The sequence below is a fragment of the Saccharopolyspora sp. NPDC049357 genome (assembly GCF_040677225.1).
In the GTDB taxonomy this organism is placed as follows: domain Bacteria; phylum Actinomycetota; class Actinomycetes; order Mycobacteriales; family Pseudonocardiaceae; genus Saccharopolyspora.
In genome coordinates this window covers 1-57671 of the sequence record NZ_JBFAQJ010000006.1, presented here as the reverse complement: position 1 = coordinate 57671, position 57671 = coordinate 1, and the positions used below count along the sequence as shown (strand labels likewise).

The following is a 57671-nucleotide window of genomic DNA, read 5'->3' as shown; positions in this document are numbered from 1 at the left end:
CAGTCCTCGGTGCGGAAGTCGACGGTGAGCGCCTGGCGATCGGTGAGCATCATGGTGCTGCGGCGGGTCACCCAGCGCTGCACCGGCACTTCGCGCCACCACTCGGGCAGCACCTCGTCGAGCACCCGGCCGTAGACGACTCCGCCGTAGACGTTCTTGGAGCCGGGGAACGGACCGCGTTCGAGCAGGATGACGCTGCGCCCGGCTCGGGCAAGCTCCAGTGCGGCGGCCGATCCGGCGGGACCGGCGCCGACCACGACGGCGTCGACTTCAGGCATCTCGTCTCCGGCGGTCGAGTTCGCGCAGGACTTCGGGGGCGTCAGCGATGATGCCGAGGTCGGCCATCGCGGTCATCGGGCAGGACGGGTCGGTGTTGATGCTGACCACGTGCTCGGGTCTTCCCAGTCCACCGGTGTGCTGCGCAGCGCCGGAGATGCCGAGGGCGACGTAGAGCTCGGGGTCGACGACGACGCCGGTGGTGCCGATCTGCCGGTCGTGCCCGGCCCACCCGGCGTCGGTGATCACCCGGGTCGCTCCGGCGGAGGCGCCGAGCCACGCGGCGACCTCGGTCAGCGTGCGCATCACGGCCGTGCCGTCCTCGCCTTGCCTCACCAGACCGGCTCCGCCGCCGAGGATGCGTTCGGCCTCGGTGAGCTCGACCGTCTCCGGTTCGGGTTCGCGGAGCTCGACCGGTTCGGCGTCGAGCACCTCAGCGGGTGTGACGTCGATGGTCACGGGTTCCGGTGGCGGGATCGGGTGGCCGACGCCGCGCACTCCGGATGCCAGCGTCACCACCACGGGCCCGGTGAAGCGGACCTGGATCTCCAGGGAGTCGTCCACTCTGGACAGATCGGCGGTGTCGGTGCCGCAGCGGGTCGCTCCGGCGTGCAGCGGCCTGCCGGTGCCGAACGCCAGCCGGGGCGCGAGGTCGCGCCCGTCGGGCGAGGCGGGCAGCAGCACCACCCGCACCGCGTCGAGCAGCGGCCCCAGCGTCGCGGCCAGCGAACCGGGCCCGACCTGGGCGGTCTCGGCTGTCCACGTGCTGCGGGCGGTGCGGAGTTCCTTGGCGGCGCGGGCGGTTCCGGTGCCGACGAGCAGGACCGCTCCCCCGGCCTCGGCTACGGTCTCGTCGGCCCCGCCGGGCAGTGCGCCGTCGCGGACGACGACCACGGCCAGCACCTCGGGCAGCGCGTTCACAGTTCCACCGCCACTCGATGTCCCTCGATCACGGCCGCGTGCGCGCGCCGCGGTGCCAGGCAGTCGCCCGCGCGGTGCACCGGGAACGGCGCGTCGCGCAGCTCGAGCCACAACTCGTCGACCGGGCTCTGGTGCACCGCGCACACCACCCAGTCGAAGGTGTGCTCGCCCGTCTCACCGGTGGTGTGCTTGAGGATCTGCAGCGACACCCGCTCGCCGTCGGCGGAGGCCGCCATGACGACCTCGTCGGTGCGCTGCCCGATGCCCTTGGCGTGCGCGCGGATGTTGAAGGTCTCCATGTCCAGCGTGACGCCGAGGTCCTGGCAGACGACCATGCCCGGGGTGCTGATCTGCACCCGGCACCCCCGGTCGGCCAGCAGCTCGGCGACCGAGGCCGCCTGGTGGAAGCCGAGTTCGTCGACGATCAGCACGTCGCCCTCGGGCGCGGCGTCCCCGGCGAGCACGTCGCGCACGTCGACCACGCGCGGCAGATCGCCCGCCCACCACGGTGATTGCGGTCGGGCTCCGGTGGCCAGCACGACCGCGTCGGGGCGTTCCTCGCGGAGCAGCCGCGCGGTGGCCTCGGTCCCGGTCTTGATGTCCACGCCGTGGCGCTGGCACTCGGCGCGCAGGTTCCGCACGACGTCGAGGAATTCGGCTCGTCCCGGCACGCTCGCCGCCTGCGCGACCTGCCCGCCGGTCTCGGCCGCCCGCTCGAACAGCGTCACGTGGTGGCCGCGTTCGGCCGCCGTGGACGCGGCCTGCAAGCCGGCCGGGCCACCACCGACCACCAGCACGCGGCTGCGCCTGCGCGGCATCGGCAGGGCGGTGGACTCCTTGCCGGTGCGCGGGTTCTCGATGCAGCCCAGCCAGCGGTTGAGGCCCATCCGGCCGACGCACTCCTGGTTGCAGGACAGGCAGGTCCGGATGTCGGTGGCGTGCCCCGACCGGGCCTTGGCCGCGAAGTCGGCGTCGGCGATCTGGCCGCGCACCACGCCCACCAGGTCGCAGTGGCCCTCCTCCAGCGCGCGTTCGGCCTGCAGCGGGTCCTTGATGCGGCCGACGCCGACGACCGGCAGGTCGACGGCCTGGCGGATGGCGTTGGAGATGAACAGCGCGTACCCAGGCGGGATCGCCATCGACGCCTCGATCATGTACAGCGTCGAGGTGGCCACGCCGATCGAGGTGTTGATGTAGTCGACCTCGCCGGTGGCCTCGACCATCTTGGCGACCTCGACGGCCTCGTCGATGGTGGTGCCGCCCTCGATCAGCTCGTCGCCGCAGATCCGCACGCCCAGCGCGCGGTCGGGACCGATTGATTCGCGGACGGCGCCGATGATCTCCAGCAGGATGCGGGCCCGGCGGGCCAGCGATCCGCCGTACTCGTCAGTGCGCTTGTTGGTGGCCGGGGACAGGAAGCCGCGCACGATCGACGAGTGCGAGCACTGCAACTCCACGCCGTCGAACCCGCCCTCGGCGCAGTGCGCGGCGACCGTGCCGTACCCGGCGACGACCTCGGCGATCTCGCGGGTGTCGATGGCCTTGGGAACCTCGCGGAACATCGGGTCGGGCACCGCCGAGGGCGCCCACACCGGCAGCCGCGAGTACATCGACGACGCCTGTCCGCCGTTGTGGTTGAGCTGCGCGAAGATCGGGGTGCCGTGGGCGTGCACGGCCTCGGTGATGCGCCGGTAGCCGGAGATCACCGACGGGTCGAAGCCGTGGATGAGCTTCTCGTACGGCCAGTCGGTGGGGTGGGTCGAGTGCTCCTCGGTGATCACCAGACCGGCACCGCCCTCGGCGCGCGCCGCGTAGTAGGCGGCGTGCTGCTCGGTGGGGTGGCCGTCGCGCGCGTAGTTGGTCAGGTGCGCGGAGAACACGATGCGGTTGCGCACCGTCACCGGCCCCAGCCGCAGCGGGGAGAACAGGTAGCGGCTCATCGCAAACCTCCCGCCGCTCGACGGCCTTCCAGGATCGCCTCGTGCGCGGTGCGGGGCGCGACGCAGTCGCCGATCCGCACGCCGTCGAGCCGCTGGTCCGGCAGCCGGTGTCCGCAGTGGACGACGGTGGTGGCCGGGCGTTCCCGGATTTCGGCGGTGTGGACGTCCTCCAGGACCACGTGATCGGCCCGCACCTCGCGCAGCAGGGACCGCTTCTCCAACGCCACCCCGGCCCGCTGCAGGCGCGCGTTGGCGTCGGCGAGGTCGCCGGTCAGCGCGAGCTGCGTGCCCACGACCTGGTCCTGCGTCACGATCGCGGTCTCCACGCCCCGGCCCGCCAGCAGTTCGGCCACCCCGACGCCGACGAAGTCCCCGACCGGGTCGTGCACCAGCACCGGCCCCTCGGGCGTCTCACCGCTGAGAGCCTCGACCACGTCGAGCACCACACCCCCGTCGACCTTGAAACCCCAGGGTCCCGGCACGGATCCGGTCGCCACCACGACCTGGCGCCCGGCCACGTCCTCCGGACCGGCCTCGACCCCGAGCCGCACCTGGACGCCGAGCCGCCGGACCTCCCCCTCCAACCACTCGACCGACCGCGACAAACGCTCCCGACCGGCGACTTCAGCCGCAGTGCGCACCATCCCGCCAACCCGGTCCTCGCGCTCTACGACCTCCACGCTCCACCCCCGCAGGGCCAACACCCGAGCGGCCTCCAACCCCGCAGGCCCACCACCCACCACCAACACCGACCCCGGCTCCACCCCAGAACCAACCCGAACCCCAGTGGAACCCAGGCCCCCAACTTCAGTGGAACTCCGGTTCCCGACTTCAGTGGAAATCCGGCCCCCGACTTCAGTGGAAATCCGGTTCCCGACTTCAGTGGAAAACGGACTGCGGATTTCAGTGGAAATCAGGGGTTCGTCGGTCTCGTGGCCTGCGGACGGGTTGACGATGCAGGTGACGATGGGGTTGCGGTTGTCGCGGACGTTGCACTTCTGGTTGCACAGCACGCAGGGGCGGACCGGTGTGCCGTCGCGGACCTCGGCGACGAGGTCGGGATCGGCGATCTGCGCTCGGGTCATCTCGACCAGGTCGGCCACGCCGTCGTCGAGGGCTCGCTGAGCCTGTTCCGGTTCGACGACGCTGCCTTGCAGGACGACCGGAGTTCCCCCGGCGGCTTCGCGGATCCCCCTGCAGAGATCGATGTTGAAGCCGGGCTCGGTGTGCAGGTCGGGGCGGGTGGCGGAGGTGCCCATCGCCGATCCGCGGACGACCGCCAGGTAGTCGACCGCGTCGCGGACCGACTCGACGACGCCGACCGCGGCCTCGGGCGTGATGCCGGCCCACGGGGCGAGCTCGTCGCAGGACAACCGCAGTCCGAGCACGCCGTCCCCGACGGCCTCGCGGACCGCTGCGAGGACCTCGCGCAGCAGGCGGGTGCGGTCGGTGCCGTAGTCGTCGGAGCGCTGGTTGGTGAGCCCGGACAGGAACTGCCGCAGCAGCGAGTACTGGCCGGCGTTGAGCTCGACCCCGTGCAGTCCGCTGCGCATCACCTCGCGCGATGCCGAGGCGAAACCCGCCACCAGCGCGTCGATCTCGTCCTGCTCCAGCTCCATCGGCATCTCGCGGCTGGCGACGTCGGGCACCCGGGAAGGTGCCCACAGCACGCGCTGCGAGAACGCCGAGGAGCCCTGCGACCCGGAGTGCCCGAGTCCGGCGAGCACCACCGTCCCGTGCGGACGGCACGCCTCGGCCACTGCGGCCCAGCCCGGCCCGCAGTTCGACGCCAGCGGAGCGCGTTCGTAGGGCCAGTCCGAGTCGTGCGCGCTCGCGATCTCGGTGACCAGCACACCGGCTCCACCGGCGGCGCGCGCCGCGTAGTAGCCGACGTGCCGGTCCGAGATGTCCCGATCACGACCGAGGTTGGTCTCGTGCGGTCCGAACAGGACCCGCGACGGTGCGGTGCTCCGGCCGAGCCGGACGGGATCGACGAGGCTCACAACCCGCTCACCAGCGGAGACGAGTCGCAGGGCTTCGCCGGGACGGCGGGCATGCCGAGCCCGACCTTGCGCCGCGAGGTGCGCGAGTGGTCCTGCGTCGCCTTCGGCAGCTCGCTCTTGTCCACGATGGACAGCGCGGACTGCCCGTGCCCCTGCACGCACTCGGGGTCGGGTCCGTCCAGCGGCAGCCCGGTGAAGAACTTGGCCGCCATGCAACCGCCCTGGCAGGAGTCGTAGTGCGCGCACGACGCGCACGCCCCCGCCGACTGCGGTTGACGGAGATCGTTGAACAGCTCCGATTCCCGCCACACGCGCGCGAAACCGCCCTCGTCGCGGACGTTTCCGCCCTTGAACACGTCGTGGATGGCGAACGGGCACGCGTAGACGTCGCCGACCGGGTCGATCAGGCACACCACCCGGCCCGCGCCGCACAGGTTCAGACCCGGCAGCGGAGTCGATCCCAGCGCGTTGAGGTGGAAGAACGAGTCACCGGTGAGCACCTGGTCGCCGCGGGCGACCAGCCAGTCGTAGATCTGCCGCTGCTGCGCGTCGGAGGGGTGCAGCTCGTCCCACACGTCGGCGCCGCGCCCGGACGGCCGCAGCCGGGTGATGCGCAGCTGCGCGCCGAACCCGTCGGCGATGACCTTGAAGTCGTCGAGCTGGTCGACGTTCTGGCTGGTCATCACCACCGAGATCTTGAAGTCGCGCATGCCCGCGTCGGAGAGGTTCTGCAGCGCGGTCATCGCCATGTCGAACGATCCGGGCCCGCGCACCGCGTCGTTGACCTCGCGGGTCGCACCGTCGAGGGAGATCTGCACGTCGACGTAGTCGGTGGCGGCCAGGCGGCGCGCGCGTTCGGCGTCGATGCGCAGCCCGTTGGTGGAGAACTTGACCCCGACCTGGTGATCGATGGCGTAGTCGAGGAGTTCCCAGAAGTCGGGTCGCACGGTGGGTTCACCGCCGCCGACGTTGACGTAGAAGACCTGCATGCGTTGCAGCTCGTCGATGACCGCCTTCATCTCGGCGGTGGAGAGCTCGTTCGGGTCCCGCCGCCCGGAGGAGGACAGGCAGTGCTCGCAGGCGAGGTTGCAGGCGTAGGTCCATTCCCACGTCAGGCAGATGGGGGCGTCGAGTCCGCCCTTGAACTGCTCGACAAGCGCGGGAACCGGTGCTGTGGTGGTCATCCAGGCTCACTTCCAACGGGACTTCGTCGTCGGCATTGGGTGGCGACTGTTCTTCTCAACGCGGCGAAGCCGCCGTCTCAGGTGTGGGATTCGGCCCGCACCGCCCAGCAGAACGATGGACGGTCGTCACTCTTGCGGGCGGATCATGTCGGAGGCTGCGAGAGAGGCGAGTGCCGTGCGGAACTGCGGGCGGCGCGGCTCGGGGATGCCAGCCAGCGCGTCTTCGACGCTGGCGTGGTCGTCGAGCTGCTGCACGAGTTCCACCAGTTCAGGAACTTTCAGGAACGACAGCTTCCGGTTGCCGAAGTGGTACGCGAGCGCCCCGAAGGGTTCGGGGCGCAACGCGACCTGCGTATTCAACCGGTAGCCGCGGCTGATGTCGAACTCCGCGGCGGTCATGATCAGTAGACCCCGCACATCCCGTCGATGGAGACTTCCTCGACCAGGAGTTCTTCCTCGACGACGGGCTCGTTTCCGGTGCTCTGTTCGATCTGCTGGTCAGCCATGCGATGCTCCTCACAGTGTCGAGCTACCATCGACACGGTATTTGCACCGAGTGCATTTTTACAAGACCTGGAGCGAGATCCGTTGCGGCATGACACATCTGGAGTACAGCGATCCGGTGGGCGCCGAAAGGTCACCACCGCAGCGGAACTGGAACAGGTCGCCTTCGACCTCTTCGACGAGCAGGGCTTCGAACGCACCACGGTCACCGACATCGCGGCCGCCGCGGGCATCGCGCGGCGCACGTTCTTCCACTACTTCCCGTCGAAGAACGACATCCCGTGGGGCGACTTCGACGCAGGCCTGGAGCGGATGCGCGCCGAGTTCCGCGCGCTGCCGGGCGACCTCCCGCTGATGGACGCGGTGCGGCACTGCCTGGTGGAGTTCAACCGGGTCCCGGACGAGCAGGCCCCCGATCACCGCAGGCGGATGCGGCTGATCCTGGGAGTGCCCGCGCTGCAAGCGCATTCGACGCTGCGCTTCGAGGCGTGGCGCGAGGTGGTGGCCGAATACGTCGGCCACCGCCTCGGCCAGTCGTCAACCGCGCTGACCCCGCAGACCATCGCGCACGCGACGCTGGGCGTGGCGCTGTCGGCGTATCAGCACTGGCTGGATCATCCCGAGCAGAGCCTCTCGTCCCTGCTCGACACGGCGATGCGCGAACTCGCGCTCGCGCACGCCGCTCAGTGAGTCGTCGATCCATGCGGCGAAGCCGCATTCTCTTTCACCACCTGAGGCGCTGGCACCGCGGCGGGTTCTGAGCGCCTTCGTGGCGAGTACGCCGAGACACCGCGTATTGGACGAGCGGCGCACGGAGTCCACGAAGGCGCTCAGGTTCCGCTACCCGCACCGCCGAGCAGAACAACCACTACCAGGTTTCTCAGTAGTCGGCTTCGGTGTAGCGGATCAGCCCGCGCAGGTTCTTGCCCGCCATCATGTCGGCGTAGCCGGTGTTGATGTCCTCCAGCTTGTACTCGGTGGTGATCAGCTCGTCGAGCTTGAGGGTGCCGTTGCGGTAGTGCTCCAGCAGCCGCGGGATCTGGGTGCGCGGGCTGACGCCGCCGAAGATCGCGCCCTGCAACCGCTTCTGCAGCAGGGTGAGTTCGAACAGGCTCACCTGGGCGTCGATCTGGTCGGCGCGGCCCATGCCGGTGACCACGACCTGACCGCCCTTCTTGGTCATCGACAACGCCGGCTGCAGGTGCTCACCGGTGGTCTCGCCGATGCAGATCAGCACGCTATCGGCCAGCTGACCCCAGGTCAGCTCCCCGACCGCTTCGTGGGCTTCGGCCATCGAGGCGAAGGAGTGCGTGGCCCCGAGCTCCTCGGCCTTGGTCCGCTTGAACTCCACCGGGTCCACCGCCACGACGTAGCGCGCACCCGCCGCCGCGGCTCCCTGCACGGCGTTGATGCCGACGCCGCCGCACCCCACGACGACCACCGTGTCACCGGTGCGCGTCTCGCCGATCTCGGTGGCGGTCCCCCAGCCGGTCGACACACCGCAGCCAAGCAGCGCGGCCTTCTCCAGCGGGATGTCCTTCTCGATGGTGAGCACCGACGCCTGGTTGACCGTCACGTACGGCGCGAAGGTGCCCAGCAGGCACATCGGCGCGGCGGGTCTGCCCTGGTAGGAGATGCGGTGACCACCGGAGATCGCCTCGCCGGAGAGCAGGCCCGCGCCCGCGTCGCAGAGGTTCTGCATCCCCTTCGCGCACGCACGACATCTGCCGCAGCCCGGGATGAAGGTCAGCACCACGTGGTCGCCTTCCTCGATCCCGGTGACCCCGGCACCCACCTTGGTGACCACACCCGCACCCTCGTGCCCACCGACGGCGGGGTAGATCGCCATCGGGGTGGCGCCGGTCCGCAGGTGCTCATCCGAGTGGCACAGGCCAGAGGCCGCGAGCCTCACCTGCACTTCGCCCTCGATCGGATCGCCCAGTTCGATCTCTTCGACTTCCCAGTCCTTGCCCGGCTCGTGCAGGATCGCGGCCTTCGTCTTCATAACCACTCCTCGTCGAGTGCGGAAGCACATGCGCATCTGAGAATGAGAACTCGGTCACACCGAAGTCAATGCCGCGATCGAACGATCAGCAGCGGCGCCGGTGTGTGGTGGATCAGCTTGTGGCTGGTCGAGCCCAGGTGAGCGCCCGCGACACCACCACGTCCGTGCGCGCCCACGACCACCAGTTGTGCCTCGGTCGAGTGGTTGATCAGCGCCGCCACCGGGGAACCGCGCCCCACGATCCGCTCGACCTCGACACCGGGGAACCGCTCCCGCCAACCGGCCATGACCTCGGCGAGGAAGCGCTGCTCCTGCTCCGCGACCTCCTCGCTCGGCAGCCTGCTGCGCAGCCACTTCAGGTCGATCCCGACGATCTCCCAGGTGTGGACCACGTGCAGCGGTTCGCCGAGCGTGTCGGCCAGCCGGAAGGCCTGCGCGAGCACCGGCGCGGCGGATTCGGCGTCGTCCACACCGGCCACGACCGGACCGGCCGCCGGGAACGTCGGCGGATCGCCGACGTCGGGCACGACCGCGACCGAGCCGAGCGCGTGCGCGGCGACCTTGACCGCGACCGCGCCCGCCAGCAGGCCGGTGAACCCGCCGAAGCCCCGGTCGCCGACCACCAGAAGTTCGGCGGCCGCGGACTCGGCGACGAGCACCCGCTCGGGGGGCCCCGGGATCGCCGCGGCGCTCACGTCGACCTCGGGCTGCTCGGACCCGACGCGCTCGGCGGCGTCGGCGAGCCAGTGGGCCACCTGCGCGCGCACGCGCTCCTCGCCCGGATGTGCTGTCGGGTCGGCGTAGACGAGCCGCAGACCGCAGCCGCGCCGCGCCGCCTCGCGCGCCGCCCAGGTCGCGGCGTTGCGCGCCACCGCCGAACCGTCGACTCCCACCACGACGTTCATCACGGCCTCCCCGGTCGTCCCCTCCCAGGGTCGTCGACCGGGGCCCGCCGCGCCTTCCGGATCAGATCGGCAGGCGGCCCGGCACGAGCAGTTCGGTGTTGCGGTCGGTGTGGGCGCCGAGCTGGCTCAGGTCGGTGTGCGGGTCGTTGAACGACAGCTCCCGGTACAGCGCGGCGAGTCCGGCGGGCGAGCGGTCGTCGTAGTCGGCCTGATACGGGCTGTCGGCCTCGATCAAGGTCGTGAACAGCGACAACGTGCCGTCGCGGTTGTCGGCGATCTCGATGGTCCTGGCCAGCTGCGGGAAGTCGACGTGCGACGCGGTGTTGATCTCCCAGAAGCCGCGTTCGGGCTCGTCGGCGGCGTGCGGGGTGATGGTGTTGCGGTGGGTGTGGCCGTTGACCCAGGTCAGCACGTTGGGGAACCGCTGGAGCAGCCGGACCACGCGATCCCCGCCCACGCGAGCCTCGCCGGGCGAGCGGAAGTCGGGCCACAGGGCGGTCATCGTATCCGATGTGTGATGGCTGAACAGCACGAACAGCTCGTCGGTGCCGTGCCGGGACTGCTTGCGGCCGAGCTCGTCGTAGTAGGTGGAGCTGCCCCGGGTCAGCACGTCCTGCAGCCACCGGTACTGGGTCAGCCCGAGCGAGCCCTCGGCCAGACCGGCGGTGTTGGTGCTGTCCATCGCGATTCCGGTGACGCCCGGGGCGATGCGGAAGGTGTAGTACGGCTTGGGGTCCGCGGCGTCGAACCCGTGGCCGATCGGGCCCGGCCCGGTGTTGGCCTCGTCGAGGTGGGCGGTGATGAACTGCTCGGTGGTGAAGGGGTGCCGCCGCTCGTCGGGTGTCACCGTCCGCACGACGGTGTCGCCACCGAGCACCATCTGGCCCGATGCCTCGCGCGTGCCGTGCAGCATCTGGGCGACGGCGGCGGCCTCCCGCTCATCGCGCCCGATGATCTTGCGGTCGCCGGTGTACCAGTCGTTGACGCGCGGGATGACCTGGTCGGCGAGGGTTCCCATGACGCTGTTGTCGTGGTTGCCGAACACCGCGTACCACGGGATGTCCAGACCGGGACTGGCGAAGGGCCGGAGCGCGTCGGTGAGCAGCCCGGGAAGCACGGGGAACCCGGCTTCGCGGAAGCGGTCCTCGACGCCGCCCTCGGGGTGCCAGTACAGCGGATCGCCCGAGTCCTGGACCCCTTCGTAGTGGGCGGCGCCGGTGTTCTGCGCGATCCGCCCTCCGTTGAGGACGGCGAAGTACCAGTCGAGCTCGGCGAACTCGTGGTTGTCGGTGCTGTCGCCGGTGGTGATCATGAAGGCCATCGGCGCCCCGGTGACCGGGCCGGTGCGCAGCTCGTTGACCCGCTGCACCAGGTGCGCGGCGGCCAGCGCGCCCAGCGTCTCCTGCGGCCGGAAAGCCCCACCGGCCAGCGGGTGCAGGTACTCGAAGCGGGCCGGGCTCTGCGCGTCGGTCACGTGCATGTCGGTGAACTGGGTGAACGCGGTGATCGGAACCCGCCGGTCGATCCGGCCCGGGTCGGCCACGGCGAGTTCGGTGCGCACGACCTGCGGCCAGCCCGGTCCGGCGATCAGCCGCCGGTAGCCCTCACCGGCTTCGGGTTGCGCGGCCACCTCCAAGGTCGTTCGGGCTGGTCGGGCGCTCGCGGAAGCAGAGCCGATGCCCAGTGCCATGCCCGTGATGCCCGCGGCCAGCATGAAGCCGCGCCTGTTCAAGTCCGCCATACCCAGTCCTCTGATCGCGCCGGAACTGATCAGAAAACCTTTCATGTTTAGCGGATGTGGAACACCTCAGTTCAGGTGAAAGCCCGGGAAACACCACTCGAACGGCTCAACCGAGATCGATTGAAGGACGAGCAGGCTCAGCCGCTAGCCGTCAACGGGTTTCCGACACGTCTTCCGGCGAGCACGCCGCCCGGACGTGCACGAGTCGTGCCGCACCGCCGGGCGAACGGAGCCCGGCCTCCTACCCCAAGACGCCGGTCGGCAGCACGGCGTGGACTCCCCAGGTCTGGTTGGCGATCTGGGTGATGCGCATGTCGACCGTCGCGCTCGCCAGCGCCAGCGCCGCACCCCGGTCGAGGGCCTGCTCGATCTGCAGCCAGTCGACCATCGCGCTCAACGCGGTGGCGGTGGCCTCGTTGAGGTCGGCGTCGAAACCGAACGTGACCAGACCGGAGGGGGTTTCGGCGTGGATGCCGGGAACCGGGCGGTCCACGACCAGATCGAGCCGCACACGGGTCGTCATGCCGCACTCGATGGCCGTGCCCCCGACCTCGCCGTCGCCCTGCCGGGCGTGGCCGTCGCCGAGCAGCAGCATCGCGTCCGGGACCGTGACCGGCAGGTACAGGGTCGATCCGGCGACGAGCTCGCGGCAGTCGATGTTGCCACCGCCTTCGGGGCGCGGCGGGATGGTCGAGTGCTCACCGGGTTCCTCCGGCGGCATGCCGACCACGCCGAGGAACGGCGCGAGCCGCACGGTGTGCCCGTGCTGGTCGGTGGCGGTCCGGCCGTCGAGCTCCCACAGCAACCAGGTCCGCTCGGCGTCGTCCACGCGCAGCCGGCGCATCAGCCAGTCGTCCTTGCCCGCGGTCGCCGTCCACCCCCACTCGGCCGGGGTGAGCTCCTCGAAGTGCACGACCAGCACCATCCCGGGCTTGGCGCCGCGCACGGCGACCGGGCCGGTCAGGCAATGCCCCCGCCGCTCGGCGAACATGACGGGCTGCTGCTCCCCCGGCACCTCGTGGCGCCGCAGGAACCCGCTGGAATCCAGCGACTCCACCGTCACGACGTCCCCGGCCTCCACGGTGAGCACCGGCGCGGTGTCCCGGCTGAACACGTCGACGACGCTGCCCGCCTCGGCCCGAACCTCGAAAGAACCCACCACGACCTCCGCCCCTGGAACTCCCATCACCCAACCAGGACGGACGCTCCTGGCCAAGTGAGGGAACCCACGTCAGCGATGCGTCACGTCGAGGGCGGCCCGGATGATGGTGCCGGTGTCGAGACCGTGGTGGCGGTAGACGTCTTCGAGAGATCCGGACTGGCCGAAACCGGTCACGCCCAAGTGGACTGCCTGAATCCGGTTGACACCGGCCAGGAACGCCAGCGCGTGCGGGTGTCCATCCAGGACGGTGACCATCGGACGCGCCCGATCCGCCGGGAAGACCTGGTCCAGCACGCCCCGGTCCGCATCGCCCCGATGAGCCCGGAACAGCAGGTCCGCGCTGGTCACGCACACGACGTCGGCGCCGATCCCCTGGTCGGCCAGCCGGTCGGCCGCGGCCAGCGTCTCGGTCATCAGCGCACCCATGCCCACCAGCGTCACCTGCGGGTCGGGGTCGCGCCGCAGCGCGTAGGCGCCTCCGACGACCTGCCTGCGGCGGCGTTCGCGGGCCGCCGGATCGGAGGGCACCGACGCCAGCGACTGATCCACCGGACGCGTCGACAACCGCAGGTAGGACGAGGACCCACCGGGCTTGCCGAGCTGCGACATGGCCTCCAGCAGGCACCACTCGGTGTCGACGGCGAACGCGGGTTCGTAGCTCGTCACGCCGGGCTGCTCCAACCCGATCGAGGGCGTGCCGACCGACTGGTGCGCCCCGCCCTCGGGCGCCAGGCTCACCCCGGACGGCGTCCCGACCAGGATCGACTGCCCGCCGCCGTACACGCCGAACGACCACGGCTCCAGCGCGCGCCCCAGGAAGCAGTCGTAGACCACGCCGATCGGCAGCAGCGGCTGGCCCCACCGGCTCCAGGTCGAGCCGAGCTCGCCGAGCAGGCTGACCAGGTTGGTCTCGGCGATTCCCAGTTCGATGTGCTGACCGGCGGGCCGCTCCCGCCAGTGCAGGATGGTCTCGGCGTCGTCGGCGAACCAGTCGACGCGCTCGGACGGGGACCACACGCCGACCTTGTTCAGCCAGCCCCCGAGGTTGGTGGTCGAGCTGACGTCGGGAGCCAGCGTCACGATCCGCTCGGCCGCCTCCGGCGACTCGCGGGTCAGGTCCAGCAGCGTGCGCCCCAGCGCCGCCTGCGTCGTGGTCGTCCCGCTCGGCGTGCGCCCGATGTCGGTGGGCAGCTTCGGCGGCTTGACGCGGGCGCGTTCGCGGCGGCTCAACCGGGAAGCCGTTTCCGCGCAGCGCTTCCCGGCCGGGCTGTCGTCGGCGAATCGGTGCCACGGGTCGTCGAGGTCGGCGCCGACCTGACCGGCCAGCTGCCGCATCTGCTCCTCGCCGAGCAGCGAACCGTGGTTCTGCGGGTGCCCCTCGGTCGCCAGGCCGTAGCCCTTGATGGTGTAGGCGAAGATGACCGTGGGCCGGGTGTCGTCGATGGACTTGAACGCCGAGTCCAGCGCGTCCAGGTCGTGCCCGCCCAGGTTGCGGATGGCCACCGCCAGCGTCTCGTCGTCCACATCGGACAGCAGATGCTCGATCGCGTTGTCGCCGGCGGGAATCCTCTCCCGCAGCTGCTGCGGGGTGCAGCGCAGCAGGCGCTGGTACTCGGGATTGCTCATGCCGTCGATGCGTTCGCGCAGCGCCGCGCCGCCGGGACGTGTGAACAGCTCCTCCAGCACCTGGCCGTACTTGAGGGTGATGACCTGCCAGCCCGCCGCGGTGAACATGCCCTGCAGCCGGTTCGCGGCGATGTTGGGCACGACGCGGTCCAGCGACTGCCGGTTGAGGTCGACGATCCAGACCACCTCGCCCAGGTCGGCGACGGTCGGGTCGAGGATCGCCTCCCAGCAGGCGCCCTCGTCGAGCTCGGCGTCGCCGAGCAGCGAGTACTGGCGTCCGGTGCCCGCCCCTCCGCCGTGGGTGTCGACGTAGCGGCGGGCCACCGCGCCCCAGATCGGCGCGGTGGCGCCGATGCCGACCGAGCCGGTGGAGTAGTCGGCCGGGTCGGGGTCCTTGGTGCGGCTCGGGTAGCTCTGCACCCCGCCGTACTCGCGCAGCGTGGTCAGGTGCTCCTCGTCGAGGGAGCCGAGCAGGTAGTTGATCGCGTGCAGCACCGGCGAGGCGTGCGGTTTGACCGACACGCGGTCGGCGGCGGTGAGGTGTTCGAAGTACAGCGCGGTCATGATCGAGACCATCGAAGCGCAGGACGCCTGGTGCCCGCCGACCTTGAGCCCGGAGTTGTTCGGCCGCACCCTGTTGGCGTGGTCGATCATCGCGGTCGCCAGCCACAGCACCCGCTGCTCGACCTCGCGCAGATCCGCCGTCTCGGTGCGCACCGGTACCAGGCTCGTCATCACGCCTCCTCGCGTTGCCACATTGCGCTGAGAAGAACACCAAGACAAGAATCACTGCACAAGACCCGGTCGGCGAATCGAGCAATCTGCTCACCGAGCCGGGCCGGAACGACCGACGAGGTGAACAGATTGCCCACCGCCGAGCCGCTCGACGACATCGACATCCGGCTGCTGCTGGCCCTGCGCGAGGAACCGCGGGCGACCGTGGTCGCGCTGGCCGAGCGAGTCGGGCTGTCCCGCAACACGGTTCAGGCGAGGTTGGCGAAGCTGGAACCGAAACTCGGTTCGTTCGAACGCCGCATCGACCCGGCGACCCTCGGTTACCCGCTGACCGCGTTCATCACCGTCCAGGTCACCCAGCAGCACCTCGACCGGCTGGCCGGTGCGCTGGCCGAGATCCCGGAGGTGGTGGAGGTTTTCGGGCTCACCGGCGACTCGGACCTGCTGGTGCGCGTGGTCGCCACCGACGCCGACCAGCTGTACCGCATCGCGGGGCGCGTCCTCGACACCCCGGGCGTGGAGCGCACCAGCTTCTCGCTGGCCATGCGCACCCTCGTCGACTTCCGCCTGACCCCGCTACTCGCGGACAAGCTCCGCCCGGACGCCCAGTAGCCGGACCGGACGGTCCAGCGGGAAGCGGTCCAGCGCCTGCTGGGCCGCGACGTCGATGGGCTCGAAGGCCCTGGTGGGTTCGGCGAGCGTGACGCCGTGGGTGTGGGTGGCGAAGCGGGAGTCGCGGACCTTGACCACCACCCGGCGGGCCAGCGTGTCGTCGGCGGCCAGGTCCTCGGAGACCTGGCGGGACAGGCGGGTGATCTCGGCGCGCATCGGCTCGACCTCGCGCAGGTCGCGCTGGAAGGTGACCTCGCGACCGTGCGAGCGGGCGCGGAACGGCTCGTCGCTGACCGGCGTGGAGTCGTAGCCGTGCGCGAGCGCCACCAGCCACGGCCCGATGTTGGGGCCGAACTCGCCTGCCAGGTCCGCCATCGGCGTGCGGGCCAGCTCGGACACGGTGGCGATGCCCCGGGCGGCGAGCTTCTTGGCGGTCTTGGCGCCCACCCCTTGCAGCGCGTCGGTGGGCTTGTCGGCCATCACCTCGACCCAGTTGGTCACGTCCAGCCGGAACACCCCCGCGGGTTTTCCCATGCCGGAGGCCAGTTTCGCGCGCAGCTTGTTGTCACCGATGCCGATCGAGCAGTTCAGCGCGGTGCGCTCGCGGACGTAGCGCTGGATGTAGCGGGCGGTGGCGACGGCGTCCTCGGTGTCGACGAGCATGAACGCCTCGTCCCACCCGATGACCTCCAGGACTCCGCCCAGTTCGCCGAGCGCGGTCATCACGTCGGCGGAGGCGGCCAGGTAGGTCTCGCGGTCGGCGGGCAGGAACACCGCTTCCGGGCATCGCGCCGCCGCCGTGCGCAGCGGCGTTCCCGACTTCACGCCCTGGGCGCGGGCCTCGTAGGAGGCGCCCGCGACCACGCCGCGTTCGGTCGGGTCACCCGAGCCCCCGACCAGCACCGGCTTGCCGACCAGGTCAGGATGCCGCAGCAGCTCCACGGCGACGATGAACTGGTCGAGATCGATGTGCAGCACCACCCGTTCCACGCCGGTCAGCATCGTCGGAAACGCCCGCTCGCGCCAGGTCCCGCGCCGATGCGCGAGACTGTCGCGGTGAGCAAGCGAAGCGCCGGAATCCTGCTGTACCGCCTCGACGGCCCGAAGCTGCTGATCGTCCATCCCGGCGGTCCGTTCTTCAAGAACAAGGACGAGGGCGCCTGGAGCCTGCCCAAGGGCGAGTACGAACCCGGCGAGGACCCGAAGGCCGCGGCCCTGCGGGAGTTCACCGAGGAGACCGGCATGGCCCTGCCGGACCACGATCTGGTCGCCCTGGGCGAGGTGAAGCTGCGCAGCGGCAAGGTCATCCAGGCGTGGGCCGCCGAGGGCGACTTCGACGTGGAGGCCTTGCGCAGCAACACCTTCGACCTCGAATGGCCACCCCGCTCCGGCCGCCGCCAGACCTTCCCGGAGGTCGACCGCGCCCTCTGGTGCGACGCCGACACGGCCCGCACCAAGCTCAACCCCGCCCAAACCCCCTTCGTCGACCGCCTCCTCGCCCACCTCACCCCGTAACCCCGAGCCACCCCGGCCACCCGCTGGTCCCGCCGCGAAACCCGGATTACTCCGGTGATCAGGCCCCCGATTGCGGCGGTGTTCCGCGTCCGGTCTTCGGGTCGGGCCTCAAGCACGAGGCCCCGCCCGGAAGATCCGGACGGGGCCTCACGAGCCGAAACTCACGCTTCCAGCGACTTGTCCCGCGTCTCGCGGCTGGCCAGCAGGGCGAGCAGGGTGACCGCGCCGGCCACCGCCAGGTAGACGCCGACCCAGCCCAGTCCGTAGGAACCGGCCAGCCAGGTGGCGATGTAGGGCGCGACCGAGGCGCCCAGCAGGCTGGCCAGGTTGTAGGACACCGACGCGCCGGTGTAGCGCACCGCGGTCGGGAACAGCTCGGGCAGCAGCGCGCCCATCGGGCCGAAGGTCATGCCCATCAGACCGAGGCCGACCACCAGGAACAGCACCGTGGCCGTGGTCGAGTGGGTGCCGAACCACGGGCCCATGAGCAGGCCGAACACGATGATCGCGATGGTGGTGATCACCAGCGTGGGACGCCGACCGTAGCGGTCGGCCAGCAGCCCGGCCACCGGCACCGTCAGGCCGAAGAACACCACGCCGACCAGCAGCATCACCAGGAACGTCGAGCGCTCGTAGCCCAGGCCGGAGGCAGAGGTGCCGTAGGACAGCGAGAACACCGTCATCAGGTAGAACAGCACGTAGGTCGCCAGCATGATGAGCGTGCCCAGCACCAGAGCCTTGAAGTCGGTGCGGAAGACCTGCACGAACGGCACCTTGGCCCGCTCGTTGTTCTCCAGCACCTTCGAGAACGCCGGGGTCTCGCTCAGGCTCAGCCGCACCCACAGCCCGACGATCACCAGCACCGCCGACACCAGGAACGGGATCCGCCAGCCCCACGAGGCGAACGCCGCGTCGGACATGACGCCGGAGAGGATCAGGAACAGGCCGTTGGCGAAGAAGAACCCGATCGGCGCGCCCAGCTGCGGGAACGTCCCGAACAGCGCCCGCTTGCGCGGCGGCGCGTTCTCGGTGGCCAGCAGCGCCGCGCCACCCCACTCACCGCCCAGGCCCAGGCCCTGCCCGAACCGGCACAGCGCCAGCAGCAGCGGCGCCACGATGCCGATCTGCGCATAACCGGGCAGCAGACCGATCAGCACCGTCGAGATGCCCATGGTCAGCAGCGACGCGACCAGCGTCGCCTTGCGGCCGATGCGGTCGCCGAAGTGGCCGAACAGCGCCGAACCCACCGGCCGGGCGACGAAGGCGATGCCGAAGGTCGCCAGCGAGTTCAGCGTGGCCGCCGTCTCGTCACCCGCGGGGAAGAACAGCTTCGGGAAGATCAGCACCGCGGCCGTGGCGTAGACGTAGAAGTCGTAGAACTCGATCGAGGTGCCTACGAGGCTGGCGAGCACGACCTGTCGGGTCGAATTGCGTGGGGTTTTGGACCCCGGATCCCCGGAACCCCGCACCTGCGGGGTGTGGCCGACAGCCATTGCGCCGAACCTCCTGATTAACACGAACGGACGAACGACACCCTAAACCTTCGGCGACCACGTCCCGAGACGGGGTTCCCGCATGCTGGACGTTCAGGAGGCGAGGAACTCCATGATCAGCGCGGTCACCCGCGCCGGGTTGTCCTCCTGCACGAGGTGTCCGGCCTGTGGGATCCACTCCAGCCGGGCGTGCGGGATGCGCCGCGCCAGCTCCCCGGCCCGATCCGCCGGGAGCCAGGAGTCCTGCTCGCCCCAGCCGATGAGCACCGGGCACTCCAGATCGCCGTAGCGGTCCTCGACCTCGCGGGTGTAGCGCTCATCGGCCTGGGCGATCTGCCGGTAGAAGGCGGGCTGCCCGTCCTCGCCGAGCCACGGCGCCACCATCCGGTCCACCACGTCGGGCCTCAGCTCGCGGTGCGCGGCGGTGGCCAGGTAACCGCGCACCAACGACTCGTGCAGGTGCGGCGGCAGCGCGGCGAAGACCTCGGCGTTGGCGTTGACCAGGCGGAAGAACTCCGAACCCCAGGGCCGGACGCTCACCGCGTCCAGCAGCGCCAGCCGCCGGTACCTCACCCCGTCCAGCAGAGCGCTGCGCAGCGACACCGCACCGCCGAAGTCGTGGGCGATCACCGAGGGCTCGTTGAGCCCGCAGTGCCGCAACCACCCGGTGAACACCTCCTGCTGGGCGGCCAGCGACACGTCCTGCCCCTCGAACTTCGCCGAGCTGCCGTAGCCGGGCATGTCCCACAGGTACACCCGGTACCGAGCGCTCAGCGCGTTGGCCACGTCCCGCCACACGAAGGATGAGAAGGGAGTTCCGTGCATGAGCACGACGGTCTCCCCCTCCCCGAAGCTGTCCCACCGCACCTTCCCGTGCGGCGACTCGTACACCTCGGCGAGTTCCCAGCTCATCAGGACCTCCGTGGTCATCGCACTGCATGCCCAGGGCGATTCGAATTTCGCGCGAAATTCGAGTCCGAACTTCGCCGTTCGAATTTCGCGCGAAATTCGAATCCGGGCCTCAACCCACGCCTCAGACGACCGCTTCCTCTTCGTCAGGTGTGTCGTCCCCGCGGACCGGCAGGGTCCCGAAGGCCGCCGGCGGCTCCTGCCAGTACGTCGCCGCGGCTCCCTCTCGGATGGCCTGCCACACGCGTTCGGGCGTGGTCGGCATGTCGATGTGGCGCACGCCCAGGTGCTTGACGGCGTCCACCACCGCGTTCTGCACCGCCGGGGTGGAGCCGACCGTCGCCGACTCGCCGATCCCCTTGGCGCCCAGCGGGTTCAGCGGTGTCAGCGTCTCGGTGTTGGACACCTCGAAGGACGGCAGGTCCGCCGCCGAGGGGATCGCGTAGTCGGCCAGGGTCGCGGTCTCCGGGTTGCCGTCGGCGTCGAAGGTGACCTCCTCCCACAGCGCCTGGGCGATGCCCTGCGCGGCGCCGCCGTGCTGCTGGCCGCGCACCAGCATCGGGTTGAGGACCCGGCCGCAGTCGTCGACGGCGATGTGCCGCAGCGGCGTGACCTGCCCGGTCTCCACGTCGACCTCGACGACCGAGACGTGCCCGCCGAACGGGAACGTCGCCCCGCCCGGGGCGAAGTCGACGTTGGCCGCCAGCCGCTCGCCCTCCTGCGCTGCGGCCTCGACCAGCTCGGCCCAGGCCACGGTCGCGCTCGGCACGCCGACCACGCCCAGGCCACCGCCGTCAGTCACCTCGATGTCGTCCACGTCGGCCTCCAGCTTCGAGGCCGCGATCTCCTTGGCCCGCCGCAGCACCTCCGTGCCCGCCTCGCGCACGGCGCTCCCGCCGATCTGCAGCGAGCGGGACCCGCCGGTGCCACCGCCGCGCGGCACCTCGGCCGTGTCGGACTGCACGAACTCGATCTCGTCCATCGGGATGCCGAGCGTGTCGTTGACGATCATCGCGAACGCCGTCGCGTGCCCCTGTCCGTGCGCGGAGGTGCCGACCCGGATGCGGGCGCCGTCGGCGTGCACCTCGACCTCGGCGTACTCACCGGCACCCCCACCGGTGATCTCGACGTAGGCGCTGACGCCGATGCCCAGCAGCCTGTGCTCCCCGGCCTCGATGCGGCGGGCCTGCTCGGCGCGAAGCTCCTCGTAACCGGCCAGCCGCAGCGCCTCGTCGAACGGCACCGCGTACTCGCCGCTGTCGTAGGTGGCCCCGGTCAGCGTCTTGTAGGGGAAGCTCTCCGGCACCAGGAAGTTCTTGCGCCGCAACGCGACCGGGTCCACGCCCAGTTCCGCGGCGGCGAGGTCCATCATCCGCTCCACCATCGCCGCCGCCTCGGGCCTCCCGGCGCCGCGGAAAGCCCCGACGGGCGTGGTGTTGGTCAGCGAGGCGATGCCGTCGTAGCTGATCTTCGGGATGTCGTAGACGGCCTGCGCCATGGTCCGCGTGGGGCCCAGCGCCAGCGATCCGCCGAAACCGGCGTAGGCGCCGCAGTCCCCGACGACCCGGCAGCGCATCCCGACGATCGAGCCGTCGCGGCGCAGTCCCAGCTCCGCGTACTGCACCTGGCCGCGTCCGTGCGGCATGCCCTGCATGTTCTCCGAACGGCCCTCGACCCAGCGGACCGGGCGTCCCAGCTCCAGGGCGAGCCCGACGGCCACCACGTGCTCGGAGATCGCCCCGGCCTTGCCGCCGAAACCGCCGCCGACGTGCGGCGAGATCACCCGCACGCGGTCGGCGTCGAACCCGAACGCCTTGGCCAGACCGCCGCGCACGCCGTGCGGCATCTGGGTCGAGACGTGCACGGTGATGTCATGGTCCGCGTCGGGCCCGCCCGGTTCCACCGCCACGGCGTTGCCCTCCAGCGGGACGACGGCGACGCGCTGGTTCTCGATGCGGGCGCGCACCACCACGTCCGCGCCGTCGAGCACCGAGTCCCCCGCTCCGTCGCGGTATCCGGCGGCGATGTTCGATCCGAGGTCGGGGAACTGCCGCTCGGCGTCGTCGTCCAACGCGCGTTCCAGGTCGGCGACCACCGGCAGTTCGCGGTAGTCGACGTCGACGAGCTCGATCGCGTCGGCGACGGCCGCGGCCGACTCGCCCACGATGACCACGACCGGTTCTCCGACGAAGCGCACCCGGTCGGTGGCCAGCGGCGGCCGAACGACCTTCGGGTTCACCTCCACGAACGGCGCCGGCACCGGGAGGTCCAGGTCGGCAGCGGTGTAGGCACCGACGATGCCCGGCGCCTCGGCGGCGGCGGACGTGTCGATCTCGGCGATCTCGGCGTGCGCGACGTGGGAGCGCACGAAACCGATGTGCAGCAGCCCTTCCACCCCGAGGTTGCCGATGTAGGTGCCCCGGCCGCGCAGCAGATCCGGATCTTCGACGCGCTGAACCTCGGTCCCCAGCAATGAACCCACCATGCGAAAAACCCTATCCCTCCGGACGAACACCGGCAGCGGTCGAAAACCGCGGCACCGCCAGGTGATCAACCGAGCAAGCGGAAGGAAAATTCCCGACTCGCAACATCGATTGACCAGCCTTGTTCGCGTGGGTAGCTTTTCACAACCTCACAAAAACTTTCACACACGTGAAAACTTCCGCCTCTTGCATCACCTCTAGGCACAAGGGAGTGCCCGATGGGAACCAAGGTCGCGAGCGCCAACGCCGACCCCTACCTCCTCACCGCAGACGGCATCAAGGAGCCGCCCACCGGATGGGCCGGCAGCCTGCGCTATCTCGGCCCCGGACTGATCGTCAGCGCCTCGATCGTCGGATCAGGCGAACTCATCGCCACCACCGCCCTCGGCGCGAAGGTGGGATTCGTCCTGCTGTGGATGGTGATCCTGTCCACCGCCGTGAAGGTCGCCGTGCAGGCCGAACTCGCCCGCTGGACCATCCTCACCGGCAAGCCGGCGCTGACCGGTTTCAACGAGGTACCGCCCAAGATCGGCCGGATCGGCTGGATCAACGTGCTGTGGATCCTCATGGCGCTGTCGAAGTTCCTGCAGATCGGCGGCATCGTCGGCGGCACCGCCTCGGCCCTGAGCATGCTGATCCCGGTCGGCGGTGAACCGCTGAGCGCCACCTCGCTGGGCGTGTGGACGGTCATCGTCGTGGCCGGCAGCATCGCGCTGCTGTACTCCAACAGCTACAACCTGATCGAACGCGGCGCGTTCGCACTGGTCGTGGTGTTCTCGATCGCCACCGTGGTCATCGCGCTGGGACTGCCGTTCACGCCGTTCAGCTACGGCGGCGACGACGTGCTCAGCGGCCTGACCTTCACCATCCCGGCAGGCGCCATCGGAGCCGCGGTGGCGATGTTCGGCATCACCGGCGTCGGCGCTGACGAGATCACCTTCTACACCTACTGGTGCGTGGAGAAGGGCTACGCCCGCTGGGTCGGCCCGAACGACGGCAGCCCGGAGTGGAAGGCACGCGCGCAGGGCTGGATCCGCGTGATGTACAAGGACGTCTTCGTCTCCTGGATCATCTACACGGTCGGCACGCTGGCGTTCTTCATCATGGGCGCGGCGGTGCTCAACCCGCAGGGCCTGGTGCTCGAGGGCAACGAGATGATCACCACCCTGTCGCAGATGTACACCGACGTGATCGGCGAGTGGGCGGCCATCGGCTTCCTGATCGGCGCGATCGCGGTGCTCGGTTCCACCCTGTGGGCGTCGATCCCCAGCTGGTCGCGGATGTACACCAACGTGCTCGCCACGCTCGGCGTGCTCGACTGGAACAACCCGGTGGCCCGCGAGAAGTGGGTCCGCGGGTTCATCGTGGTGCTGCCGATCCTGTGGGGCGCGACGTACCTGTCGATCTCCTCCCCGGTGGTGATGGTGCAGATCGGCGGCGTGGCCACCGGCATCTTCCTGCCCGCGGTGGTGATCGCGACCTGGTACCTGCGCAAGACCCAGGTCGACCCGGAACTGCACGGCGGGCGTTGGTTCAACCTCGTCCTGCTGGTCAGCAGCATCGCCATCACGCTGCTGGGCATCTACAGCCTGCTCAACGTCTTCGGCGTCGAGTTCGGCTGACGAATTCGCTGGACACGGCGGTGACAATGATCGGGTGTCCACGGATGTGAAGGTCGTTCCGGTGGCGGTGGACGAGCCGCTCGTCCGAGCTCTGCTGCGCGAGTACACCGACGAGATGGCCAGCCGCTACTACGACCGCCCGGCCACCGAGGCCGAAGTGGACGAGGCGATCGCCGAGGACCCCGACGACGGGTTGCACCCGCCGACCGGGGTCTTCCTGGTCGCCCGCGAGGGACCGGACGTCCTCGGGTGCGCGGGGATCCGCGAGCTGACGCCCGGCGTCGCCGAGCTCAAGCGGATGTACGTCCGGCCGGGGCTCCGGGCACGAGGGCTGGGTGGCGTGCTGCTCGACGCGGTCGAGGAGCACGCCACCGCTCTCGGTTACCACGCGATCCGGCTGGACACGCGCTCCGATCTGGTCGAAGCCCGTCGGCTGTACGCCAAGCGCGGTTACGTCGAAATCCCGGCTTACAACGACGCCCCCTACGCCTCACACTGGTTCGAGAAGCACCTGTGGAGAGGATGAGTGTTGGGCAACGCTTTCGACGCCGTGACCATCGATGACCTGCGCGCGCGGGGTGGTCTCAAATGGACGCTGCACGGCGACGCGATCGGGGCGTTCGTCGCGGAGATGGACTTCGGCACGGCACCGGCCGTGCTGGACGCCCTGCACTCCGGCGTCGATTCGCTCAACTTCGGCTACCAGCCGCCCCGCCTGGCCGCCGAGATGTCCCGGGCCTGCGCCGAGTACCAGGCCGCGCACCACGACTGGCGGCCGTCCCCCGACCGCGTGCACGCGATCCCCGACGTGATCCGCGCGCTGACGCTCACCATCGAGCACTTCAGCGCCCCCCGCAGCAAGGTCATCCTGCCCACGCCGGCCTACATGCCGTTCCTGAAGGTCCCCGGCGGGATGGACCGCGAGCTGATCACCGTTCCGATGGCCCGGGACGGGGACGGGTTCGTGTTCGACCTCGACGCGCTGGACGCCGCGTTCGAGGCGGGAGGGAACCTGCTGATCCTGTGCAACCCGTACAACCCGCTGGGCCGGGTGTTCACCCAGGACGAGTTGACGGCGGTCTGCGAGGTCGTGGACCGCAATGGCGGCCGGGTGTTCTCCGACGAGATCCACGCCCCGCTGGTCTACCGGGGACATCGGCACGTCCCGTACGCGTCCCTGTCGGACACCGCCGCCGACCACACGATCACCGCGACCTCGGCGTCCAAGGCGTGGAACCTGCCGGGCCTGAAGTGCGCGCAGCTGATCATCTCCAACGACGCCGACGCGGCCGCGCTGGACGCGTTGGGCGCGCACGCCACCGACGGGGCCTCCAACCTCGGGCTCATCGCCAACACCGCCGCCTACGACTCGGGGCAACCGTGGCTCGACGAGGTGCTGGACTACCTCGACGGCAACCGACGGGCCATCACCTCCCTGCTGGCCGAACACCTGCCGGAGGTCGGCTACCTGCACCCCGAGGGCACCTACCTGGCGTGGCTGGACTTCCGCGCGCTCGAACTCGGCGACCACCCCGGTGAGTTCTTCCGCGAGAACGCGGGCGTCGTGCTCACCGACGGCCCCGCGTGCGGTGAGGAGGGACGCGGTCACGCGCGCCTCAACTTCGCCACCCCGCGCCCGATCCTCGAACGCATCGTCCTGAACCTCGCCGAAGCCGTGCGGAACCGCTGACCACGGAGCACCGCGCGGCTCTGACCTGAACCGACCGGACGAATCGGACATCGGCCCCGCGCCACCGGAGTTTTCGCCGAAGGGTCGTTCCGGCTTCACCCTCGCCTTACCCCGCGAGGAACCGCCGGGCTCACGATGATCAGGTGCACAACGCGATGACCACCGGGCTCCCCGGCTCGCGACGAGTACGCAGCCTCGCGGTCCTCGGCGACTCCGTCGCCGCAGGCATGGGAGACCCGGTTCCGGGCGGCCGGTGGCGGGGTTTCGCGCCGCTGCTCGCCGACGCGGTCGAGGCCACCCGCTTCACCAACCTGGCCACCAGCGGTGCCCGCGTCGCCGAGGTCTGGCACACCCAGCTGCCCGACGCGCTGCGCGCGGAACCGGACGCGGCGATCGTGATGATCGGCATGAACGACACGATGCGCTCGGACTTCAACGCCCAGCTGCTGTGGCAGCAGCTCAACCACGTGATGTGCTCGCTGGTCGCAGCGGGCGCGGCGGTGGTGACCATCCGGTACCACGATCACGCCAGGGTGTTCCGGCTGCCCGGGCCGCTGCGGCGGTTGCTGAACCGGCGCATCGACGCCCTCAACCGCATCCTCACCTCGGTGGCCGAAGCCCACGGAGCGGCGATCGTGGACCTGGACCGGTTGCCCGGCGCCTACCACCCCGCCGCGTGGAGCGTGGACCGACTGCACCCCTCCGAACTGGGGCACCGGATGCTGGCGGCGGCCTTCGCGGCAGGCCTGGCCGAGCAGGGCGTGCCCGTGCCCGCGGAGGTGTCGCTGACCTGCTCGGGCGGTGTGCCGGTGACGCGCCTGGACCACGTCCGGTGGCTGCTGATCAAGGGAGTGCCGTGGGTGGCGAGCAGGACCCGGGACCTGACCCGGTATTCCCTGGTCTCGCTGCTGCGGGCGATCTTCCGCAGGTCCCCGCGAACCGACGTCGCCGGCGTGCCCGCCCACATCTGCCCGCCTACCGACCCGCCCCGGGCGTGGCCGGCCGGGTGAGCCCGTGACGCCCGACCGTCAGCCGGGCGGGCGGCTGTCCCGGCAGCCGCAACGTGGCGACGCTGCCCTCCGGAACCTCCACCTCGAACTCCCAGCTGTCATCACGCCGCCGCCAGGCCACCCCGGCGTGCCCCTGCGGGGTGACGTGGCGGACATCGGCCCAGGTGACGCGTTCGTCCTGCACCGGGGCGATGTCGAAGGTCCGCCAGCCGGGGCTGGTGGAGCGCAATCCGCCGACGCGCTGCTGGATCCAGGCCGAGGCCGCGCCGAGGAAGTAGTGGTTGTGCGAGCGAGCGGTGTCGTCCCACGCCTCCATCAGGGTCTCCATCCCCAGCCGGTGCCAGATCCCCCAGCCGGGCCGGTCGGGCCGGGTCGCCACGGTCACCGCGAGGTCGGGGCCGCCCACGTCGGCCAGCGCCCCGAGCAGGTGCTTGGCGGCCACGGCCCCGCAGTCGAGGTGCCCGTGGGTGCGCTCCTCGATGTCGTCGACGAGACCGGCGCCCACGGCTCCGGCGACGTAGGCCGGAACGGCACCGAAGGCGAGCGGCAGCACGTTCATCGACTGCCGGAACCCGGCCTCTGGCGAGCGGTAGGTTCCGCTGAGCTCGTCGAAGAACTTCGCGTGGTAGGCGGCGGCGATGCTGCGCGCGGCATCGCGGTAGCGCTCGGCCGCACCGTCCGCGCCCAGCGCGTGGCACACCTCGGCGGTGCGGGTGGCGACGCGGTGGAGCATCATCGTCGCGGTCGGCTCGGGTCCCTCGGGCGCGTGCCAGTGCCCGGGTGAGAGCCAGTCACCCCAGCTGTCCCCGCGCCACAGCCCGCAGTCCGCCAGCTCCAGCAGCCGGTCGGTGTAACCGCGGATCGGGTCGCCGTAGCGCTCCAGCAGGGACAGGTCCCCGTGCTCCCAGTAGAGGTTCCACGGGATGAGCACCATCGAGGCGCTCCACGCCGGATCGGGTTCGCGCCCCCACCCAGGGGTGGGCACGATCATCGGCACCACCCCGGCCTCGTCGCGCGCGTCGACGTGGTCGTCGAGCCACTTGACCAGCGAATCCCGCAGGTCGAAGTGGTGCAGCACGGCTTCGGTGCCCAGGTGGGCGTCCGCGGTCCAGCCGTTCTTCTCGTACACCGGCGTGTCGGTGGGCACGCCGTGCAGGTTGTTCAGGAACGTGCGCGCGGTGGCCGCGTCGATCCAGCTCAGCGTCTCGTCCTCGCAGACGAAGGTCCCGGTTCGCTCGACGGTGGTGGCCAGCCGAACAGCGCGCACCTCGCTGACCGACGCGTCGCCGCGGACCTGGACGCTCAGGTAGCGGAACCCCTTGTAGCTGAACTGCGGTTCCCAGATCACCGGTGCTGATCCGAGCACGTACCGGTCGACCTGGGCTTCACCAGCGGCCAGGACGTTGTTGCAGCGCACCGAACCGTCCTCGGCCGGCTGCTCGGCGTAGCGCACGACGACCTCGGCACCCGGTTCACCGCTGATCGCGCAGCGCACCCGTCCGGTGAGGATGGTGCCGAAGTCGTGGACGGTGGTGTCGCCGACGCTCGTTTCCCGTTGCGAGCTGAGGATTTCGGTGCGGTGGACGGGTGGCGCGGTGGCCTCGCGCAGCCGCCCGCCGGGTGGCGGTACGACGATCGCCCGCTCCCAGCGCGTTTCGGTGGTCGCGTCGACCGTTTCGCCCGTGTAGAGCAGGTCCTCGGTGGTCGGCCCTGCCGCAGTCTCCCAGTCCGGGCCCGAGGAGATCACGTGGCCGACCCCGGCGGGATCGCGGTACTCCAGTTGCGCGAGCAGCACCGGTTCCCGGTGCCACGGAGCCAGGTTCCAGCCCCAGGTGTTGGCCCCGCGAGCCGCGTAGAAGCCTCGTCCGAGCTCGGCGGTGAGCTCGTTCCGACCGGGCACCAGCAGGGACGTGACGTCGTAGGTGCGGTGCAGGACGGTGCGGTCGTAGGCGGTCTGGGCTGGTTCGAGGACGTCCTCGGTCACCGCATGGCCGTTGAGCCGGAACACGCCGTAGCCCAGCCCCACCGCGGTCAGCCGTGCGTCGCGCGCACCGCCGGGAACGTCGAAGACCGCGCGGAACACCGGGTTCGCGGCGGGGACCGTCTCCACCCCGATCGCGCGGGTCCCGGGTTCGGGGACTCCGTCGCGCAGCGCGACCCCCTCGACCGGCAGCGGTGAGACTCCGTCGTCCTCGAACGCCGGCGCGGACGAGGTGCGGGTCCGCCAGCCGACCCGCCCGGATTCCAGGCTGAGCCTGACCTGGTAGTCCCCCGGTGCGGCGGGCTCGGCCAGTTCGAGGTGGTGCGCGAAGCGGTCCCACCGGAGCCCGCCCACCTCGATCACCGCGCTCGCCAGGACCTCGCCCGCGGCGTCGCGCAGCTCCCACCGGCCGCGCGGTTCGCCGACGCGGACCAGGTCAGCGCAGACCGCGGTGAACCTCCCCGATGTGGTGAAGGTCTGCCCCAGCCACTCCCCCGGCCCGATCCAGGCGATCTCGTCGGAGTCGATCGAGCGCCGGATGCGGTGGGCCGGGTCGGTCCACCTGCCGATCCAGGACGCGGAGGGGCTGATTCCGTCCGGGGTCTGCGGTTCCACGAGTTCCTCTCCACGAGCGTTCAGCGTCCGGCGGCCGCGAGCTGCAGCGCACCCGGAATCGGGGTATCCAGAACAGGCCGATGGCACCGGCGAGGACCGCCAGGAGCGCGACACCGGTGAAGGTCAGCGCGGGGGTGGCCGACGCCAACGCCGGTGTCCCGACACCGATCAGCGTGCGCGGATCGCTGAACCGATCCTTCGAATCTCATGCTAACGATCTACGGCCCGCTCCGGTTCGGAATAACGGATGACTGTCCACGTCCGGCAACCCGGGGCCGAAACACCCTGGCGACCTGTGGATTCGTTCATCGTGGTCACTCAATGGTGCTGCATTTCAAGTGGTTTCGCGGAGTGACGATCGAACTCGCCCGATCGTGCATCGATTTTCGGTCGCTTTTTCGTTCGACCGCACGGCACAATGGGTACACCAGTTCGAAATGAACTTGCTCCTTGAGAACTTCACAGTGGGAAACCAACGCCCGGACCGCTCCGGGGACGAGCGAGCACGACCGTCCCACCGCTCATCGCACACCGCTCAACGAGAGGAGCGCAGCCGTGTTTTCTGCACCTTCCCAGAACCCGTCTTCGGCAATCCGTCCACGACGCGAAGTTCCCGCGGGATCTTGTACTTCGCCAGCCGCGAGGCCAGGAACTCCCGCAGTTCGTCCAACGTCGGCTCACCACCCGATTCGCACACCACGTACGCGCACCCGACCTCTCCCCACGTGGGGTCGGGCACTCCGATCACCGCCACCTCGATCACCGAGGGATGGGCGAAGATCGCGTTCTCCACCTCGGCGGGATACACGTTCTCGCCACCGGAGATGAACATGTCCTTGACCCTGTCCACGACGTAGAGGTGGCCTTCTTCGTCCAGCTTCGCCACGTCCCCGGAGCGGAACCACCCGTCATCGGTGCGCGATGCCGCGGTGGCCTCGGGCTTGCGCCAGTAACCCGGACTCACGTTGGGCCCCTTGATCAGCACCTCACCCGGTTCACCGGGTGCCGTGTCGCTGCCGTCGTCGCGCACCACCCGGACGCTGGTGAACATGGTCGGCACGCCTGCCGACCCGACCTTGCGCGCGCTCTCGCTCGCCTCCAGAAAGGTGGCGCCCGGGGCTGTTTCGGTCATCCCGTAGCCCTGGCAGAACACCAGGCCGCGTTCCTGGAAGGTGCGGATGAGCGCATCCGGCACGGCTGCGCCACCGGTCATCACCGTCCGCACCGACGACAGGTCCGCCTCCACCCACCGAGGAGACCCGGCCATCCCGGCGAACATGGTGGTCACGCCGAACAGCAGGGTGATCCGCCGCCGCTCGATCAGGTCGAAGGCCCGGTCCACGTCCCAACCCGGCGTGATCACCGCGCACCCGCCCTTGAGCAGCGTCGGCAGCAGGCACTGGTCCAGCGCGGCCACGTGGAACAGCGGAGCGCTGACCAGGGTTCGCTCCTCGCTGGTGATGTCCACGCACACCAGCAGGTTGTAGGCGTTCCACACCAGGTTGGCGTGGCTGAGCATGGCCCCCTTGGGGTGCCCGGTGGTGCCGGAGGTGTAGAGGATCAGCGCGACCGCATCGCCGCTGACCGGCACGTCCGCGGGTGCGGTGTCGCCCTCGCTCAGCCACGTCTCGTAATCGAGCTCTCCGCGCTCGGGATCCTCCAGCGCGACGACCACGCCCGGCGGGTCGGCGATCGACCGCACGACCTCGCGCGATCCGGGGCCGTAGACCAGCACCTCGGCTCCGGAATCGCCGAGCATGTAGGCGATCTCGGGTGGCGCGAGCCGGAAGTTCAGGGGCACGAAGATCGCGCCGAGCTGGTGGGTGGCGAACATCGTCTCGACGAACGAGGGGTGGTTGGTGCCGAGGTAGGCGACCCGGCTCCCGGGACGCACCCCGGCGACGCGCAACCGGTCTGCCACCCGCGCGACCCGGTCCGCCAGCTCCGCGTAGGTCAGGGACCGCTCGCCGAACACCACCGCGGTGCGGCCCGGTGTCATCAGGGCGCGACGGGTGATCCAGCTGCCGATGCCTTCGTGCTCGCTCACATCGTCCCCTCCGCAGCGGTTCCGGCCTCGGGTCTCGCCCGAGCGTCACCCGGGGAGAACGGCCTGGCGGAGCCAACATAGGTCGGCGTTCGAGCCCGGTCAAAGCACGGTTTTCGCCTCTCGGAAGCTACCGGACGAGCTCATCAGCGGCGGTTCGTGCCGCGCGTCGGCGTCGCGTCGGTCGGATCTTCGGGCCACGGGTGCTTCGGGTAGCGGCCGCGAAGCTCAGCCCGCACCCGCGGATAACCGTTCAGCCAGAACGATTCGAGGTCACCGGTGACCGCGGCCGGGCGTCCAGCGGGCGACAGCAGGTGCAGCACCACCGGAACCGTGCCGTCGGCGATGCGCGGCGCCTGCTGCCAGCCGAAGACCTCCTGCAGCTTGACGGGCAAGGCGGGTTGTTCGGCGCTGTAGTCGACCCGGATGTGCGATCCGGTGGGCACTTCGATGCGGTCGGGAGCCAACTCGTCCAAGCGGCCGGCCTGCCACCACGGGATCAGCCGCCGCAGCGCCTCCGCTGCGGGAAGCCGCAGGTCCGCACGTCGGCGCGCCTGGGACAGCTCCGGCTCCAGCCACTGGTCGGCCACGGCGAGCAGGGATTCGTCGTCGGTGGCCGGCCAGGGCTCGCCGAGAGCCCCGTGCAGGAAGGCCAGGCGCTGCCGCAACCTGTGGGCGTCGTCGCTCCAGCGGAGGAGACCGAGGGATTCCGCCCGCAGCCCGTCGAGCAGCGCCTCGCGGACCCGCTCCGGATCGGGGTCGCGCAGCGGGCGGGTCGCCAGCGCGATCGCGCCGAGCCGGTCCACGCGGACCGCGCGCACGTCCCCGTCCACCCATGCGATCTCGTCGTCGCTGCTGAGCAGTGCCGGCGCGGCGCGGCGGGCGAGTTCCTCGTCCGCGCTCGCGGCGAGCCGGATGACCCCGGCGGAACGTCCGGGCGAGCGGTCGGCGACGGCCACCGCGAGCCATTCCGAGCCGCGCAGCCCGGAGCCCGCCGGTAGTTCGACGGCCGTGCCCGAGGCCATCAGGTAAGTGGCCGAGTCCTCCCCACGACGCCGCGCCAGCCGCTCCGGCTGGGCCAGCGCCACCACCAACGCCTCGTCCCCACCACGACGAGGTGTGCCGGGCACCTGGGACGCGAGCCTGCGGGCCTCCTCGCGCCACCGCTTCGCGCCGGGCCCACCGCCGCGCAGCGTCGACAGCGCGCCGGCCACGTCGGTCTCGCCGGTCAGGCTGTCGTTGTCGAGCAGCGCGACGACTTCCGCCGCGAGTTCGCCGCCCGCGCTGTCGGCGCCGTCGAGCAGCGCTCTGGCCAGCCGCGGGTGCAGGCCGAACCCGGCCATCTTCCGGCCCCGTTCGGTGACGGTTCCGGTCTCGTCGAGCGCCCCGAGCCCCCGCAGCACCTCACGACCGGCAGCCAGGGCCCCGCTCGGAGGCGTGTCCCACCACGCCAGCGCCGAGCCGTCGGGAGTGCCCCAGCAGGCCAGTTCCAGCGCCAGCCGGGTGAGCTCGGCGGTGCGGATCTCCGGCTCGGGATAGGCGGGAAGCGTCGAGTGCTCGTGCTCCGGCCAGCAGCGGTACACCAGACCGGGCCCCTGCCTGCCCGCCCGACCCGCGCGCTGCTCGGCGACAGCGGCTGACACGCGCACCGTCGCCAGGCCGGACAAGCCGCGCCGGGTGTCCATCCGGGAGACCCGGGCGAGCCCGGAATCGACCACGGCGCGCACCCCCGGCACGGTCAGGCTGGATTCGGCCACCGCGGTGGCCAGCACGACTCGTCGCCGCTCTCCCCGCCGCAGCGCGCTGTCCTGCTGGGCGTGCGCCAACCGGCCGTGCAGCGGCAGCACGTCCACATCGGACAGGTCGGCGAGCTGCTCGGCGACGCGGCGGATCTCCCCGGCCCCCGGCAGGAAAACGAGCACGTCACCATCCTGTTCGGACAGAGCCGCGCGGGTCGCGCGGGAGACCACCGACTCGGTTCGCTCCCCGCGCCGCGGCGCCAGGTGCGTCACCTCAACCGGGTGCGTGCGGGCGCGAGCGTGCAGCACCGGTGCACCGTCGAGCAGATCGGCCACCCGCTCGGCGGCCACCGTCGCCGAGGTGGCCAGCACCTTCAGATCCGGACGCAGCCCTTCGCGGGCGTCCAGCAGCAGCGCGAGCAGCAGGTCCGCGTCCAGGTGGCGTTCGTGGCACTCGTCGAGCACCACCACGTCCACCCCGGACAGCTCCGGGTCGGCCTGCAGGCGACGCACCAGCAGTCCCGAGGTCACCACCTCGACGACCGTGTCCTTGCCGCGCCGCCTGTCACCGCGCACCGAGTAGCCGACGCGCCGGCCCACCTGCTCGCCCAAGAGTTCGGCCATCCTCCCGGCCGCGGCGCGAGTGGCGAGCCTGCGCGGTTCGGCGACGACGACCCGCAGCCCGGCCTCGGCCAGCGCCAACGGCACGAGCGTGGTCTTGCCGGTTCCGGGCGGTGCGACGAGAACGGCGGTGCCGTGCCCGGTCAGCGCGGAGGTGACCTCACCCAGGACCGGGCGGACCGGGAGATCGGGGAACTCCATCAACGCGCCGGTCTCAGACGAGTTCGTCGTCTTCGGGGTTGTGCTTGAAGATCGTCTTACCGCGCAGGACCGTGCGCAGGCAGCGCGGCATCGTCGCCTGCGGCGAGAGGTCCGGCAGCGGCGGCACACCGGAACGCGGATCGGTCGACCAGCGCTGGACGCGTGAATCGGTCCCTGCCACCACGAGCTCACCGGCGTCCCACACCGCGTAGGTGGCGGGCGCACCGGGCACCAGCGTGCCGGTCACGCCGTCGTCCACACCGGCGGCGCGCCAGCCGCCCCGGGTGTGGGCGGTGAACGCGGCGCGCGGCGAGATGCCGAAACCATCGGTGCGGTGGTTGACCGCCGCCTGCACCGAACGCCACGGGTCCACCGGGGTCACCGGTGCGTCCGAGCCCAGCGCCAGCAGCACGCCGTTGGCGGCCAGCTGGGAGAACGGGTTCAGCTGAGCGCCCCGGGGAAGCCCGAGCCTGCGGGCGTACATGTCGCCGGTGCCGCCCCAGGAGGCGTCGAAGCCGGGCTGCACCGACGCGACGATGCCGAAGGAACCGAGCTCGGCGGCCTGGCCCTCGTCGATCATCTCCAGGTGCTCCAGCCGGTGCCGCATGCTCGCCAGCGCGGGCACGCCGACGATCTCGGCGGCCTTGCGGAACCCGGCGCACACCTCGGCGACCCCGGCGTCACCGATGACGTGGAACCCGGCCTGCAGGCCGGCCCGCGTGCAGGTCACCAGGTGCTCGGCGACCGCATCGGCGTCGAGGTAGAGCACACCGGCGGTGCTCGGGTCGTCGGTGTAGGCCTCGCGCAGCGCGGCGGTGCGAGACCCGACGGCGCCGTCGACGAACAGGTCACCGGCCAGGCCCCGAGCACCGAGGCCGCGAGCGCGTTCGACGGCACCGAGCTCGCCCCAGTACCCGACGACCTCCGGCACACCACCCTGCTCGGACAGCGCCAGCAGTTCGACCAGATCGTCCGCCCCGGAGATGTCCGGTCCCGCGCATTCGTGGACGCAGGCGACACCTCGGGCGGCGGCCTGCTGCAGGAACGCCAACTGCGCTTCCTTGCGCTGCCCCGAACCGAGCGCGTCACGGGCGGCGCGACGCACGTGGTGGTGGGCGACGCGGGTCAGCGGCCCTTCGTCGCTCCAGCCCTCGGCGCTGCGCGCCAGCGGCGCGAGGTTGACCAGTGCGTTGGACACCAGCGCGGAGTGCACGTCGATGCGGGAGAGGTACACCGGGGCGCCACCGGAGGCGGTGTCGATCTCCTCGCGTGTCGGAGGTCGGCGCTCGGGCCACCAGGTCTCGTCCCACCCGTGGCCCCACACCAGCGCGCCCGGGTATTCGGCCACGTGGTCGCGCAACGCGTGCAGGAACTCGGTCAGCGAGGCGCAACCGGTCAGGTCCAGCCCGCGCAGCAGCAGTCCGGTGGAGGTGGCGTGCACGTGGGCGTCGACGAAGGCGGGCGCGACGAACGCGCCTTCGAGGTCGATGACCTCTGCATCGGGGTGCAGCGCACGGCCGACCTCGTCGGCGCCGAGCCACGAGATGACGCCATCGGTGACGGCCATCGCGGTGGCGGCGGCGTCGGCGGGCGAGTGGATTCGGCCGCCGAGCAACAACGTGGTCTCGGGCATGTCCTTCGTGCTTTCCGCGTTCCGGGGGCTCAACTGCGCAGTTCGCTCTCGTCCGGGCGGCTCAAAGGCACCCGATCCCGTGATCGAACTCAGCCCCCGATCCGCCCCGGCAACGATCGTTCTGACGAGCTTACCCGCACTAAACACCCGGCCTTGAACCTGTCGCGCTTAGCGCGAACGCGAAGCTCAGGCTCACCGCGGCCGATCGGCGCTCGCACAACGCGTCAGCGCTGCGGGGGCTCGTCGAGGCGTTCTGCGCGCGCCGACTGCGGCGGCAGGATGATCGGCGTGCCCGCGGCGGGCCCGGAAGACGCGGAACCGTCGTCCTCGTCGATGACCTCGCCGTCGATGAAGTCGCCCGGACGGCCACCGGAGCGGTTGAACCGCTGCTGGTGCAGCCACACCTGGTCCTGCATCTGCTTGGCCCGCTTCTCCGCCGCGCGCATCATGCGCTTGCGGACCAACGCCCTGGTCGGCGGCAGGAGCAGCAGGAGACCCGCGATGTCGCTGAGGAATCCGGGCAGCACGATCAGCAGCCCACCGGCGGCGATGAGCATGCCGTCGGAGATCTCGCGGTCGGCGGGCCTGCGCATCCGGGCCGCCTCGCGGACCTCGCCCAGGGTGCGGCGCCCTTCCCTGCGCAGCAACCAGCTGCCCAGGACCGCGGCCAGCACCAGCAGGCCGATGGTGGGCAGCAGCCCGATCGCCTGACCCAACGCGACCAGCACGGCGAGTTCGGCGACTCCGGCGACGAGGAGCAGCACGAGGATGGGCACCCAGGACCTCCAGTGGTAAAGCCTTCTCCCCCGTCCAACGAACGGGAGGCTGAAAATTCTCCCATCCCGCATCGGAACATTTCGGGCGAACCTCGGATCCTGCGCGGTCTCGCCGATGGCGACCGTCGCAACACCGTGTAATGGGCCACAGGAGCCCCGGGGGCTCGCGAATCCCGTCGCCCTCCCCCGTTCGAAGGCCGCCACCGCGCATGACGTGCGACACGAGCGTGGGAACCGCCGCTCAACACGGCGGTGCTGATCAGCCGTCGTCGACAACTTCGTAGACTGCCTGGTGATGCGGGCGCACAAGTCGAAATCGCTCATCCTCCTGCTCGCGGGCTGCCTGGTGGCACTCGTGGTGTTGATCAGCGATCAGTACCTCCCGGGTCTGCCGATGCAGCCCAAGCAACTACCGGCCGCCGTGGTGACGGTCGGTGACTCAACGCTGTCCGGGGAGGGCGGCGGCAACTACGTCGCGGGCACCAACGGCGAGGACGACAACTGGTGCCACCGCTCCACCGCCGCTCCGGTGAACCAGCTGCGACTGCCCCCGGACGTGACGCGGATCAACCTGGCCTGCTCGGGCGCCCGCACCGAATCGCTGCGGGCCGACCCCGAGTACGTGGGCGTGGAGAAGTCGCAGACGGCGCAGCTGGCGGAGTTGGCGCAGCGCTACCGCATCACCGACGTGGTGGTGCAGATCGGCGCGAACGACGATCCGGGCTTCTCCGAGGTCGTCAACCAGTGCGTGGAGGCGTGGGCGCGCCGTGCCCCGGAGGGGTGCTCGACTCGGCTGGACGACGGCCTGTGGGAGAAGCGCATCGACCGGATGCAGCCTAAGGCCCTGGCGGTGGTGGGCGACATCCGCGCGGCGATGGACCGCGCCGGCTACACGCCCGGCAGCTACCAGCTGATCCTCCAGTCCTACGCCTCGCCGGTCGCGCCGGAGGTGCGGCCGGAGCTGCAGGGCCTGTCCGGCTGCCCGTTCCAGACCAGCGACCTCGCGTGGATCCGGGACGTCGGTGTGCCGCAGCTCTCCGCCGGGTTGGCCGAGGTGGCTCGCGAGGCGAACGCCCGGTTCCTGGATCTCTCCCGCGCGGGCGCGGGCCACGAGGCGTGCACCGGTGATCCGAAGACCGCGAACGGCGAGTGGTTCACCCGGCTCACGGTCGACTGGGAGGCGCTGAAGGACGAGCAGCGCGCACCGCACGCGATGCAGGAGTCCTTCCACGCCAACGCGACCGGTCACGCCCAGCTGGCCCGCTGCCTCGGCCAGTTCATGGCCACCACCGAGCCCGGCGCCACCTGCCTGCCGGACGAACGCGGAAACCTCAACGCCGTCCCGCTGTCCGACGCCCACCGCTGACGGCTCAGATAGCGGGCGGCCGGTTCTCGAACGGGGTCGACAGCACGACCGTGGTGCGCGTGGAGACCTTGGCGGCTTCGCGGATCTGGCGCAGCAGTTCCTCCAGCCCCAGCGGCGAGGCCACCCGGACCTGGAGGATGTAGGACTCGTCGCCGGCGACCGAGTAGCAGGACTCGATCTCCGGCAGGTGCTGCAGCCTCTGCGGGTAGTCGTCCGGCGCGGCCGGATCGATCGGCGTCAGCGAGATGAACGCGGTCAGCGGCAGCCCGATCTGCTCACCGTCCACTTTGGCCGTGTAGCCCTGCAGCGCGCCGCGCTGCTCCAAGCGCCGGACGCGCTGGTGCACGGCCGAGACGCTCAGCCCGACGCGCTCGGCCAGTTCGGTGAAGCTGCACCTGCCGTCGCGCGCGAGCTCTCGCAGAATCGCCCGGTCGGTGGCTTCCAGAGCGCCCGGGCCGGTTGTCCTTTCGCTCACGCCGGCAGCACCACCAGCTCGTGCGGCCGGTTGTTCACGCTCTCCACGCCGTCGTCGGTGACGATCACGATGTCCTCGATCCGCGCGCCCCAGTGGCCCTGCTGGTAGATGCCGGGTTCGACGCTGAAGGCCATTCCCGCTTCGAGGACCAGCTGGTTGCCGCCGACGATGTAGGGCTCCTCGTGCACGTCGAGCCCGATGCCGTGACCGGTGCGGTGCACGAAGTTCTCACCGAACCCGGCCGCGGCGATCGGCTCGCGGGCGGCGGCGTCGATGGACTCGGCGGTGACGCCGGGACGGACGGCTTCGACGGCGGCCCGCTGCGCGGCCTGCAGCACCGCGTAGGTCTCGCGCACGCCCGGCTGCGTCGGCTCGCCCACGGAGTAGGTGCGGGTGCAGTCGGAGTTGTAGCCGCTGGCGATCGGCCCGCCGATGTCGATGACGACCACGTCGCCGCGCTCGATGACCCGGTCCGACACCGAGTGGTGCGGGCTGGCGCCGTTGGCGGCGGAACCGACGATGATGAAGGCGGCCTCGGTGTGGCCCTCGGCGAGGATGGCCTCGCCGATGTCGGCGCCGACCTCGGCTTCGGTTCGGCCCGGCTTGAGGAACTCGGCCATCCGCGCGTGCACGCGGTCGATCGCCGCGCCGGCGTCGCGCAGCGCCTGCAGTTCGGCGGCGTCCTTGCGCATCCGCAGCTCGCGCAGCACCGGGGAGGCCAGCACCTGCTCGGCGCCGGGCAGCTTGGCGCGCAGCGGGAGGGTGTGCAGCGCGGGCATCGCGTCGGCCAGCGCGACCCGCGAGGGCGTGCCCAGCAGGTCGGCCACCATGCCGTGCGAGTCCTGCCCGTCGACCCAGGTCACGACCTCGATGCCGAGGTCGTCCAGCGGGACGTCGGCGTATCCGGGCGCTTCGAGCTTGGGCACCACCAGTGCGGGTGAGCCCTGGGCCGGCAGCACCAGGCAGGTCAGCCGCTCGTGCGACTCTCCCCCTGCACCCAGCAGGTACTGCAGGTCGGATCCGGGCGTGATCAACAGCGCGTCCAGGTCGGACGCTGCTGCGGTCTGCGCGGCACGGGTCAGGCGAGCCGCGAGCACGGCGGGATCCTGCTTCAGCGAGACAGTGGCCATGGTCCAAGCCTAATCCCGCAGCAAGACGGCGCCGACCACACGGTCCAGGCGTGCGGCGCCCGCGGGGAACCACCGAGCCGTGCCCGGCGGTTCCCCCGGCGGCCGTCACGGGGAGAGATCGAAGACCTCCAGCTCGACCTGGGCTCCGGCACCGTCGGCGAAGGCCGAGATCCGGTCGCTTCCCTCGTCGGGGGACACGAGGTCGGTCAGCACGGCGCGGCCACCGGCGGCGAACACCTCGACGCAGCTGCGGTCGGCGATGATCCGCAGCTCGACGGCGTCACCGCCGACGGCCAGCGGTGTGCTGTGGCGGGCCGGGAACTCGGCGCTGACCTGCGCGCTCCCGGATCCGGTCCGGTCGACGAACAGCTCCCCGGCCGCCACGTCGTAGCCGACCCGGGTCCGGCCGCCCGGCCCGGCGAAGACGTCCAGGCCCACGGCCGAGGCCACCCCGAGCTGGAACCGGGCGACGACGTCGACCGCGCTCCCCCGGAACTCAGCGCCGCCGCTCTCGGTGAGCGGGCCGCTCCAGAACCGCCGGTTGGCGCGCATTCCCGCGATGTCCTCGACGGGCTGCTGCACGAGCAGCACCTCACCGCCGGCACCGGTGGTGAGGCTCAGCTCGCGCGGCGTGCTCATCATTCCCCGCCACGGGTCGGTGGGGATCTTGTCAGCGTAGGCCCAGTTGCTGGTCCAGCCCAGCCACAACCGGCGGCCGTCGGGCACGTCGGAGAACGACTGCGGGGCGTAGAAGTCCGCGCCCCGGTCGACCCAGCGAACCTCCTCGGGCGAGCCGTCCGCGGTGAACCGGGTGCCGTCGAAATCGCCGGTGAAGTACTGGGTCGCCGATCCACCGGCAGGTCCGCCCGGGTTGATGCTGACCACGAGGACCCACCTGGTGCGGGCGGGATCGCCGTCAACGGGAAGCTCGAAGAGGTCGGGGCACTCCCACACACCGCCGTGCGAGCCGTGTTCGACGCCGAACTCGCTGAGCTGCTCCCAGTCCCGGAGGTTCGCCGACCCGTAGATCTGGATGCGGTCGCCCGCGGCGACCAGCAGCACCCAGCGGCCGGTGCGCTCGTGCCAGAAGACCTTGGGATCGCGGAAGTCCGCGATGCCGGGGTTCGGGATCACCGGGTTGCCGACGTGCTTGGTCCAGGTGCGGCCGCGGTCGGTGCTGTAGGCGATGCTCTGCTGCTGGCTCTCACCGGCGCTGGTGTAGATCGCCACCAGCCCTGGCCGACCGCCGAAGAACCCGCTGGTGTCGTGGTGGTCGACCACGGCGCTGCCGGAGTAGGCGGCGCCGAGCTCATCGGGTTCCAGCGCGACGGGTAACTCCTCCCAGCGCACCAGGTCGGTGCTCACCGCGTGCGCCCAGGACATGTTGCCCCACGGGTCGCCGTGCGGGTTGTGCTGGCAGAACAGGTGGTACTCGCCCTCGAAGAACACCAGGCCGTTGGGATCGTTGATCCAGTTGCGGGCGGGCGCGAAGCGCACCGCCGGGCCAGTGCGGAGTCCCCTCCGCACTGGCCCGGCCGGGCGTGGTCAGCCTCCGAGCGCACCCAAGCCCAACAGGGCTCCGGTACCGGCGAGGAATCGGCGACGTGGCGATGCGGTTCGGATGTGCTGGCGTGGCTGCACTGGCGCTCCTTTGCTCCCAGTTTCCGGTGACCTTCGAAAAGCCGCGGACCGATGAGCCGGTCAGGCCGGGGTCTTGTCCAGGTCCTGCTCCAGCAGCGCGGCGAGCTCGTCGAGCGAGGTCTGGTCGGCGCAGGTCAGCTCGACCTCTTCGCCGTGGTGCGCGCCGAGGCCCATCACGCCCAGGACGCTGGCGGCGTCGACGGGTTCACCGGCCACGCCGTCGACGACCTTCGCGATCCGCACGGATTCGGTCTGGGCGGCAGCGGTTTGGGCGAACAGGGCGGCAGGGCGGGCGTGCAGGCCGACGGAGGCGGCGATGCGGACGCGGCGTTGCATGCGGGGTTCCTCTCGGAAGTGGTTGGGGTGAGGTGTTCTTCGCGGGTTCAGGCGGCGACTGCTGCGCCCTGACCGGTGGTCGGCCCGGCAGCGGGTTCGCCCGACGGCCGGCCGATCTGCTTGGCCACCAGCACCGCGGCGGCGGAGACCACGACGCCGACCACGATCGCCGCGAGGTACGGCAGTGGGTTGCCCACCAGCGGCGTCACGAAGATGCCGCCGTGCGGGGCGCGCAGCGTGGCGCCGAAGCTCATCGACAGCGCGCCCGTGGTGGCCGCGCCGATCACGGTGGAGGGGATGATCCGCAGCGGGTCGGCCGCGGCGAAGGGGATCGCGCCTTCGGTGATGAACGAGGCGCCGAGCAGCCACGCGGTGCGCCCGTTGGCCCGCTCCGCCGGGGTGAACAGACGGCCGCGCACGGCCGCGGCCAGCGCGAGCGCCAGCGGCGGAACCATTCCGGCCGCCATCACCGCGGCCATGATCTCCAGCGACGTCGTGCCGCCGATGCTCAGACCGCCGACGGCGAAGGTGTAGGCGACCTTGTTGATCGGCCCGCCCATGTCGAAGGCGATCATCGCGCCGAGCAGTGCGCCCAGCAGTGCCGCGTTGGCCCCGGAGAGCCCGGTGAGCCAGCCGGTGAGCGCCGTCATGGCCAGCGCGATCGGCTTGCCGACGACCACGAACATCAGCGCACCGACCACCAGCGTGCCCACCAGCGGCAGCACCACGACGGGCATGATCCCGGCGAGGCCGCGCGGGACCTTGATCGCCTTGAGCCCGGCGATCACGGCACCGGCGAGAAGTCCGGCGACCAGTCCGCCGAGGAATCCGGCGCCGACGGTCACCGCGATCGCTCCGCCGACGAATCCGGGTGCGATGGCGGGCCGGTCGGCGATGGCGAAGGCGATGAACCCGGCCAGCACCGGAACCAGGAACTCGAAGGCCGCGGACCCGATCTGGTTGGCCAGCGCCGCCCAGGAGATCAGGCTCGCCGGGTCGAACTGGTCGGTGACCGGTGGCGCGTCGGTGATCTGGTACCCGCCGAGCGCGAAGCTCAGCGCGATCAGCAGACCGCCTGCGGCGACGAACGGGATCATGTAGCTGACGCCGGTCATCAACCACTGCCGCAGCCGGCTGCCGAATCCGGCGCTCGCGGTGACCTTGCTGTCCAGCGCGGGTTCGGTGTCGGCCGGTCGCCCGGGCTCGGCGACGTGCCGCCGGGCGGCGTCCGCGGCTCGTTCCAGCAGCGCGGAGGCGTCGTTGATGGCCTGCTTGACGGGGACCTCGATGACGGGTTTGCCCGCGAAGCGCTCCCGGTCCTGCACGCCGACGTCCACGGCGAAGATCACCGCGTCGGCGGCCTGGATGTCCTCTGCGGACAGCGGGGTCGACCCGGCCGAGCCCTGGGTCTCGACCTTCAGCTCGTCGCCTGCGTCTGCGGCGGCCTGTTCGAGCGCCTCGGCCGCCATGTAGGTGTGCGCGATCCCGGTCGGGCAGGCGGTGATGGCCACGTACTTCATGGCGAGACCTCCTCGCGGATGTAGGCGGCCAGTTCCGCCGGATCGGTGGCTTCGGTCAGCGTCTTCTTGAACTCAGCGCGCACCAGTCGCCGGGCGAGTGCGGCGAGCACGGTCATGTGCTGCTCGCCGCCGCCCTCCGGTGCGGCGATCAGGAAGATCAGCTTGGCGGGGCCGTCCTCGGCCCCGAAGTCGACACCGGCGCTGCTGCGGCCGAAGGCCAGCGACGGCGTGGTCACCGCCGCCGAGCGGCAGTGCGGGATGCCGATGCCGCCTTCCAGCCCGGTGGGCATCTGCGCCTCGCGGGCGTCGATGTCGGCCAGGAAGGTGTCCAGGTCGGTGACCCGGCCGGCCTCGACCAGGCGTTGCGCCAGTTCGCGGACCACGGCTTTCCGGTCCGTGCCGGGCACTTCCAGCTCGACGAGGTTCTGGGTGATCAGTTCGGTAGTCATGCGGCCACTCCGCTGAGGCTCACTGTTGCGTCCACTGTGCCCACCCGCACCCGCTGCGGGTGGATGTCGTCCAGGCCGGGCATGCGGCTTCCCGCGAGCCCGACCGCGGCCGTGCCGTAGGCGACGGCGCTGCGCAGCGCCGCGGCCCCGGTTGCGCTCGCCCGCAGGAATCCGGCGAGCATCGCGTCTCCGGCTCCGACGGTGCTGCGCACCTCGGCGGCGTCGCTCGTCGCGTGCCAAGCGCCGGCTCCGCTCACCAGCACCGCGCCGAGCCCGCCGAGGCTGACCAGCACGGTGCCCACCCCACCGGCCCGCAACCGGTGGGCGACGTCGAGCACGTCCCCGAGGTCGCGCAGCGGGTCACCCGCCAGTTCGGCGAGTTCGGCGAGGTTCGGTTTGATCAGGTCGGGTGCCGCCTGGCAGGCCAGTTCCAGGGGAAGCCCGGAGGCGTCCACCGCGACCCGGGTGCCCGCGGCCCGAGCCGAGCCGACGATGCGGGCGTGCAGGTCCTGCGGGCATCCGTCGGGCAGGCTTCCGCAGGTCACCAGCCATTCGGCCCGCCCGGCGAGCTCGATCACCGAGGTCTCCAGCGCAGCCAGCTCGGACTCGCTGAGCCGCGGGCCGGGCTCGTTGAACTTGCTGGTGGTCCCGTCGGCTTCCACGACCGCGATGTTGCTGCGGGTGGGCGCGTGCACCGGGACCTCGACCACCGGGACCGCTTCGGGTGCGAGCAGTTCGGCGAGCCGCGCCCCTTCGGCGCCGCCGGAGGGCAGCACCGCCAGGGTGGGCACTCCTGCCGCGGCCAGCGCGCGGGCGACGTTCACGCCCTTGCCGCCGGGGTCCAGGTGGACCTGCTTCGCGCGGTGCACGGCGCCGGGCACGACCTGGTCGACCTGAACGGTGCGATCGAGGCTGGGGTTGGGGGTCACGGTCACGATCACGCCAGCACCACCTCCGCCTCGGTGGCCTTGAGCTCGTCGACGGCGGCGGCGTCCAGGCCGTCGTCGGTGATGACCAGGTCGATCTCGGAGAGCTCGGCGAAGCGGCTGAACTGGTCGTCGCCGTACTTGCTGTGGTCGGCCAGCAGCACCCGCTTGCGGCTGGCGGCGACCATCGCCGACTTCACCGCGGACTCGGCGGGGTCCGGCGTGGTGCAGCCCCGCGCCGCGGAGAAGCCGTTGGTGCCGAAGAACCCGACGTCCACGGTCAGCAGCCGCAGCACGTCCAGGGCCCAGGATTCGACGGTGGCCAGGGTCGTGCCGCGCACCCGGCCGCCGAGCAGGTGCACGTTGAAACCGTTCCTGGTGGCCAGCTGGTTCGCCGCGGGCAGCGAGTTGGTCACCACGGTCAGCTCGCGGTCGGTGGGCAGCAGCCCGGCGAGCCTGGCAGTGGTGGTCCCGGCGTCGAGCAGCACGGTTCCGCGTGCGGGCACCTGGTCCAGGGCCGCCTTGGCGATGCGCTCCTTCTTCTCGGCGTTGGTCTGGTCCCGCAGCGAGACCTCAGGTTCGAAGTCGAGCCGGTCGATGGCGATGGCTCCGCCGTAGACGCGTCGCAGCAGTCCCTGCCGTTCCAGCGCGGCGAGGTCGCGGCGGATCGTTTCGGGTGCCACCTCGAACTCGGCCGCCGCGGCGGTGACGTCGATGCGTCCGTCGCGTCGTGCCCGCTGCGCCAGCAGCTGCTGGCGCTCCGCCCCGTACATGCCCGTTTTCCTCCGGTTGTTGTTTGGTGTTGCCTGATTGTGCCTCTTGTTGTCATATTGTCAAGGCTTCGAGAAACACGAGGGAAACCTCGGCACGGTAGGGAGTGGTGCATGTCCACGCTGCGGGGAGTCGGTGTCAGCCCCGGCCGAGCGGCCGGCCCGGTCTTGTTTGTTCATGACCGGTTGCCCGAGCCCGATCGCGGGCCCGAGCCCGCCGACCCGACGGCTGAGGCCGCGCGGATCCGTCCCGCCGCGCAGGCGGTCGCCCGGCATCTGCAGAAGCGGGCGGCGGCGACCGACGGCGAGGGCCGGTCCGTCCTGGAGGTGACGGCCGCGATGGCCACCGACCCAGGTCTGCTCTCGGCCGCCGAGCAGGCCGTCACCAGTCGGCGGCTGCCCGCCGCCCGCGCGGTTTTCGAAGCCGCCGAGCAGTTCTCGGACGCGCTGGCGGCGGCGGGCGGCTACCTGGCCGAACGCGTCCGGGATGTCCAGGACGTGCGGGACCGGATCGTCGCGGAGCTGTCCGGGACCGCCGCGCCGGGAGTGCCCGAACCCACCGCGCCGAGCGTGCTGATCTCGCGAGACCTGGCCCCGGCCGACACCGCCGATCTCGATCCCTCGATGGTGCTGGCCCTGGTGACCGAGGAAGGCGGCCCGACCAGCCACACCGCGATCCTGGCCAGGGCGCTGGGAATCCCTGCCGTGGTCGCCGCGCGCGGTGCGCTGGCGTCGGGGGCCGCCGGTGCGCGCGTGGACGGAGCGGCGGGCACGGTAGAGCTCGTCGCCGAGCCCGTCACCGCCGAGGCGGCCACCCGGCCCGAAACCCGGTGGCGCGGATCGGGCAGGACCGCCGACGGCCATCCGGTGAAGCTGCTGGCCAACGTCGGTTCGCCGACCGATGCCACGAACGCGGTCGAGGCGGGCGCGGAGGGCTCGGGGCTGTTCCGCACCGAGTTCTGCTTCCTGGACGCCACGAGCGAACCGTCCGCCGAGGCCCAACGCGAGTCCTACGCCGAGGTGCTGCGCCCCTTCGCCGGAAAGCCCGTCGTGGTGCGCACTCTCGACGCTGGCGCGGACAAACCGCTGCCGTTCCTCGACATCGCCGCCGAACCCAATCCCGCGCTGGGCGTGCGGGGACTCCGCGTCGCCTTCGACCGCCCGGGTGTGCTGGACCGGCAGCTCGCCGCGATCGTCGCCGCCACCGAGGACACCGGTGCCGAGGTGTCGGTCATGGCGCCCATGGTGGCGACCCCTGCCGAGGCGGCGTGGTTCGCCGAGCGCGCCCGCGCCGCCGGGGCCGGCCGCGTCGGGGTCATGGTGGAAACCCCGGCCGCCGCGCTGTGCGCCGAGGAGCTGCTGGCCGAAGTGGACTTCGCCAGCATCGGCACCAACGACCTCGCCCAGTACACCTGCGCCGCTGATCGCATGACCGGCGCGCTGGCCGCTCTCAACGATCCGTGGCAGCCCGCGCTGCTCCGGCTGATCGCCCTGCTGGGCGACGCATCCGCGTCGCAGGGCAAGCCGGTGGGCGTGTGCGGCGAGGCGGCGGCCGACCCGCTGCTGGCGGGTGTCCTGGTCGGGCTGGGGGTCAGCAGCCTGTCGATGACCTCGGCGGCGCTGCCCGCGGTGGGCGAAGCGGTTGCCGAGCGTTCGCTGCCGGAGTGGCGCGCCGCCGCCGAGCGCGCGGTGTCCGCGCCCGACCGCGTCCAGGCCCGCGATCGAGCCCGAGCCGCCCTGGAGGGCTGAGCGGATCGGCAGGTCGGGCGCGTGGTGCGGGCCGGACATGACAAGCTGGGCGCGTGACCGGACCTCTCATGCTCGTCGATTCGGCCGGGTTGTGGTTTCGCTCGTTCTACGCGCTGCCCGACTCGCTGACCGCCCCTGATGGCACGCCGGTGAACTCGGTGCGCGGCTTCTGCGACATGCTGGCGAAGCTGATCACCGATCGTCGGCCGTCACGGCTGGTGGCCTGCTTGGACAACGATTGGCGCCCGCAGTTCCGGGTCGACGCGCTGCCGTCGTACAAGACGCACCGGGTGGCCGTGGAGGACCCGGAGGCGGAGGAGGTGCCCGACACGCTCTCGCCGCAGATCCCGGTGATCCTGGAGGTCCTCGACGCGGCGGGCATCACCACCGCCGAGGCGGAGGGCTTCGAGGCCGACGACGTCATCGGCGCGCTGGCCGACCGCGAGCGCACCGACCCGGTGGAGGTCGTCACCGGCGACCGGGACCTGTTCCAGCTGGTCCGCGCCGAACCTCAGGTGCGGGTGATCTACATCGGAGCGGGCCTGGCCAAGGCCCAGGACTTCGGCCCCGGCGAACTCGCCGAGAAGTACGCGCTGTCCGAGGAGCGGGCCGGTGCGGACTACGCGGAGATGGCGGTGCTGCGCGGAGACCCCTCCGACGGGCTGCCCGGCGTGGCGGGCATCGGCGAGAAGACCGCGGCGAAGCTGATCACCCAGTTCGGGTCCCTCGACGACCTGCTGCGTGCCGCCGCCGAAGGCGACGCCCGGCTGACCTCGCGGATCCGCGCCAAGCTCACCGAGTCCGCCGAGTACCTGGCGGCGGCCCCGGCCGTGGTCAACGTGGTCAGGAACGCGCCGGTCGTCATGGACCGCGAGTCCGACGTCGTGCCCGCCGACCCGGACCTCGACCGGCTGCGCGCGCTCCAGTCCACCTGGGGTCTCGGAGCCAGCATCGACCGCCTCATCGCAGCCCTCGACCACTAGGCACCGCACCGGGTTCGACGAGCGCGGTAGGGGAATCCTCGCCGACCCCGCCGCGTCCAGCGCATCAGACTCGGAACCGGTTGCGCCCCGGTCGGTTCCACTCCGCTCGAAGCTCGAGACCGGACTAGAAGCCGGTGCCGCACCACGGCGGGCGCTGCAGCGCGAACAGCAGGTCGGCGTTGGTCAACGCCCGCGGATCGTGGACCTGGACGAGTCCGGCCGTGGCGAGGGTCGAGGCCGGCTGATCACCCAGGTGCAGCGTCGCCAGAACTGCGGCGTCCAGCGTCAGCTGGGGAGCGTCGTCGCAGGTCGTGGCCCCGTCCGGGCTGATGCGGTAGCAGCCGGTGTTGGCGGGCAGGAACTCGTCGAGGACCTCCAGGACCACCGGCTCCCCGCGACCGTAGGTGCGGGCCTGGAGAGCGGCGAGGACGTCGACGAGGCGGACCCACAGGTCGTCGCGCACTCCCGTGGTGCGGCAGGCGCGGCGGTCGGTCAGCCACCACTCGACCGGCTCGTCCACCGGGCGGTCGAAACCCGCGACGGTCGTCACGAGGTCGATGTCGAGCAGGAAGCGCCACAACTCGGTCGCCGCGACGTCGTCGGCCGCCACCAGGTCCCACACGTCCACTGCGGAGGACTCACCGCGCGGCTGGAACACGACGAAGCCGTCGTCCGTCCCGGAATCGTCGGCGTGCACCGCGACCGCCTGGCTCTTGTTCATCAAGGCGCTCCGGCCCGGCCACCAGCCGTCGGGGCGGTGCATCCAGCCCGCCCGATCCCGCGCGCACCTCCGGTAGAGGGCAGGCATCAGCTGCGCCGCCTGCTCCTGCGAGACCAGGCGGACCCGGCCGCCCCGAGGGACCGAGCGGCGCATCCGCGCCCGCGAGCGGTCGATCTCGACGTTCCGACCCCTGGTGGCGACGCCGTAACCGAAGCGCTCGTAGATCCCGGCCTCGCTGGCGTGCAACATCGCCACGACCTCACCGCGCCGGGCCGCGTCGTCGAGCTGGAACCGCATCATCCCGGTCAGCAGGCCACGCCGGGTCGAATCCGCTCGCACCGCCGCCCCGGTCACCGCCGCCGCAGGCAGCTCGGCACCGCCGGGAACCGTCAGCGAACTGGTCATCGACAAGGCCGTGCCCGCCAGCTCGCCGTCGAGGAACGCGCCGAGCACCCGGCCCGGTTCCATGCACTGCGATCCCGACGCCCACTGCTCGTCATCGGCCAGCGGGAACAGCAGAGCCCGGCGGAACAGCTCGTTGGCGTCGCGGTACTCCGACTCGGACAGCACCCGGACTTCGGTTTCACCCACGTCAGGATCGTCCCCGACCCCAACCGAGCAGTCCACCGATTACTTCGGGTGCCCGACCTCGTAGACGCCCTCGTCGTTCTTCACCGCGACCGTGACGACCTTGTCGGCGCCGTTGATCTGGACCTGGCAGTCGAACCGGTGCCCGACCTCCACCGGCTCACCGTCCGGGCAGGACACCGCACCGACGCCGGCGATGTTGTAGGAGCCCTTGAGCGTCTGCGTGACGCCCTTCTCCACGCTGGCCGCGTCGAACACCGAGCGCACGAAGAACCCGGGAGCGACGAAACCCAGCACCAGCACCACGGCGAGCACCACCAGCACGCCCGAGCCGCCGAGGATCCACGGCAGCATCGACCGCTTCTGCTTCTGCGGCACCTGCGGGAAGCCGAAACCGCTCGGCGACGGGTAGTACGGCTGCGGCTGGCCGTAGCCGTAGCCGTAGGGCTGCGCGTACTGGGGCTGCTGGATCGGCTGCTGCTGCACCGGTTGCGCGGGGTACGGCTGACCCGCGTAGCCACCCGGCTGCGGATGGCCCGACTGCATCCCAGGCCCCTGCGGTTGCCCCCACTGGGGGTAACCCCCTGGTGGGCCGTAGGGGGACGACATCTACACCTCCGGATGAACTCAGCTGGCGCGGCCGACTTCCAGTGATCCAACCACAGCCGGGTCACACACCACCGGCGGCCACCACGCCCCGGCGGATCGCGGTGACGGCCTTCGCCGCCGAGGCACCGACCTGCTCCTTGGTGCCCACCACGTCGCGGATCTGGTCCAGCAGGTCGATCACCTGGCGGCACCAGCGCACGAAGTCACCGGCCGAGAGCTCGTGGCCGCTGGACTCGGCGGCGGTGAGCACCTTCTCCAGCGACTCGCCGCGCGCCCACCGGAACACCGGCCACGCGAACCCCGCATCGGGCTCGCGGGTGCGGTCGAGCTTGTGACGACGCTCGTCGTCCTCCAGCTCCGCCCACAACTGCCAGGTCGAGGTCAGCGCGTCGGTGATCGGCCCGGCCGGGACCTGCGGAGCGGGCCCTTCCCGCCGCGACTCGTAGACCAGCGAGGACACCACTGCCGCCAGCTCGGCCGGGCCGAGCCCCTTCCAGGTCCCCACCCGCAGGCACTCGGCGGCCAGCAGATCGGACTCGCTGTACAGCCGGGACAGCCGCCGACCGTGCTCGGTGACCTGCCCCGCCTGCGTCTCCACCGCGTTTTCGTCGTCACCGGGCTTGCCGTCCGGAGCGGGCAGGTAGTCGCGCTCGGTCAGCAGCGCCACGATCCGGTCGAACGAACGGGCCAACGAGTGCGTGGTGCTGTTGACCTTCCGGCGCAGGTTCTCGTTCTCGCCGCGCAACCGCTCGTAGCGCTCCGCCCAGCGGGCGTGCGCCTCCCGCTCGTCGCAGCCGTGGCACGGGTGCGCCTTCAACGCGCGCCGCAGGCTCGCCAGCTCGGCGTCGTCGGTGGCGTCCGAACGCTTCCGGCCGCGACCGCCCGAGGAGCTCAACCCCGTGCTGCGCAGCGACGACGCCAGATCCCGACGCGACTTCGGCGAGCGGGTGTCGACGTGCTTGGGCAGCTTGAGCTTGCCCAGCGCCTCCACCGGCGAGGTGAAGTCGGCGACCGACAGGCGGCCCGACCAGCGATCCTCGGTCACCACCAGCGGACGCGGCTCGCCCATCGGCTCCAGACCGGGGTCGATCACCACCGCCAGCCCGGACCGGCGCCCCGCGGGCACCGAGATCACATCGCCCTTGCGCAGCTTCTCGAGCGACTTGGCCGCCTCGGCGCGCCGCGACTGCCGGTTCTGCCTGGCCAGCGCCTTCTCCCGCTCCGAGATCCGGCGCCGCAGGTCGAAGTACTCGGCGAAGTCGCCCAGGTGGCACTCCATCGCCTCGGTGTAGCCCGTCAGGGCCTCCGCGTTGCGATCGACCCGACGCGAGAGGCCCACCACCGACCGGTCGGCCTGGAACTGCGCGAACGACTGCTCCAGCAGGTCCCGCGCCGAGTCCTGACCGACGCGCTGCACCAGGTTGACCGCCATGTTGTAGCCGGGCCGGAACGACGAGCGCAGCGGATACGTGCGCGTCGAGGCCAGACCCGCCACCTGCTTGGGATCCACACCGGGCTGCCAGACCACCACCGCGTGGCCCTCGATGTCGATGCCCCGCCGCCCGGCACGGCCGGTGAGCTGCGTGTACTCCCCCGGGCTGAGGTCCACGTGCGACTCGCCGTTGAACTTCACCAGCCGTTCCAGCACGACCGTGCGGGCAGGCATGTTGATGCCCAGCGCCAGCGTCTCGGTCGCGAACACGGCCTTGACCAGGCCGCGGACGAACAGCTCCTCGACGGTCTCCTTGAACGCGGGCAGCAGCCCGGCGTGGTGCGCGGCCACGCCCCGCTCCAACGCCTCCCGCCACTCCCAGAAGCCCAGCACGCCCAGGTCGGCGTCGGGGAGGTTCGCGGTCCGCGCGTCGATGACCTCGCGGATCTCCTCGACCTCGGACTCGGAGGTCAGGCGCAACCCGGCCCGCACGCACTGCGCCACGGCCTGGTCGCAGCCGTTGCGGCTGAAGATGAACACGATCGCCGGCAGCAGCCCCGCCGCGTCGAGGCTGGTCAGCATCTCCAGCCGGGACGGGGGCGAGAACCGGGGTGGACGCGGTCCCTTGCGCTTGTTCGGCGGGCCACCGCGGCGGCCCCCGTAGGGCATGTGGGTGCGCGCCAGCTGCTGGGTGTGCCGCAGCAGCTGCGGGTTCATCGTCAGCTCGTGGTCATCGGTCTCACCGCCGAACAGGTCGAACATCCGGGGCCCGACCTGCATGTGCTGCCACAGCGGCACCGGCCGGTGCTCGTCGACCACGACCGTGGTCTCACCGCGCACCTCCTGCAGCCACTCGCCGAACTCCTCGGCGTTGCTGACCGTCGCCGACAGGCTCGCGAGCTGCACGTAGTCCGGCAGGTGCAGGATCACCTCTTCCCACACCGCGCCCCGGAACCGGTCGGCCAGGTAGTGGACCTCGTCCATCACCACGTAGCCGAGCTGGTCCAGCCCCCGCGAACCCGCGTAGAGCATGTTGCGCAGCACCTCGGTGGTCATCACGACCACCTGCGCGTCACCGTTGATCGAGGTGTCGCCGGTCAGCAGCCCCACCGCGTCGTTGCCGTACCGCTCGCACAGATCGGCGAACTTCTGGTTGGACAACGCCTTGATCGGCGTGGTGTAGAAGCAGCGGCGCCCCTCCGACAGCGCCAGGTGCACGGCGAACTCGCCCACCACGGTCTTGCCCGCACCGGTCGGCGCGCACACCAGCACGCTTCTCCCGGTCTCCAGCGCCTGACATCCGGTCAGCTGGAAGGGGTCTAGTTCGAAGGACAGCTCCGCGACGAAATCGGCCAGTTTCGGATGGGCACTGCGGCGGGAATGCGCCGCGTACGCGTCGGCCGGCGAGAGCTTGGTCGGGTTGGAACGGCTGGCAGCCACGCACCAAGGTTTTCACATCACCCCGACCGGTGTCTCACAACGCTCGCTTCGGAGCCCCCGCGAGCCGCGCTGCCGCGAGCCGCCGGACCACCATCGACGCTCAGACCGCGGCACCGCCCCAGGCGGGTGAGCCTGGCACGTCGTCCAGCGAGGGCCCCGCGACGCCGCTCAACGACGCGCTCGAGGCGTGGCGCGCGGAGTCCAGGCGGCCTGTCACCCGCACCGCCGGGCAAGACGGCGGGAGCCAGATGTTCACACGTGCTGTGCGACACACGCCACGCTGAGCGCACCCGGCGCGCAGCGGATCGTCAGGGGCAACCTGGCCTGGGGTTCGCCGTCGGCGTAGGCCAGCCAGCCGTTGTCCCCGCCCAACCGGACCGACTTGGCGCGCAGCGTGGTCACCGCAGGGTGGTCGACGTGGCGCCCGGTGCGCAGCCTCGGCAGGATCCGCACCAGCTCCCGGCGCGGCACCCTGCCGACCACGGTCACGTCGAACAGACCGTCGTCGTCGACGGCGTCGGGGCAGATCGGGATGCCACCGCCGTACCAGCCGGTGTTGCCCACCGCGATCAGCGTGGCCTCGACGTCGAGCACTCCGCGCTCCGTCTCCAACCGCACCGGCCGGGCCCGCAACCCCAGCAGCTCCCGCACCAGCGCGAGGTCGTAGCGGCGTTGTCCGCGCGGCCAGCGCATCCGGTTCGCCCTGGCGTTGACCTGCGCGTCGAAGCCGGCGCACAGCACGGTCGCGAACCACCCGGTGCCCGCGACCTTGCCGAGGTCGACGCGCCGCCGCGCGCCGGCGGAGATGGCCTTGGCCGCGGCGCGCGCGGCCGCCACCGGCTCGCGCGGGATGCCCAGGCTCCGGGCGAGGTCGTTGCCGGTGCCCGCCGGGATGATCGCCAGCGAGGTCGACGACTCCGCGCACGCCTGCACGGCCAGGTGCGCGATGCCGTCCCCGCCGACCACGGCCAGCACGTCGGCCCGGTCCTCCACCGCGCGTCGCACGGCGGATTCGGTTCCCCGCGCGTCGGTGGCGATGACGGTCCGCACCTCGCACACAGCACGAAGGTGGTCGGTGAGTTCACCGACCACCTTCGCGGAAAGACCACCACCGGCCGCGGGGTTGATCACCAGGACGCAACGCATGAGGATTCATCTAATCCCACTCGCGTCCCCGTTGGCCAGCGTTCGACGGGTTGTGACCGTCAGGTGATGTCGTCGTGCTTCTGCGGTGCCGACGGTGTCGTGTCCAGCTTGGACGCGAACGGATCGATCTCGGACGCCTCGTCGAGGCCGACACCGGCCAGGCCCTCGGCCTCCATCTTCTTGGCCTTGCGCCGGTCGTGCGAACGGCAGATCAGCGCAGCGAACAAGAACAGCAGCGACAGCGCCGCCGACAGCGCCAGCATCGAGAACGGATCCTGCCCGGGCGTGGCGATCGCGGCGAACACGAACAGCGCGAACACCAGCCCCCGCCACCACCTGCGCAGCTTCTCGTAGGTGACGACACCCGCGCGGTTGAGCATCACCAGGATCAGCGGGAGCTCGAAGCTCACACCGAAGATCACCAGCAGCAGCAGCATGAAGTTGATGTACTTGCCACCGGTGAGCGCGGTGAAGAACGCCTCGCCGCCGAAGCCCGCCATGAAGCTCAGCGCCTCGGGAACGATGAAGTACGCCAGAACCGCGCCCGCGACGAACAGGATCGTCGCGAAGAACACGAAGGTCCGGGCGAACTTGCGCTCCTGGGTGTAGAGCCCGGGCGTGATGAACGCCCACAGCTGGTACAGCCACACCGGGCTGAACAGGATCGCGCCGACCGACAGACCCACCTTCATGCGGAGCATGAAGATCTCGAACGGCTCGGTCTGCAACAGCTGGCAGGTCCCGTTCGGGCTCAGCCGCTGCTCCACGGGAAGCGCGCAGTACGGCCCGAGCAAGACGTCACCGAGCGTCGGCCAGCCGAACGGCGCGGTGGAAAACCAGATGAACCCGAGGATGGCTCCGATGACCACTGCCGTCATCGCCACCCCGAGCCGGTAACGCAGCTCGAAGAGGTGATCGATGATCGTCATGGTGCCGTCGGGGTTGTGCCTGCGTCCCCACCGACGGCGATCATTGCGGAACGGGTTCAGGCGACGCAGTGGACTGTCACCCACTTCGCTAGCCCCGTCCTCAGTCAGTTCTTCTGTTCGTTCTGCTGCTTGTCCTCGGCCGGCGAGGTCGCCGGCGGAGCGCTGGGCTCACCGGCGGTCAGCTCCGGCTTCTGCTCCTTCTCCGCCTGGGTCTTCTTCGCGGCCTCTTCATCGGCCTTCATGCCTCGTGCCTCAGCCTTGAACACCCGAGCGGACTGCCCCAGAGAACGGGCCATCTGCGGGAGCTTGGTGGCGCCGAAGAGCAGCACCAGAACCAAGACGATGAGGACCAGCTCCCAGCCACCTGGCAAACCCATCCGTACACAACCTTTCGTGATGTCCCTGCTAGGCGTTAATGGTACGCGGGGCAGGGGTCGGCAAATAGGGCCGTTTCTGCTTCTCGTCAACCGCGACGGCGCTGCGAGAGCGCCACCTTGAGGCCCGCTACCCGCGCTTTGACCATCCCGCTGCGGTCAGCGAGATCGTGGGCCGCCCCCCGCTGCACGCGCCGAAAGCGACGCACCTCCATCAAGGTCCTGACCAGCAGGAACACCAGCAGGAACACCAGCAGGACGAGGCCAACGGCCAGCAGCACGAGAGTCCACACGAACGGCACGTTGTTCACCGTATCGGGCTCAGGTGGACGGAAGGTGACGGGTCCGCCTCAACGCGGCGTGGGCTCGTTGACGCACGTCATCCCCCAGCTCCCCAGGGCTGAGCACCGTGACCTGGCCACCGAGTCCGAGCAGCAGCCTGGTCATCCACGCGCTGTCGGCGTAGCGCATCCGCACCCGAGCCCGGCCACCTGGGAGTTCTTCGACCTCGTCGACCTGGTAGTACTCGGCGACCCACCGGGCGTCCGGTTCCAGTTCGATCTCGGCCACCCGCTGGTCGGGCGCGGGTTGGAACAGACCTGCGGAAACGTCCATCGGCTCGGCTTCGGACGGCGGCACGGCGGGCTCGTCGAGCAGCTGGGCGCCATCGATGCGATCCAACCGGAACATCCGGACGCCGTGCGCGTTGCGGCACCACGCCTCCAGGTAGCTGCGGCCGTCGACCAGCAGCAACCGCATCGGGTCGACCGATCGCTCGCTGATCTCGTCGCGCGATGCCGTGTAGTAACGGATGCGCAACGCTTTGCCGCCGGTGACGGCGGATTGGACCGTTCGGCGCACCTGCGGGTCGACCGACTCCTCCGCGCCGAGTCCGATCACCACCCCGGACGGGCGGGCCTGGCCGACCGCGTTCTCCACCTTCGCCAGCGTGCGCTGCACCGCGTCGGAGTCGGGAACGCCCGGGGTGTCGGCGAGCGCCCGCAGCGCCACCAGCAGCGACGTCGCCTCGGAGGCGGTCAGCCGCAGCGGCCGCCGCATGCCGGCGTCGTAGGTGACGGTGATCGAGTCGCTCTCGAAGGACAGGTCGATCAGATCACCGGGCCCGTAACCGGGCAGCCCGCACATCCACAGCAGCTCCAGGTCCTTGCGCAGCTGCTGCGGGGTGACCCCGAAGTCGGCGGCGGCGTCGGCGATGGGGATGCCGGGGCGGCTGAGCAGGTAGGGAACCAGGGCCAGCAGCCTGGGCAGGCGTTGCGTCGCGCTGGTCATCGCCGCTCCTCCCCCGCCGCGTCGAGGTGGATCTCGTTGACCGCCTTGCGCAGGGTGTCCGGTTGCAGGACGGCGACGTCGGGCCCGTACCCGGCGAGCCAGCTCGCCGCGGTCTCCGGGTACTTCACGTCCAGCTCCAGCACCTCGCCGGGGTCGCCGTCGAGCTCCCTGCGCTCGACCACCTTCCCGATGCGCCGCACGCCGTGCGCGCGACCGTCGGCGACCCACACGCGGGACGGAGTCGGCGGCGGTGGCTCCCGCTGCTCGCCTGCGACCATCTGCAGCAGGTCGACCTCCTGCGGCCGCTGCACGACTCCGCTCTTGCCGACCGCGCTGACCTGGCCCTGGATGCGGGAGAGCCGGAAGCAGCGCGGCGCCTGCCGGTCGCGGTCGTGGCCGACGACGTACCAGCGCCCGCGCCAGGACACCACGCCCCACGGCTCGACGGTGCGGTGCCGGACCTCGGCGCTGCTGGGCCGCCGGTAGTCGAACTCCACGACGCGGCCGGACTGCACCGCCGAGTGCAGCGTGCCGAAGGCGGGTTCGCTGGTGCGCACCTTCGGTTCGACCGCGGCCGAGGCGCGTTCGTCCACGTCGACGCCGGCGGCGCGGAGCTTGAGCAGCGCGCCCTGGGCCGCGGAGGTGAACTCCGGGGAGTCCCACAGCCGGACGGCCAGCGCGACGGCGGCGGCTTCGTCGGGTTCGAGGTCGATGTCGCCCAGCTCGTAGTCGCGCCGGGCGATGCGGTACCCGTCGGCGCCGTCGAACGCCGAGTTCCGGCCGGTCTCCAGCGGGATCCCCAGGTCTCGCAGCTCGGCCTTGTCCCGCTCGAATGTCCGGAAGAACGCCTCGTCGGAGGGCGCGTCCGCGTACCCCGCGACGATATGACGGATCCGCTCTGCGGTGAGGTACTGGCGGGTCGACAGCAGGCAGAGCACCAAGTTCACCAAGCGTTCAGCACGCACAGTGGCCACCCCGAAACTCTAGCGCCAAAGTATTCGATCATGAGTTCGGGTATCGGCGTGTCCTCGCAGAACACCCATTCGATCGACGAACGGTTTCGGCCGGCACTGAACTCATCGCTGATGTGAAAGCCGTTCACCAACCGTTCGCGTTCCTACCCTGAGGACATGCCTGCTCTGATGATCACCGGTGCCTCGCGCGGCATCGGCGCCGCCACCGCCCGCCTCGCCGCCGCCGAGGGCCACCGGCTGGCCCTGCTGGCCCGCGACACCGACGCCCTGTCCGACCTGGTCGAGGAACTGGGCTCGGACACGGCCGTGGCACTGCCCTGCGACGTCACCGACTACACGAGCCTGACCGACGCCGTCGCCACGACCGAGCAGCGCTACGGCGCCGTGGACGCGGTCCTGGCCAACGCCGGGATGAGCGTGCCGACCTCGTTCCTCGGCAACGACGGCGCCGAGCCCGAGCAGTGGCGCGACATGGTGCTCACCAACGTCTACGGCGCGGCCATCACCGCCCGCGCCGCCCTCCCCGCGCTGGTGCGCAGCAGGGGCCACCTCGTGCTCACCGGCTCCAACGCAGGTCGAGGGATCCGGCCGGGCAACCTCTACTCCGCGACCAAGTGGGCGGTCACCGGCATGGCGCAGAACATCCGAGCGGAGTGCGTGGGCACCGGGGTCAGGGTCACCCTCGTGCAACCGGGCATGGTCGAGACGGACATGACCGCGGACCGGACGGACGTCCCGAAGCTGATCCCGGAGGACATCGCCAGGGGCGTCCTCTACGCCCTGGCCCAACCCGGCACGGTCGACGTCAACGAGCTGACGATCCGCCCGACGGGCCAAGCGCCCCACAGCTGAAGCCGGGACGGCGCTGCGGCCGAGC

Annotated in this window: 49 protein-coding genes (1 of these 49 running past the window's edge); 11 read left to right on the top strand and 38 right to left on the bottom strand. The window is 71.0% G+C overall.

Going from position 1 to position 57671, the window contains the following annotated elements; genetic code table 11:
- The 7 genes from AB0J91_RS07120 to mftA all read right to left on the bottom strand — a co-directional run.
- Nucleotides 1-278: the beginning of an FAD-dependent oxidoreductase gene (locus AB0J91_RS07120; protein ID WP_363864999.1), read on the bottom strand. The gene continues 1009 nt to the left of window position 1, outside the view; the window shows 278 of its 1287 coding nt (coding positions 1-278); it begins with the start codon at nucleotides 276-278; the stop codon falls past the left edge of the window.
- The gene (locus tag AB0J91_RS07115; RefSeq protein WP_363864997.1) at nucleotides 271-1197 is read right to left on the bottom strand and encodes a mycofactocin-associated electron transfer flavoprotein alpha subunit; all 927 of its coding nucleotides are present in this window, start codon (nucleotides 1195-1197) and stop codon (nucleotides 271-273) included. The genes AB0J91_RS07120 and AB0J91_RS07115 overlap by 8 nt, the downstream gene beginning before the upstream one ends.
- Complete coding sequence (locus AB0J91_RS07110; protein ID WP_363864995.1) at nucleotides 1194-3137, bottom strand: mycofactocin system FadH/OYE family oxidoreductase 2; 1944 nt, start codon at nucleotides 3135-3137, stop codon at nucleotides 1194-1196. Before AB0J91_RS07110 ends, AB0J91_RS07115 begins: the two co-directional genes overlap by 4 nt.
- Nucleotides 3134-5140 carry an FAD-dependent oxidoreductase gene (locus AB0J91_RS07105; protein WP_363864993.1) on the bottom strand — a complete coding sequence of 669 codons (2007 nt, stop codon included), beginning with the start codon at nucleotides 5138-5140 and terminating at the stop codon, nucleotides 3134-3136. Before AB0J91_RS07105 ends, AB0J91_RS07110 begins: the two co-directional genes overlap by 4 nt.
- Nucleotides 5137-6324, bottom strand: coding sequence for a mycofactocin radical SAM maturase (mftC, locus tag AB0J91_RS07100; RefSeq protein ID WP_363864991.1), 1188 nt, complete (start codon nucleotides 6322-6324; stop codon nucleotides 5137-5139). Before mftC ends, AB0J91_RS07105 begins: the two co-directional genes overlap by 4 nt.
- Nucleotides 6325-6450: 126 nt before the next feature.
- Nucleotides 6451-6723: a mycofactocin biosynthesis chaperone MftB gene (mftB, locus tag AB0J91_RS07095; protein WP_363864989.1), complete on the bottom strand. Its 273-nt coding sequence runs from the start codon at nucleotides 6721-6723 to the stop codon at nucleotides 6451-6453.
- A gap of 2 nt (nucleotides 6724-6725) precedes the next feature.
- Nucleotides 6726-6830, bottom strand: coding sequence for a mycofactocin precursor MftA (gene mftA / locus AB0J91_RS07090; protein WP_132673720.1), 105 nt, complete (start codon nucleotides 6828-6830; stop codon nucleotides 6726-6728).
- A gap of 82 nt (nucleotides 6831-6912) precedes the next feature.
- Here mftA and mftR point away from each other — a divergent pair, with 82 nt between their 5' ends.
- The gene (mftR, locus tag AB0J91_RS07085) at nucleotides 6913-7518 is read left to right on the top strand and encodes a mycofactocin system transcriptional regulator (protein WP_363864987.1); all 606 of its coding nucleotides are present in this window, start codon (nucleotides 6913-6915) and stop codon (nucleotides 7516-7518) included.
- A gap of 190 nt (nucleotides 7519-7708) precedes the next feature.
- On the opposite strand, the gene AB0J91_RS07080 is transcribed toward mftR, so the two are convergent.
- The 5 genes from AB0J91_RS07080 to AB0J91_RS07060 form a co-directional block, all read right to left on the bottom strand.
- Complete coding sequence (locus AB0J91_RS07080; protein ID WP_363864985.1) at nucleotides 7709-8833, bottom strand: NDMA-dependent alcohol dehydrogenase; 1125 nt, start codon at nucleotides 8831-8833, stop codon at nucleotides 7709-7711.
- Nucleotides 8834-8898: 65 nt separating this feature from the next.
- Nucleotides 8899-9738: a universal stress protein gene (locus tag AB0J91_RS07075; RefSeq protein WP_363864983.1), complete on the bottom strand. Its 840-nt coding sequence runs from the start codon at nucleotides 9736-9738 to the stop codon at nucleotides 8899-8901.
- Between the two features lie 61 nt (nucleotides 9739-9799).
- Nucleotides 9800-11479, bottom strand: coding sequence for a TIGR03767 family metallophosphoesterase (locus AB0J91_RS07070; protein WP_363864981.1), 1680 nt, complete (start codon nucleotides 11477-11479; stop codon nucleotides 9800-9802).
- Nucleotides 11480-11720: 241 nt separating this feature from the next.
- Nucleotides 11721-12638: an acetamidase/formamidase family protein gene (locus AB0J91_RS07065; protein ID WP_363864979.1), complete on the bottom strand. Its 918-nt coding sequence runs from the start codon at nucleotides 12636-12638 to the stop codon at nucleotides 11721-11723.
- Nucleotides 12639-12710: 72 nt separating this feature from the next.
- On the bottom strand, nucleotides 12711-15002 hold the full coding sequence (locus tag AB0J91_RS07060; RefSeq protein WP_363864977.1) for a transketolase C-terminal domain-containing protein: 2292 nt from the start codon (nucleotides 15000-15002) through the stop codon (nucleotides 12711-12713).
- Between the two features lie 129 nt (nucleotides 15003-15131).
- On the opposite strand from AB0J91_RS07060, the gene AB0J91_RS07055 reads away from it, so the two are divergent.
- A complete protein-coding gene (locus AB0J91_RS07055) occupies nucleotides 15132-15614 on the top strand; it encodes an Lrp/AsnC family transcriptional regulator (protein ID WP_363786739.1) in 483 nt (160 codons plus the stop codon).
- On the opposite strand, the gene AB0J91_RS07050 is transcribed toward AB0J91_RS07055, so the two are convergent.
- The gene (locus AB0J91_RS07050; RefSeq protein ID WP_363864975.1) at nucleotides 15579-16604 is read right to left on the bottom strand and encodes a DNA polymerase IV; all 1026 of its coding nucleotides are present in this window, start codon (nucleotides 16602-16604) and stop codon (nucleotides 15579-15581) included. The two genes, AB0J91_RS07055 and AB0J91_RS07050, sit on opposite strands and share 36 nt — an antisense overlap.
- Nucleotides 16605-16652: 48 nt before the next feature.
- Here AB0J91_RS07050 and AB0J91_RS07045 point away from each other — a divergent pair, with 48 nt between their 5' ends.
- Nucleotides 16653-17129 (top strand): NUDIX domain-containing protein, encoded by a 477-nt coding sequence (locus AB0J91_RS07045; RefSeq protein WP_363864973.1) that lies wholly within the window; start codon nucleotides 16653-16655, stop codon nucleotides 17127-17129.
- 161 nt (nucleotides 17130-17290) lie between these two features.
- Here AB0J91_RS07045 and AB0J91_RS07040 read toward each other — a convergent pair whose 3' ends face one another.
- From AB0J91_RS07040 to AB0J91_RS07030, 3 genes are all read right to left on the bottom strand, one after another.
- Nucleotides 17291-18622 (bottom strand): MFS transporter, encoded by a 1332-nt coding sequence (locus AB0J91_RS07040; protein ID WP_363864971.1) that lies wholly within the window; start codon nucleotides 18620-18622, stop codon nucleotides 17291-17293.
- A 93-nt stretch (nucleotides 18623-18715) separates the two neighbouring features.
- Nucleotides 18716-19552: an alpha/beta hydrolase gene (locus AB0J91_RS07035; protein WP_363864969.1), complete on the bottom strand. Its 837-nt coding sequence runs from the start codon at nucleotides 19550-19552 to the stop codon at nucleotides 18716-18718.
- Between the two features lie 103 nt (nucleotides 19553-19655).
- On the bottom strand, nucleotides 19656-22016 hold the full coding sequence (locus tag AB0J91_RS07030) for a xanthine dehydrogenase family protein molybdopterin-binding subunit (RefSeq protein WP_363864967.1): 2361 nt from the start codon (nucleotides 22014-22016) through the stop codon (nucleotides 19656-19658).
- A gap of 216 nt (nucleotides 22017-22232) precedes the next feature.
- Between AB0J91_RS07030 and AB0J91_RS07025 the strand changes: the two genes are divergently transcribed.
- The 4 genes from AB0J91_RS07025 (at nucleotide 22233) to AB0J91_RS07010 (ending at nucleotide 26336) form a co-directional block, all read left to right on the top strand.
- Complete coding sequence (locus tag AB0J91_RS07025) at nucleotides 22233-23636, top strand: Nramp family divalent metal transporter (protein ID WP_210971570.1); 1404 nt, start codon at nucleotides 22233-22235, stop codon at nucleotides 23634-23636.
- 34 nt (nucleotides 23637-23670) lie between these two features.
- A complete protein-coding gene (locus AB0J91_RS07020) occupies nucleotides 23671-24162 on the top strand; it encodes a GNAT family N-acetyltransferase (protein WP_363864965.1) in 492 nt (163 codons plus the stop codon).
- On the top strand, nucleotides 24163-25326 hold the full coding sequence (locus AB0J91_RS07015; protein ID WP_363864963.1) for an aminotransferase class I/II-fold pyridoxal phosphate-dependent enzyme: 1164 nt from the start codon (nucleotides 24163-24165) through the stop codon (nucleotides 25324-25326).
- Nucleotides 25327-25469: 143 nt separating this feature from the next.
- Nucleotides 25470-26336, top strand: a complete 867-nt coding sequence (locus AB0J91_RS07010) for an SGNH/GDSL hydrolase family protein (protein WP_363864961.1) — start codon at nucleotides 25470-25472, stop codon at nucleotides 26334-26336.
- Here AB0J91_RS07010 and AB0J91_RS07005 read toward each other — a convergent pair.
- The 5 genes from AB0J91_RS07005 to AB0J91_RS06985 all read right to left on the bottom strand — a co-directional run bounded on the left by AB0J91_RS07005 (nucleotide 26302) and on the right by AB0J91_RS06985 (nucleotide 35946).
- Nucleotides 26302-28932 carry a family 78 glycoside hydrolase catalytic domain gene (locus tag AB0J91_RS07005; protein ID WP_363864959.1) on the bottom strand — a complete coding sequence of 877 codons (2631 nt, stop codon included), beginning with the start codon at nucleotides 28930-28932 and terminating at the stop codon, nucleotides 26302-26304. The genes AB0J91_RS07010 and AB0J91_RS07005 overlap by 35 nt on opposite strands.
- Before the next feature lie 535 nt (nucleotides 28933-29467).
- Complete coding sequence (locus AB0J91_RS07000; RefSeq protein WP_363864957.1) at nucleotides 29468-30979, bottom strand: long-chain fatty acid--CoA ligase; 1512 nt, start codon at nucleotides 30977-30979, stop codon at nucleotides 29468-29470.
- A gap of 143 nt (nucleotides 30980-31122) precedes the next feature.
- The gene (gene hrpB, locus AB0J91_RS06995) at nucleotides 31123-33537 is read right to left on the bottom strand and encodes an ATP-dependent helicase HrpB (protein ID WP_363864956.1); all 2415 of its coding nucleotides are present in this window, start codon (nucleotides 33535-33537) and stop codon (nucleotides 31123-31125) included.
- 13 nt (nucleotides 33538-33550) lie between these two features.
- The gene (locus AB0J91_RS06990; protein ID WP_363864954.1) at nucleotides 33551-35170 is read right to left on the bottom strand and encodes an amidohydrolase; all 1620 of its coding nucleotides are present in this window, start codon (nucleotides 35168-35170) and stop codon (nucleotides 33551-33553) included.
- A gap of 224 nt (nucleotides 35171-35394) precedes the next feature.
- On the bottom strand, nucleotides 35395-35946 hold the full coding sequence (locus AB0J91_RS06985; protein WP_363864952.1) for an FxsA family protein: 552 nt from the start codon (nucleotides 35944-35946) through the stop codon (nucleotides 35395-35397).
- A 295-nt stretch (nucleotides 35947-36241) separates the two neighbouring features.
- Here AB0J91_RS06985 and AB0J91_RS06980 point away from each other — a divergent pair, with 295 nt between their 5' ends.
- Entirely contained in the window at nucleotides 36242-37312 is a 1071-nt protein-coding gene (locus AB0J91_RS06980; protein ID WP_363864950.1) for a GDSL-type esterase/lipase family protein, read from the top strand.
- A 4-nt stretch (nucleotides 37313-37316) separates the two neighbouring features.
- On the opposite strand, the gene AB0J91_RS06975 is transcribed toward AB0J91_RS06980, so the two are convergent.
- The 8 genes from AB0J91_RS06975 to AB0J91_RS06940 form a co-directional block, all read right to left on the bottom strand.
- Complete coding sequence (locus AB0J91_RS06975) at nucleotides 37317-37757, bottom strand: Lrp/AsnC family transcriptional regulator (RefSeq protein ID WP_093418192.1); 441 nt, start codon at nucleotides 37755-37757, stop codon at nucleotides 37317-37319.
- Between the two features lie 26 nt (nucleotides 37758-37783).
- Entirely contained in the window at nucleotides 37784-38917 is a 1134-nt protein-coding gene (locus AB0J91_RS06970; RefSeq protein ID WP_363864948.1) for a Xaa-Pro peptidase family protein, read from the bottom strand.
- A gap of 105 nt (nucleotides 38918-39022) precedes the next feature.
- Complete coding sequence (locus AB0J91_RS06965) at nucleotides 39023-40414, bottom strand: glycoside hydrolase family 32 protein (RefSeq protein WP_363864946.1); 1392 nt, start codon at nucleotides 40412-40414, stop codon at nucleotides 39023-39025.
- A 204-nt stretch (nucleotides 40415-40618) separates the two neighbouring features.
- Nucleotides 40619-40894 (bottom strand): HPr family phosphocarrier protein, encoded by a 276-nt coding sequence (locus tag AB0J91_RS06960; RefSeq protein WP_363786704.1) that lies wholly within the window; start codon nucleotides 40892-40894, stop codon nucleotides 40619-40621.
- Nucleotides 40895-40941: 47 nt separating this feature from the next.
- The gene (locus tag AB0J91_RS06955) at nucleotides 40942-42414 is read right to left on the bottom strand and encodes a fructose-specific PTS transporter subunit EIIC (protein WP_363864944.1); all 1473 of its coding nucleotides are present in this window, start codon (nucleotides 42412-42414) and stop codon (nucleotides 40942-40944) included.
- Nucleotides 42411-42863 carry a fructose PTS transporter subunit IIA gene (locus tag AB0J91_RS06950; protein ID WP_363864942.1) on the bottom strand — a complete coding sequence of 151 codons (453 nt, stop codon included), beginning with the start codon at nucleotides 42861-42863 and terminating at the stop codon, nucleotides 42411-42413. Before AB0J91_RS06950 ends, AB0J91_RS06955 begins: the two co-directional genes overlap by 4 nt.
- A complete protein-coding gene (gene pfkB / locus AB0J91_RS06945) occupies nucleotides 42860-43804 on the bottom strand; it encodes a 1-phosphofructokinase (protein WP_363786698.1) in 945 nt (314 codons plus the stop codon). The genes AB0J91_RS06950 and pfkB overlap by 4 nt, the downstream gene beginning before the upstream one ends.
- Nucleotides 43801-44562, bottom strand: coding sequence for a DeoR/GlpR family DNA-binding transcription regulator (locus AB0J91_RS06940; RefSeq protein ID WP_363864940.1), 762 nt, complete (start codon nucleotides 44560-44562; stop codon nucleotides 43801-43803). Before AB0J91_RS06940 ends, pfkB begins: the two co-directional genes overlap by 4 nt.
- Before the next feature lie 111 nt (nucleotides 44563-44673).
- Between AB0J91_RS06940 and AB0J91_RS06935 the strand changes: the two genes are divergently transcribed.
- Both AB0J91_RS06935 and AB0J91_RS06930 read left to right on the top strand, forming a co-directional pair.
- Complete coding sequence (locus AB0J91_RS06935) at nucleotides 44674-46308, top strand: putative PEP-binding protein (RefSeq protein ID WP_363864938.1); 1635 nt, start codon at nucleotides 44674-44676, stop codon at nucleotides 46306-46308.
- Nucleotides 46309-46376: 68 nt separating this feature from the next.
- Complete coding sequence (locus tag AB0J91_RS06930) at nucleotides 46377-47291, top strand: 5'-3' exonuclease (RefSeq protein WP_363865264.1); 915 nt, start codon at nucleotides 46377-46379, stop codon at nucleotides 47289-47291.
- 124 nt (nucleotides 47292-47415) lie between these two features.
- Here AB0J91_RS06930 and AB0J91_RS06925 read toward each other — a convergent pair whose 3' ends face one another.
- The 9 genes from AB0J91_RS06925 to AB0J91_RS06885 form a co-directional block, all read right to left on the bottom strand.
- Nucleotides 47416-48603 carry a GNAT family N-acetyltransferase gene (locus AB0J91_RS06925; protein WP_363864936.1) on the bottom strand — a complete coding sequence of 396 codons (1188 nt, stop codon included), beginning with the start codon at nucleotides 48601-48603 and terminating at the stop codon, nucleotides 47416-47418.
- A 39-nt stretch (nucleotides 48604-48642) separates the two neighbouring features.
- Complete coding sequence (locus AB0J91_RS06920; RefSeq protein ID WP_363864934.1) at nucleotides 48643-49146, bottom strand: DUF4333 domain-containing protein; 504 nt, start codon at nucleotides 49144-49146, stop codon at nucleotides 48643-48645.
- A gap of 124 nt (nucleotides 49147-49270) precedes the next feature.
- Nucleotides 49271-52081, bottom strand: a complete 2811-nt coding sequence (locus AB0J91_RS06915) for a DEAD/DEAH box helicase (protein ID WP_363864933.1) — start codon at nucleotides 52079-52081, stop codon at nucleotides 49271-49273.
- A 252-nt stretch (nucleotides 52082-52333) separates the two neighbouring features.
- Nucleotides 52334-53227: a YegS/Rv2252/BmrU family lipid kinase gene (locus tag AB0J91_RS06910; RefSeq protein WP_363786684.1), complete on the bottom strand. Its 894-nt coding sequence runs from the start codon at nucleotides 53225-53227 to the stop codon at nucleotides 52334-52336.
- A 59-nt stretch (nucleotides 53228-53286) separates the two neighbouring features.
- Nucleotides 53287-54156, bottom strand: coding sequence for a twin-arginine translocase subunit TatC (gene tatC, locus AB0J91_RS06905; protein ID WP_363786682.1), 870 nt, complete (start codon nucleotides 54154-54156; stop codon nucleotides 53287-53289).
- A 104-nt stretch (nucleotides 54157-54260) separates the two neighbouring features.
- Complete coding sequence (gene tatA, locus AB0J91_RS06900; protein ID WP_363786680.1) at nucleotides 54261-54533, bottom strand: Sec-independent protein translocase subunit TatA; 273 nt, start codon at nucleotides 54531-54533, stop codon at nucleotides 54261-54263.
- A gap of 86 nt (nucleotides 54534-54619) precedes the next feature.
- A complete protein-coding gene (locus AB0J91_RS06895) occupies nucleotides 54620-54841 on the bottom strand; it encodes a hypothetical protein (protein WP_363864931.1) in 222 nt (73 codons plus the stop codon).
- Between the two features lie 10 nt (nucleotides 54842-54851).
- Nucleotides 54852-55820, bottom strand: a complete 969-nt coding sequence (locus AB0J91_RS06890) for a YafY family protein (RefSeq protein ID WP_363864929.1) — start codon at nucleotides 55818-55820, stop codon at nucleotides 54852-54854.
- Complete coding sequence (locus AB0J91_RS06885) at nucleotides 55817-56794, bottom strand: WYL domain-containing protein (protein ID WP_363864927.1); 978 nt, start codon at nucleotides 56792-56794, stop codon at nucleotides 55817-55819. Before AB0J91_RS06885 ends, AB0J91_RS06890 begins: the two co-directional genes overlap by 4 nt.
- 156 nt (nucleotides 56795-56950) lie before the next feature.
- Between AB0J91_RS06885 and AB0J91_RS06880 the strand changes: the two genes are divergently transcribed.
- The gene (locus AB0J91_RS06880; protein WP_363786672.1) at nucleotides 56951-57646 is read left to right on the top strand and encodes an SDR family oxidoreductase; all 696 of its coding nucleotides are present in this window, start codon (nucleotides 56951-56953) and stop codon (nucleotides 57644-57646) included.
- Nucleotides 57647-57671: the final 25 nt, after the last annotated feature.

Excerpts from the sequence above, each read along its gene's own strand:
- mftA (WP_132673720.1), bottom strand. The coding sequence starts at position 6,830 with ATGGCTGACCAGCAGATCGAACAGAGCACCGGAAACGAGCCCGTCGTC.
- AB0J91_RS07045 (WP_363864973.1), top strand. The coding sequence starts at position 16,653 with ATGCGCGAGACTGTCGCGGTGAGCAAGCGAAGCGCCGGAATCCTGCTG.
- AB0J91_RS07075 (WP_363864983.1), bottom strand. The coding sequence starts at position 9,738 with ATGAACGTCGTGGTGGGAGTCGACGGTTCGGCGGTGGCGCGCAACGCC.
- AB0J91_RS06990 (WP_363864954.1), bottom strand. The coding sequence starts at position 35,170 with ATGCCCGAGACCACGTTGTTGCTCGGCGGCCGAATCCACTCGCCCGCC.
- AB0J91_RS07035 (WP_363864969.1), bottom strand. The coding sequence starts at position 19,552 with ATGACCACGGAGGTCCTGATGAGCTGGGAACTCGCCGAGGTGTACGAG.
- mftC (WP_363864991.1), bottom strand. The coding sequence starts at position 6,324 with ATGACCACCACAGCACCGGTTCCCGCGCTTGTCGAGCAGTTCAAGGGC.
- AB0J91_RS06960 (WP_363786704.1), bottom strand. The coding sequence starts at position 40,894 with ATGCAACGCCGCGTCCGCATCGCCGCCTCCGTCGGCCTGCACGCCCGC.
- AB0J91_RS06890 (WP_363864929.1), bottom strand. The coding sequence starts at position 55,820 with ATGACCAGCGCGACGCAACGCCTGCCCAGGCTGCTGGCCCTGGTTCCC.
- AB0J91_RS07040 (WP_363864971.1), bottom strand. The coding sequence starts at position 18,622 with ATGGCTGTCGGCCACACCCCGCAGGTGCGGGGTTCCGGGGATCCGGGG.
- hrpB (WP_363864956.1), bottom strand. The coding sequence starts at position 33,537 with ATGGAGTTCCCCGATCTCCCGGTCCGCCCGGTCCTGGGTGAGGTCACC.
- AB0J91_RS07060 (WP_363864977.1), bottom strand. The coding sequence starts at position 15,002 with ATGACGAGCCTGGTACCGGTGCGCACCGAGACGGCGGATCTGCGCGAG.
- tatC (WP_363786682.1), bottom strand. The coding sequence starts at position 54,156 with ATGACGATCATCGATCACCTCTTCGAGCTGCGTTACCGGCTCGGGGTG.
- AB0J91_RS06980 (WP_363864950.1), top strand. The coding sequence starts at position 36,242 with ATGCGGGCGCACAAGTCGAAATCGCTCATCCTCCTGCTCGCGGGCTGC.
- AB0J91_RS06935 (WP_363864938.1), top strand. The coding sequence starts at position 44,674 with ATGTCCACGCTGCGGGGAGTCGGTGTCAGCCCCGGCCGAGCGGCCGGC.
- AB0J91_RS06940 (WP_363864940.1), bottom strand. The coding sequence starts at position 44,562 with ATGTACGGGGCGGAGCGCCAGCAGCTGCTGGCGCAGCGGGCACGACGC.
- AB0J91_RS06920 (WP_363864934.1), bottom strand. The coding sequence starts at position 49,146 with ATGCAGTCGGGCCATCCGCAGCCGGGTGGCTACGCGGGTCAGCCGTAC.
- AB0J91_RS06970 (WP_363864948.1), bottom strand. The coding sequence starts at position 38,917 with ATGGCCACTGTCTCGCTGAAGCAGGATCCCGCCGTGCTCGCGGCTCGC.
- AB0J91_RS07110 (WP_363864995.1), bottom strand. The coding sequence starts at position 3,137 with ATGAGCCGCTACCTGTTCTCCCCGCTGCGGCTGGGGCCGGTGACGGTG.
- AB0J91_RS06880 (WP_363786672.1), top strand. The coding sequence starts at position 56,951 with ATGCCTGCTCTGATGATCACCGGTGCCTCGCGCGGCATCGGCGCCGCC.
- AB0J91_RS07070 (WP_363864981.1), bottom strand. The coding sequence starts at position 11,479 with ATGGCGGACTTGAACAGGCGCGGCTTCATGCTGGCCGCGGGCATCACG.
- AB0J91_RS06930 (WP_363865264.1), top strand. The coding sequence starts at position 46,377 with ATGCTCGTCGATTCGGCCGGGTTGTGGTTTCGCTCGTTCTACGCGCTG.
- AB0J91_RS06955 (WP_363864944.1), bottom strand. The coding sequence starts at position 42,414 with ATGAAGTACGTGGCCATCACCGCCTGCCCGACCGGGATCGCGCACACC.
- AB0J91_RS07030 (WP_363864967.1), bottom strand. The coding sequence starts at position 22,016 with ATGGTGGGTTCATTGCTGGGGACCGAGGTTCAGCGCGTCGAAGATCCG.
- mftB (WP_363864989.1), bottom strand. The coding sequence starts at position 6,723 with ATGACCGCCGCGGAGTTCGACATCAGCCGCGGCTACCGGTTGAATACG.
- AB0J91_RS06950 (WP_363864942.1), bottom strand. The coding sequence starts at position 42,863 with ATGACTACCGAACTGATCACCCAGAACCTCGTCGAGCTGGAAGTGCCC.
- tatA (WP_363786680.1), bottom strand. The coding sequence starts at position 54,533 with ATGGGTTTGCCAGGTGGCTGGGAGCTGGTCCTCATCGTCTTGGTTCTG.
- AB0J91_RS07080 (WP_363864985.1), bottom strand. The coding sequence starts at position 8,833 with ATGAAGACGAAGGCCGCGATCCTGCACGAGCCGGGCAAGGACTGGGAA.
- AB0J91_RS07025 (WP_210971570.1), top strand. The coding sequence starts at position 22,233 with ATGGGAACCAAGGTCGCGAGCGCCAACGCCGACCCCTACCTCCTCACC.
- AB0J91_RS06910 (WP_363786684.1), bottom strand. The coding sequence starts at position 53,227 with ATGCGTTGCGTCCTGGTGATCAACCCCGCGGCCGGTGGTGGTCTTTCC.